The sequence below is a fragment of the Knoellia remsis genome (genome assembly GCF_003002895.1).
GTDB classification, from domain to species: Bacteria; Actinomycetota; Actinomycetes; order Actinomycetales; family Dermatophilaceae; genus Knoellia; species Knoellia remsis.
This window is the reverse complement of record NZ_PVTI01000020.1, coordinates 1-57671: the sequence shown is the minus strand read 5'-3', so window position 1 is coordinate 57671 and position 57671 is coordinate 1. Positions and strand designations below refer to the sequence as shown.

Annotated in this window: 45 protein-coding genes and 1 riboswitch (1 of these 46 running past the window's edge); of the genes, 37 read left to right on the top strand and 8 right to left on the bottom strand. The window is 70.9% G+C overall.

What is annotated here, in order from left to right:
- The 4 genes from BCF74_RS12105 to BCF74_RS12090 form a co-directional block, all read left to right on the top strand.
- Window positions 1-218 carry the 3' portion of a WXG100 family type VII secretion target gene (locus BCF74_RS12105; protein WP_106298214.1) on the top strand. 70 nt of this gene lie to the left of the window's left edge, so the window shows 218 of its 288 coding nt (coding positions 71-288); its start codon lies beyond the left edge, outside the window; it ends in the stop codon at window positions 216-218.
- A complete protein-coding gene (locus BCF74_RS12100; protein ID WP_106298213.1) occupies window positions 215-1486 on the top strand; it encodes a hypothetical protein in 1272 nt (423 codons plus the stop codon). Before BCF74_RS12105 ends, BCF74_RS12100 begins: the two co-directional genes overlap by 4 nt.
- Window positions 1483-5316 carry an ATP-dependent RNA helicase HrpA gene (hrpA, locus tag BCF74_RS12095; RefSeq protein ID WP_177426659.1) on the top strand — a complete coding sequence of 1278 codons (3834 nt, stop codon included), beginning with the start codon at window positions 1483-1485 and terminating at the stop codon, window positions 5314-5316. The genes BCF74_RS12100 and hrpA overlap by 4 nt, the downstream gene beginning before the upstream one ends.
- An 80-nt stretch (window positions 5317-5396) precedes the next feature.
- Window positions 5397-6305, top strand: a complete 909-nt coding sequence (locus BCF74_RS12090) for a proteasome assembly chaperone family protein (protein WP_106298211.1) — start codon at window positions 5397-5399, stop codon at window positions 6303-6305.
- Window positions 6306-6462: 157 nt separating this feature from the next.
- Here the strand turns inward: BCF74_RS12090 and BCF74_RS12085 are convergent, their stop codons facing one another.
- Window positions 6463-8163, bottom strand: a complete 1701-nt coding sequence (locus BCF74_RS12085) for a DNA polymerase (protein WP_106298210.1) — start codon at window positions 8161-8163, stop codon at window positions 6463-6465.
- A gap of 124 nt (window positions 8164-8287) precedes the next feature.
- On the opposite strand from BCF74_RS12085, the gene BCF74_RS12080 reads away from it, so the two are divergent.
- From BCF74_RS12080 to BCF74_RS12055, 6 genes are all read left to right on the top strand, one after another.
- Window positions 8288-9037 (top strand): EcsC family protein, encoded by a 750-nt coding sequence (locus BCF74_RS12080; RefSeq protein WP_106298209.1) that lies wholly within the window; start codon window positions 8288-8290, stop codon window positions 9035-9037.
- Window positions 9038-9040: 3 nt separating this feature from the next.
- A complete protein-coding gene (locus BCF74_RS12075; protein ID WP_106298208.1) occupies window positions 9041-9457 on the top strand; it encodes a YkvA family protein in 417 nt (138 codons plus the stop codon).
- A gap of 95 nt (window positions 9458-9552) precedes the next feature.
- Window positions 9553-10707 carry a DUF4192 domain-containing protein gene (locus BCF74_RS12070; RefSeq protein ID WP_106298207.1) on the top strand — a complete coding sequence of 385 codons (1155 nt, stop codon included), beginning with the start codon at window positions 9553-9555 and terminating at the stop codon, window positions 10705-10707.
- A 92-nt stretch (window positions 10708-10799) separates the two neighbouring features.
- Window positions 10800-10910: riboswitch (SAM riboswitch) on the top strand.
- Between the two features lie 11 nt (window positions 10911-10921).
- A complete protein-coding gene (metX, locus tag BCF74_RS12065) occupies window positions 10922-12049 on the top strand; it encodes a homoserine O-acetyltransferase MetX (protein ID WP_106298206.1) in 1128 nt (375 codons plus the stop codon).
- Between the two features lie 137 nt (window positions 12050-12186).
- Window positions 12187-12561, top strand: a complete 375-nt coding sequence (locus BCF74_RS12060; protein WP_106298205.1) for a universal stress protein — start codon at window positions 12187-12189, stop codon at window positions 12559-12561.
- A 236-nt stretch (window positions 12562-12797) separates the two neighbouring features.
- Window positions 12798-14630 (top strand): RNA polymerase sigma factor, encoded by a 1833-nt coding sequence (locus BCF74_RS12055; RefSeq protein WP_106298204.1) that lies wholly within the window; start codon window positions 12798-12800, stop codon window positions 14628-14630.
- Window positions 14631-14717: 87 nt separating this feature from the next.
- On the opposite strand, the gene BCF74_RS12050 is transcribed toward BCF74_RS12055, so the two are convergent.
- Genes BCF74_RS12050 through BCF74_RS12040 form a run of 3 tightly spaced genes read right to left on the bottom strand, consistent with a single transcriptional unit; the run spans window position 14718 to window position 19273 of the window.
- Window positions 14718-17033 (bottom strand): transglutaminase TgpA family protein, encoded by a 2316-nt coding sequence (locus BCF74_RS12050; protein ID WP_106298203.1) that lies wholly within the window; start codon window positions 17031-17033, stop codon window positions 14718-14720.
- Complete coding sequence (locus tag BCF74_RS12045; RefSeq protein WP_106298202.1) at window positions 17030-18298, bottom strand: DUF58 domain-containing protein; 1269 nt, start codon at window positions 18296-18298, stop codon at window positions 17030-17032. The genes BCF74_RS12050 and BCF74_RS12045 overlap by 4 nt, the downstream gene beginning before the upstream one ends.
- 3 nt (window positions 18299-18301) lie before the next feature.
- Window positions 18302-19273 (bottom strand): AAA family ATPase, encoded by a 972-nt coding sequence (locus tag BCF74_RS12040; RefSeq protein WP_425432825.1) that lies wholly within the window; start codon window positions 19271-19273, stop codon window positions 18302-18304.
- A 429-nt stretch (window positions 19274-19702) separates the two neighbouring features.
- Between BCF74_RS12040 and mraZ the strand changes: the two genes are divergently transcribed.
- From mraZ to BCF74_RS11925, 23 genes are all read left to right on the top strand, one after another.
- Complete coding sequence (gene mraZ / locus BCF74_RS12035) at window positions 19703-20134, top strand: division/cell wall cluster transcriptional repressor MraZ (protein WP_106298201.1); 432 nt, start codon at window positions 19703-19705, stop codon at window positions 20132-20134.
- 199 nt (window positions 20135-20333) lie between these two features.
- Window positions 20334-21317, top strand: coding sequence for a 16S rRNA (cytosine(1402)-N(4))-methyltransferase RsmH (rsmH, locus tag BCF74_RS12030; RefSeq protein WP_106298200.1), 984 nt, complete (start codon window positions 20334-20336; stop codon window positions 21315-21317).
- The gene (ftsL, locus tag BCF74_RS12025) at window positions 21314-22048 is read left to right on the top strand and encodes a cell division protein FtsL (RefSeq protein ID WP_106298199.1); all 735 of its coding nucleotides are present in this window, start codon (window positions 21314-21316) and stop codon (window positions 22046-22048) included. Before rsmH ends, ftsL begins: the two co-directional genes overlap by 4 nt.
- 332 nt (window positions 22049-22380) lie before the next feature.
- Window positions 22381-24186 carry a peptidoglycan D,D-transpeptidase FtsI family protein gene (locus tag BCF74_RS12020; protein WP_106298198.1) on the top strand — a complete coding sequence of 602 codons (1806 nt, stop codon included), beginning with the start codon at window positions 22381-22383 and terminating at the stop codon, window positions 24184-24186.
- Between the two features lie 11 nt (window positions 24187-24197).
- Window positions 24198-25739: a UDP-N-acetylmuramoyl-L-alanyl-D-glutamate--2,6-diaminopimelate ligase gene (locus tag BCF74_RS12015; RefSeq protein ID WP_106298197.1), complete on the top strand. Its 1542-nt coding sequence runs from the start codon at window positions 24198-24200 to the stop codon at window positions 25737-25739.
- Complete coding sequence (locus BCF74_RS12010; protein WP_106298196.1) at window positions 25736-27151, top strand: UDP-N-acetylmuramoyl-tripeptide--D-alanyl-D-alanine ligase; 1416 nt, start codon at window positions 25736-25738, stop codon at window positions 27149-27151. The genes BCF74_RS12015 and BCF74_RS12010 overlap by 4 nt, the downstream gene beginning before the upstream one ends.
- Entirely contained in the window at window positions 27148-28227 is a 1080-nt protein-coding gene (mraY, locus tag BCF74_RS12005; RefSeq protein WP_106298195.1) for a phospho-N-acetylmuramoyl-pentapeptide-transferase, read from the top strand. The genes BCF74_RS12010 and mraY overlap by 4 nt, the downstream gene beginning before the upstream one ends.
- Complete coding sequence (murD, locus tag BCF74_RS12000; protein ID WP_106298194.1) at window positions 28227-29753, top strand: UDP-N-acetylmuramoyl-L-alanine--D-glutamate ligase; 1527 nt, start codon at window positions 28227-28229, stop codon at window positions 29751-29753. Before mraY ends, murD begins: the two co-directional genes overlap by 1 nt.
- Before the next feature lie 4 nt (window positions 29754-29757).
- Window positions 29758-31017: a putative lipid II flippase FtsW gene (ftsW, locus tag BCF74_RS11995; RefSeq protein ID WP_106298193.1), complete on the top strand. Its 1260-nt coding sequence runs from the start codon at window positions 29758-29760 to the stop codon at window positions 31015-31017.
- Window positions 31014-32123 (top strand): undecaprenyldiphospho-muramoylpentapeptide beta-N-acetylglucosaminyltransferase, encoded by a 1110-nt coding sequence (gene murG / locus BCF74_RS11990; RefSeq protein ID WP_245889327.1) that lies wholly within the window; start codon window positions 31014-31016, stop codon window positions 32121-32123. The genes ftsW and murG overlap by 4 nt, the downstream gene beginning before the upstream one ends.
- Window positions 32124-32125: 2 nt before the next feature.
- Window positions 32126-33574, top strand: a complete 1449-nt coding sequence (gene murC / locus BCF74_RS11985; protein ID WP_106298192.1) for a UDP-N-acetylmuramate--L-alanine ligase — start codon at window positions 32126-32128, stop codon at window positions 33572-33574.
- Window positions 33575-33675: 101 nt separating this feature from the next.
- A complete protein-coding gene (locus BCF74_RS11980) occupies window positions 33676-34422 on the top strand; it encodes a cell division protein FtsQ/DivIB (protein WP_245889326.1) in 747 nt (248 codons plus the stop codon).
- A gap of 258 nt (window positions 34423-34680) precedes the next feature.
- Complete coding sequence (gene ftsZ, locus BCF74_RS11975) at window positions 34681-36015, top strand: cell division protein FtsZ (protein ID WP_106298190.1); 1335 nt, start codon at window positions 34681-34683, stop codon at window positions 36013-36015.
- 73 nt (window positions 36016-36088) lie between these two features.
- Entirely contained in the window at window positions 36089-36811 is a 723-nt protein-coding gene (gene pgeF / locus BCF74_RS11970) for a peptidoglycan editing factor PgeF (RefSeq protein ID WP_106298233.1), read from the top strand.
- Window positions 36808-37530, top strand: coding sequence for a YggS family pyridoxal phosphate-dependent enzyme (locus tag BCF74_RS11965; protein WP_245889325.1), 723 nt, complete (start codon window positions 36808-36810; stop codon window positions 37528-37530). Before pgeF ends, BCF74_RS11965 begins: the two co-directional genes overlap by 4 nt.
- 54 nt (window positions 37531-37584) lie before the next feature.
- Window positions 37585-38067: a cell division protein SepF gene (locus BCF74_RS11960; protein WP_106298188.1), complete on the top strand. Its 483-nt coding sequence runs from the start codon at window positions 37585-37587 to the stop codon at window positions 38065-38067.
- A gap of 48 nt (window positions 38068-38115) precedes the next feature.
- Window positions 38116-38394, top strand: a complete 279-nt coding sequence (locus tag BCF74_RS11955; RefSeq protein ID WP_106298187.1) for a YggT family protein — start codon at window positions 38116-38118, stop codon at window positions 38392-38394.
- An 85-nt stretch (window positions 38395-38479) separates the two neighbouring features.
- Complete coding sequence (locus BCF74_RS11950) at window positions 38480-39913, top strand: DivIVA domain-containing protein (RefSeq protein WP_106298186.1); 1434 nt, start codon at window positions 38480-38482, stop codon at window positions 39911-39913.
- Window positions 39914-40110: 197 nt separating this feature from the next.
- Complete coding sequence (locus BCF74_RS11945) at window positions 40111-41085, top strand: TraR/DksA family transcriptional regulator (RefSeq protein WP_106298185.1); 975 nt, start codon at window positions 40111-40113, stop codon at window positions 41083-41085.
- Window positions 41058-41729: a signal peptidase II gene (locus tag BCF74_RS11940; protein WP_106298232.1), complete on the top strand. Its 672-nt coding sequence runs from the start codon at window positions 41058-41060 to the stop codon at window positions 41727-41729. Before BCF74_RS11945 ends, BCF74_RS11940 begins: the two co-directional genes overlap by 28 nt.
- Window positions 41726-42649, top strand: a complete 924-nt coding sequence (locus BCF74_RS11935; protein WP_106298184.1) for an RluA family pseudouridine synthase — start codon at window positions 41726-41728, stop codon at window positions 42647-42649. Before BCF74_RS11940 ends, BCF74_RS11935 begins: the two co-directional genes overlap by 4 nt.
- Before the next feature lie 190 nt (window positions 42650-42839).
- Complete coding sequence (gene dnaE / locus BCF74_RS11930) at window positions 42840-46457, top strand: DNA polymerase III subunit alpha (protein WP_106298183.1); 3618 nt, start codon at window positions 42840-42842, stop codon at window positions 46455-46457.
- 40 nt (window positions 46458-46497) lie between these two features.
- Window positions 46498-48687 carry a S9 family peptidase gene (locus BCF74_RS11925; RefSeq protein ID WP_106298182.1) on the top strand — a complete coding sequence of 730 codons (2190 nt, stop codon included), beginning with the start codon at window positions 46498-46500 and terminating at the stop codon, window positions 48685-48687.
- On the opposite strand, the gene BCF74_RS11920 is transcribed toward BCF74_RS11925, so the two are convergent.
- Window positions 48619-49506: a universal stress protein gene (locus BCF74_RS11920; protein WP_170070231.1), complete on the bottom strand. Its 888-nt coding sequence runs from the start codon at window positions 49504-49506 to the stop codon at window positions 48619-48621. The two genes, BCF74_RS11925 and BCF74_RS11920, sit on opposite strands and share 69 nt — an antisense overlap.
- Before the next feature lie 213 nt (window positions 49507-49719).
- Between BCF74_RS11920 and BCF74_RS11915 the strand changes: the two genes are divergently transcribed.
- Together BCF74_RS11915 and BCF74_RS11910 are read left to right on the top strand one after the other, a co-directional pair.
- Window positions 49720-50373, top strand: coding sequence for a SatD family protein (locus BCF74_RS11915; RefSeq protein WP_245889324.1), 654 nt, complete (start codon window positions 49720-49722; stop codon window positions 50371-50373).
- Window positions 50370-51143 carry a hypothetical protein gene (locus BCF74_RS11910; protein WP_106298180.1) on the top strand — a complete coding sequence of 258 codons (774 nt, stop codon included), beginning with the start codon at window positions 50370-50372 and terminating at the stop codon, window positions 51141-51143. The genes BCF74_RS11915 and BCF74_RS11910 overlap by 4 nt, the downstream gene beginning before the upstream one ends.
- A gap of 88 nt (window positions 51144-51231) precedes the next feature.
- Here BCF74_RS11910 and BCF74_RS11905 read toward each other — a convergent pair whose 3' ends face one another.
- Complete coding sequence (locus tag BCF74_RS11905) at window positions 51232-53922, bottom strand: PxKF domain-containing protein (protein WP_106298179.1); 2691 nt, start codon at window positions 53920-53922, stop codon at window positions 51232-51234.
- 405 nt (window positions 53923-54327) lie between these two features.
- On the opposite strand from BCF74_RS11905, the gene BCF74_RS11900 reads away from it, so the two are divergent.
- On the top strand, window positions 54328-55101 hold the full coding sequence (locus tag BCF74_RS11900; protein WP_106298178.1) for a hypothetical protein: 774 nt from the start codon (window positions 54328-54330) through the stop codon (window positions 55099-55101).
- 92 nt (window positions 55102-55193) lie between these two features.
- On the top strand, window positions 55194-56228 hold the full coding sequence (ctlX, locus tag BCF74_RS11895; protein ID WP_106298177.1) for a citrulline utilization hydrolase CtlX: 1035 nt from the start codon (window positions 55194-55196) through the stop codon (window positions 56226-56228).
- Between the two features lie 107 nt (window positions 56229-56335).
- Here the strand turns inward: ctlX and BCF74_RS11890 are convergent, their stop codons facing one another.
- The gene (locus BCF74_RS11890; RefSeq protein ID WP_106298176.1) at window positions 56336-57046 is read right to left on the bottom strand and encodes a hypothetical protein; all 711 of its coding nucleotides are present in this window, start codon (window positions 57044-57046) and stop codon (window positions 56336-56338) included.
- Between the two features lie 407 nt (window positions 57047-57453).
- Window positions 57454-57671, bottom strand: a 218-nt coding sequence (locus tag BCF74_RS17570) for a hypothetical protein (protein ID WP_218279261.1), incomplete at its 5' end; no start/stop codon positions are given.

Here is a 57671-nt window from a genome sequence, read left to right as displayed (position 1 = left end):
CGCTCGAGGCCACCAAGGATGCCCAAGCGGATCGCTGGGCTCTGGGCTGTGGCAGGAGTTCGGAGGCTTTCGACGACCTCGTGGCCGGCTGGCGTCGCAACCGGCTCCTGCTCGTCGAGGTACTTCGCGACCTGGGCGACAAGGCACAGGTGGCCGGGGCCGCCTACGTGGAGACCGAGGCGACGACGACGCGACTGTTCGGGGGGCCCACCCGATGATCGGTCAGGTGCTGCCGCAGATCGAGGGCGACTACACGTCAGCGATGGCACCCGCCGATGCATTGAGCACCGGTGCGGCCAGGCTGAGCTCGATCAACGCGACCCTCGTGGGCATCAAGGCGGGCTCATCGTGGGAGTCACCGGCCGGAGAGGCCTTTGCCGACGCCGTGCGCGAGTCGCCCCCGCTGCTCGACGCGTTGATCGACCGCTACCGCGGCGCGGCGACCGCCATCCGCGCGCTCGCCGACGTACTGGTCGAGACCCAGGTCGAGGCGCGGCGCGCTGAGGAGCTCCGGTCGGGTGCCTGGTTCACGTACCAGTCACTCGAAGACCGGCTCGTTGCCCTGGCCGGACAGGAACCCGAGACGAGCGAGCTGTCGCGGCTACAGATCGAGCAGGTGGACTGGATGAACCGGGCCACCGAGCGGCATCGTCGCGCGTGGGACCGGTTCACCGAGGCCGACGAGCGATGCGCGGTAGCTCTGCGGCGACTCGCGGACGACATCCTCGACGACTCCGCGACATACACGGCCCTGGCGAAGATGCAGAACTACTCGGAGGAGATCGCTTCGATCCCCTCGGTTTTTCGCAGGGGGCCGGTCGCCGCCCTGACGACGACCGGTGACGTGATGGGGACAGTGAGTGACGCGGCACTGCTCATCTTCTACTCCGAGGGCAGCTGGAAGAAGGTCGGGGTCAACGTGGCGGCGCGTGCGGCGTCCTATGGCGCTGGCAGGCTCACAGTGGGGTCGCAGCTGGGTGCACGACCGTTCTCGAGAGTGGCCGACCAGTCGCGGGGGTACGTGGGAGACCGGCAGCTGACCTTCGGTTACCGCGTCGGCGCGTCGATCCGCGAAGGGGTGCACACGGCATACCCCAAAATCAGCAAGGGGCTCGACCCGAAGTACTCGCCCGAGCGCATGATCGTCGCTCTCACACCTCCGGCGATGCCGGCATTCAAGGGAATGTCATGGGGGCAGAAGGCCGCAGCCGCGAAGACGTATGCCGTCACGCAGGCGCGCTACCAGGCCGACAAGACGTTCCTCGACGGGTGGCGTGCTGCGACGGCGGGGGGTACCACCGCGCAGCGCATGTATGTCGCTGGGGTCACCCTGGAGCGCGTGGAGCCGAAGCTCACGTCGGCCGCCAACGCGGCACTCACGCCGAAGTCGAGTGAGTGTGCCTCGACTCCCGACCTATCCTTGAGCGCGTGCCAGAGCGGAACCGGGGAGGTCGAAGGGGGCGCCCAGCCGACCCCGCGCCCCTGAACCGCGCCGCCCCTGCCCACGACCCGGTCGACGCGTCCCGCCTGCACTACCCCGACCAGCTCCCTGTCGTCGCCCGCCGCGACGACATCCTCGCCGCGATCCGTGACCACCAGGTCGTCGTCATCGCCGGCGAGACCGGCTCGGGCAAGACCACGCAGCTGCCGAAGATGTGCCTCGAGCTCGGCCTCGGCAGCCGCGGCCAGATCGGCCACACCCAGCCGCGCCGCATCGCCGCCCGCTCCGTGGCCGAACGCATCGCCGAGGAGATGCAGGTCGACCTCGGTGACCTCGTGGGCTATCAGGTCCGGTTCACCGACAACTCCAGCGACCGGACCCGCGTCAAGGTGATGACCGACGGCATCCTGCTCGCCGAGCTGCAGCGCGACCGCGACCTGCGCCGCTACGACACGATCATCATCGACGAGGCCCACGAGCGCAGCCTCAACATCGACTTCATCCTCGGCTACCTCAAGTCCCTCCTGCCGCGTCGTCCCGACCTCAAGGTCATCATCACGTCGGCGACGATCGACCCCGACCGGTTCGCCCGCCACTTCGCGACCGACGTCCGAGGCAACACCGTGCGCGAGGTCCCCGTCATCGAGGTCTCCGGGCGCACCTACCCGGTGGAGGTCCGCTACCGGCCGCTCGTCGAACGCGACGCCGACGGCGTCATCACCCGCGACCGCGACCAGGTCACCGGCGTCGTCGAGGCGGTCGAGGAGCTGTGGACCGAGACGCCACCCGGACACCCGGCGACCGACATCCTGTGCTTCTTCTCCGGGGAGCGCGAGATCCGCGACGCCGCCGACGCCCTGAGCAGGCTCGACCTGCCGAACACCGAGATCCTGCCGCTCTATGCGCGGCTCTCCGCCGCCGAGCAGCACCGTGTCTTCACCCGCGGCAGTGGTCGCCGCATCATCCTCGCCACCAACGTCGCCGAGACCTCGCTCACCGTCCCCGGCATCGGCTACGTCGTCGACACCGGCACCGCCCGCATCTCCCGCTACTCGCAGCGCACCAAGGTCCAGCGTCTGCCGATCGAGCCGATCTCGCAGGCCAGCGCGAACCAGCGTTCCGGACGCACCGGCCGCGTGGCCGACGGCGTCGCGATCCGCCTCTACTCGGAGGAGGACTACGAGTCCCGGCCAGAGTTCACCGAGCCCGAGATCCAGCGCACCTCGCTCGCCTCGGTCATCCTGCAGATGACCTCGCTCGGCCTCGGTGATGTCGCCCGTTTCCCGTTCGTCGACCCGCCGGACCCGCGGCAGGTCGCCGACGGCGTCCGGCTCCTCGAGGAGCTGCGCGCGGTCCGCGAGGGGGAGGGGCGTCGCGGCGAGAAGCGCCTCACGGCATACGGCAAGACGTTGGCGCGACTGCCAATCGACCCACGGCTCGGGCGCATGCTCATCGAGGCCGGACGGCTCGGCTGCACGAAGGAGGTCCTCGTCATCGTCGCCGCCCTGTCGATCCAGGACCCGCGCGAGCGGCCGGTCGACAAGGAGGCGCAGGCGAAGCAACAGCACGCCCGCTTCAAGAGCGAGACATCAGACTTCGCGAGCTACCTCGCGCTGTGGCGCTATCTCAAGAAGCAGCAGAAAGCGTTGTCCGGCAGTGCTTTTCGTCGCATGTGCAAGGCCGAGTTCCTGCACTACCTCCGGATCCGCGAGTGGCAGGACCTGCACCAGCAGCTGCGCACCGCATGCAAGCAGGCGCGCATCGATCCTGACCTCGCCACCTCCGCCAAGGACGGCGAGCCCGACTGGGACCGCATCCACCAGGCCCTTCTCGCGGGCCTGCTCTCGCACGTGGGCGTGCGCGACGAGAGCAGGCGTGAGTATGCCGGTGCGCGCGGTTCGCGGTTCGCGATCAATCCCGGGTCGGGCCTGTTCCGCAAGCAGCCCGATGTCGTCATGGCCGGTGAGCTCGTCGAGACGACAAGGCTCTGGGCCCGCGTCAACGCGGCGATCGACCCGGTGTGGGCCGAGGAGGTCGGCGCGCACCTCGTCAAGCGCACCCACAGCGAGCCGCGCTGGTCGAAGTCGCGGGGGAGCGTCGTCGCCACCGAGCGCGTGACCCTCTACGGCGTGCCGCTCGTCGTCGACCGCACCGTGCAGTACGGCCGGATCAACCCGGAGGAAGCACGGGACCTCTTCATCCGGAATGCTCTCGTCGAGGGTGACTGGGACACGCACCATGCGTTCTGGAAGGCGAACAGCGAACTGCTGCAACGGCTTTCGGAGCTCGAGGAGCGAGCCCGCCGCCGCGACCTCATCGTCGACGACGAGGTGCTCTTCGAGTTCTACGACGCCCGCATCCCACCCGACGTCAGCTCGGTCGCGGACTTCGACCGGTGGTGGAAGGGCGAACGACGGCGCCGCCCGGACCTGCTCACCTTCACCGAGGACCTGCTGACGCGCGAGGACGCCGACGAGGTGTCGGCGAGCGACTACCCGCGGACGTGGCGTCAGGGGGACCTCGAGCTCGACGTGACCTACCAGTTCTCGCCGGGCGAGGCGGCCGACGGCGTCACCGTCCATGTCCCGACGGCGGTCCTCAACCGCGTCACCGACGGCGGCTTCGACTGGCAGGTGCCCGGGCTGCGTGAGGACCTCGCGGTGGCGCTGCTCAAGTCGCTGCCCAAGGCGACGCGTCGTCACTTCGTCCCGACGCCGGACCACGCGCACGCAGCTCTCGCGCAGGCCGGCCCCGCAGGAGACCAGCCCTTCACCGACGCCCTCGCCACCGCCCTCAAGGAGCGCACCGGTGTCACCGTCCCGGCGGGGGAGTGGGACTGGGCGCGCGTCCCCGACCACCTGCGCATCACCTTCTCGGTCGAGGGCCCGGACGGCCGCGTCATCGCCCGAGGCAAGGACCTCGACGCACTGCGCAGCTCGTCCAAGGGGGCGGTGCGCAAACGGATGGCGCGCGCCGGCGCCGCCATCGAGCGCACCGGACTGACGACGTGGGACGTGGAGGAGGTGCCAGTGACCTTCGAGGGCCGGTCCGCCGGCCACACGGTGCAGGGCTTCCCAGCCCTCGTCGACGAGGGAGCGGCTGTGTCCCTGCGCGTCCTCGACCATGCCGGCACCGCCGAGGCCGCGCACCGGGCCGGCGTCCGGCGCCTGCTCATCCTCGGCACGACCCCACCGTGGAAGCGCGTCCTCGCGAAGCTCACCAACGCCCAGAAGCTCGCGCTCGGCCAGAACCCGCACGGCTCCGTCCCGGCGCTCCTCGAGGACTGCCTCTCTGCAGCGGTCGACGCCATTGTCGCCGACCACGTCGGCGGGCCGGTGCGCACGCGTGCCGAGTTCGACGCGGCCCAGGCGGCCGTGCGGACCCACGTCGTCGCCCGCGTCCTCCAGGTCGTCGAGGCGGTCGAGCCCGTCCTCGCCCTCGCGACCGAGGTGCGCGCGCGACTCGACGCCATCGCGACCGGAGCCGCCGCTCGCAGCCTCGCCTCGACGACGGCCGACGTGCGTGCCCAGCTCGACGGCCTCGTCCGGCCCGGGTTCGTCGCCGACACCGGCCTCGCCCGGCTCCCGGACCTGCGCCGCTACCTGCGCGGGATGCTGCACCGTCTCGACAAGGCCCCCACGAACGTGCGCGAAGCGCAGCTGCAGGAACGCATCGACGGCGTCGAGACGGCATACGCCGACCTGCTCGAGGCGCTCCCGGAGACGCGACGCCGCTCGCCCGAGGTGACCGACATCGGCTGGCTCATCGAGGAGCTGCGGGTCAGCGTGTTCGCGCAGTCCCTCGGCACGGCGAGGCCCGTGAGCGAGAAGCGGGTGCGCTCCGCGATCGCGGCCGTGTCGAGCTCCGCGGCCTGAGCGCGCGGGTTTCGGCCGGGAATCCCGACACCCGGCCGGACGTTTGACCTGTCACGTGACCCCCCTGAGAGGCTGTTCCCGTGCAGAACCCGTCTGACCTCTACCGCTTCGAGCTCGACGCCCAGCCGCCCACTCGGCAGCCGGGCGCCCTCATCGTGCTCCTCGGCGCCTTCATCGACGCCGGAAACATCCAGCGCGTCCTCGGGACCCACCTCGTCGACTCGAGCGAGGCCGAGGTCGTCGCGACGTTCGACGTCGACCAGCTGCTCGACTACCGCGGCCGACGCCCGGCGATGGTGTTCGACACGAACCGTTGGGAGAGCTACGCCGACCCGTCGATGGTGCTCTACCGGATGACCGACCGCGACGGCCAGACCTACTACCTCCTCACCGGCCCCGAACCGGACTACCAGTGGGAGCGGGTCATCGAGGCGATCCGCCAGCTCATCCAGATCCTCGGTATCTCCCTCGTCGTGACGAGCCACGGCATCCCCATGGGCGTCCCGCACACCCGACCCGTGGGCATGACCGGGCACGCCACCGACCCGCGCCTCGTCGGCGGCAAGGAGTCGCCGTTCGGTCAGGTCCAGGTGCCGGCGAGCTTCCCGGCGCTGCTCGAGCTGCGCCTCGGCGAGGCCGGCCAGGACGCGCTCGGCTTCGCCATCCACGTGCCGCAGTACCTCGCGCAGGCCGAGTGGGCCGAGGGTGCCCTCGCCGCCCTCAACGCCATCACCGACGCGACCGGGCTCAACCTCCCCAACGACGACCTCATCGCCCGGGTCGGCGAGAACAACCGCGAGATCGCGGCCGAGCTCGCCGACAACGCCGAGGCCGGCCAAGTCGTGCATGCGCTCGAGCAGCAGTACGACGCCTTCGTCGAGGGTCAGGAGCGCCCCAGTCTGCTCGCGACGCAGGCCGAGGACCTCCCGTCGGCCGACGAGATCGGCGCCGACATCGAGGAGTTCCTCAAGGGCGTCAACGACGACTGAGCCTCTTTCCCCTCACTGATGGCGCACAGTTCGCATCGTCGCTGCGCATCCGATGCGAACTGTGCGCAATCAGTGGGCGGTCGGCATGCGAACCGTGCGCAATCAGTGGGCGGTCGACAGGCGAACCGTGCGCAACCAGTCGTGACGAACGGGGCTCTCAGTCCTTGGCGTCGGACCAGCGGGCGATGACCGACGTGTCGGCGACGAACCGTACGGGCGCTCCGACCGACCAGCGACGCGACGCGTCCGCCAGCGCTGAGTCGACGAGCGCGGCGACCTCCTGGGCACGGTCCGCGGGCGCGTGCACGAGCAGCTCGTCGTGCAGGCACAGCACGATCTCCGCCCCGAGCGGGCGGCCGAGCGCCCGCACCGTTGCCGCCCACGCCTTGAAGAGCTCAGCGGCCGCGCCCTGGATGATCGCGTTGCGCGCGAACCGTCCCCGCGCCGCATCCAGGGCGGGGTTCGTGCCGATGGGGGACTGGGCGAGGAAGCGCCCGGTCGGGATGAGCCGACCCCCGAAGGTGCGCACCGGCTCCCCGCGTACGCCCGCGGCATACGCGCGGTCGAGCAGGCCCATCGCGACCGGGTAGGCCCGCTCCAGACCCCGCAGCGCCTCTCCCGCGGCTCCACTGCGCTGACCGTACATCGCGGCGAGCACCGCCACCTTGGCGACCGGGCGCTCGACACCGAGCCGGGCCGCGACCGGGGCATAGAGGTCGTCGGCCTGCGTCGCGGCCGCGAACGCCGCGTCACCCGAGACGACGGCCAGCACGCGCGGCTCGATCTGGCCGAGGTCCGCCCGCACGAAGACATGACCGGGATGGGCGGCCACTCCCGCGCGCAGCGACGCCGGCAGGTTGTGCAGTCCGTTCTCCGCCGTCATCCGTCCGGCCGCGCCGTCACACGCCGTCCACGTGCCGCGCAGCCGGTCGTCCACACCGACGCCGTGGTCGAGCCACCGGTAGCCGTAGGTGGTCGCGATCCGCTCGGCCTTGCGCCACGTGAGCAGCGCGTCGACGACCGGGTGGACCTGCCGGTAGGCGTCGAGGACCCACTTGCGGGTGTTGGGCACGTCGACGCCCACGGCGGCGAGCAGCTCACGGACCTGCGCCGGGTTGCGCAGGTCGGTGCCCTCCCGTCCGGGGACGTGGCGCAGGACCGCTGCGTCGCGTTCGCGTCGCGCCGCGGCCGCGGCCTCCTCCGATGTTGCGCGGGGTCCGGCGAAGTCGGCGATGAGGCGCTCCATCGCCGCGCGGTCGACGGGCAGCCCACCGGTCTCGAGCTCGAGGCACATCGCCGCCGCAGCCGACTCCGAGTGGATCGTCGACACGACTCGCGGACTGACCGAGCTGGCCCGATCCCGTTGTCGCACAGCGCAGTCGAGGGCCGCATCGGCCCAGCGCAGGAGCCGGTCTCCGTCCGTCCCGAGCCACTGGGACTCGGCATCGGGACGCAGGTGCCCGTCCCTGCGGACCAGCTCGTCGGGGTCGACCTCGTCGGTGCCGGAGAAGTCGAACAGATCACCTGCCGACGGTGTCGGCAGCGTCTCGACCGGTATGCCGTGTGCGTGCGCCCAGATGCGTCCGGGCTCCGCGGCCCAGCCGCCGTGGAGGATGCGGTGTGCCTCGGCGAGGTCCCAGGTGCGCGCCGGGGGTGCGCCGGCAGCGGCAGCCAGCGGGGCGGCATACCGGGCGGACCACAGCACCCACCGGGGACGGGACGTGTCCTCGAGACGACCCATCTCGGAGGCCACCTCGGCGACCGTCCCGGCGACCCGGACGCCGTCGCCGGCGAGAGCCGCACGGGCACCGTGGACGACGGCGGCGACGAGGTCGGCGGAGCCGCCGGACTGGGCCATGGGCGCAGCCTAGGTGAGGCGTCCGACACCCCGGCCAACCCCCGCCACACCCCCTCTGACGTGGCAGGATCGGGTCAACGCACGACCACGACCAACACGACTGACCACGACAGATGGAGGTCACATGGGACTCTTCGGGTTCGGCAAGGACGACGCGAAGGACGCCAAGGAGCAGATCGCGCAGACGAAGTCCGCGCTCGAGCAGGCCAAGGAGGCGCCGGAGGACCGCGGGTTCGTCGGCAACTCCGCCGCGAAGCTCGTCGAGAACCTCCTCGACACCGGCATCGACGGCAAGGGCCCCTTCGACTCCGCCTCGAAGATCGCCGCGGACGCGCTCAAGAAGGCCGGCGGCAACGTCGACGAGGCCGTCGACAAGGTCGTGAGCAGCCACCTCAAGCTCGCCGCCGCGGGCGGGTTCGTCACGAGCGTGGGCGGGTTCATCACGCTGCCCGTCGCACTCCCGGCGAACGTCCTCGGCTTCTACCTCATCGCCACCCGCATGACGGCCGCGATCGCGCAGCTGCGCGGTCACGACCTGAAGCAGCCGCAGATCCGCACCGCGGTCCTGCTCACCCTCGTCGGTGCGGACGCGGACGACCTGCTCGCCAAGGCCGGCATGGTCGCGCCCACGGGCCGCATCACCAACCTCGCCGCGCAGCGCCTGCCCGGGCCGGCGCTCATGGTCGTCAACAAGGCGGTCGGGTTCCGGCTGCTGTCGACTGCGGGCAAGAAGACCTTCAGCCGGTTCGGCCGCAACGTCCCGCTCGTCGGCGGGGTCGTGGGCGCAGGTCTTGACGGCTGGCTGCTCAAGCGCATCGGCGAGAACGCACGCCGCGAGTTCTCCGCGGCGCCGACCCAGATCACCCAGGGCTGAGCCGTGGCGCTGCACTCGAAGGTCTCGACCTTCAAGAGCCTCGCGACGGCGGTGAAGATCGCCTCCCGCCCGGGCGGTCCCTCGCTCGCCGAGCGGGCCCAGGCGGTGCCGCGGCTCGTGCGTGCCGTTCGCAGCGGTGAGTACACCGGCACGTCCGCGGGACGGTTGCTGCTCATGGCCGGGGCCGCCGGCTACCTCGTGTCGCCGGTGGACCTGCTGCCCGAAGGCCTGCTCGGGGCGTTCGGGCTCGCCGACGACGCGATGGTCGGGTCCTGGCTCGCCGCCCAGCTCGTCACCGAGACCGAGGAGTTCCTCGCGTGGGAGCGCTCGACCGGGCGAGGCTCGGGACACGGTGCGGCGGTGCCGGGAGAGGTCGTCGACGACGACCTCCGTGGCGGTTCGTCGTCGCCGCGTGCGTGAGCGTCGTCCACAGGCGACCGGTATGCCGTCCGCTGTCCACAGGCGGGTGACCGTCACCTTCTCGTGAGTGCCGGGTCGTGCCCACGCTGGGGCACATGACCCACTCACTGAAGATCTCGACGACCGACGAGCTGCTCGCGGTCCTGCCCTACCAGCTGGGGTACCGGCTGGACGACTGCGTCGTGCTCGCGATGATGACCGGCGGCGTCATGGCCCCGATCGCGCGCGTCGACATTCCGCCCGAGCGCCACGTGCGCGAGGCCGCCGACGGCATCCTCGAGAGCATCGACCGCATCGGGCCCGATGCCATCCTGCTCGTCGGCTACGAAGGCGAAGCGGGTGCGTCACGCAGCCTCATGACCCGTCTGCACGAAGGGATCCTGCGACGACACATCGGCGTCGTGGACCACGTCGTCGTCCGCGACGGGTGCTGGTGGGGATGGTGCTGCCGACCCACCGACGAGCTGGTCGGCCTGCGTCCCGAGCACGCGGCCGGGCACGCCCTGCCCGACGACGCAGCCGTACCGGCGGTTGCCGAGCTCATCGCCCGGGGAGCGGCGCCCCTGGAGAGCCGCACTGCGCTGAGCTCCCTCGTCGCCGAGGACCGCTGCGCCAGCACGCCTGTCGGCGACGAGCTGGCGACGCTGTGGCAGGAGGTCGACGCCGTCCTCGACCCGGAGGGCGTCTTCGACGAGACCGCACCCGAGGACCCCGCGGTGGCCACCGTCCTCGAGAACGCTCGGCGGTGGATGGAGGAGGTCGACCGGGTGCCGGAGCTGTGGTCCCGGGTCCTCGAGCCGCAGGGAGACCGCGGCGACGCGTGCGAGGTCAGCGACAGCGAGCTGGCGCGCATGCTGCTCTCCCTGCGCAACAAGGAGTGGCGCGACGCCCTCATCGCGTGGATGTCGCCGGTGATGTTTCCCCTCGACATCATCGACGACCGGTCGACGTCGCTGCTGGCGGACGCGGTGCCGTCGGGACCGGTGCTGACCGCGGCGTGGTCCGAGGCCGTGCAGGGACGTCTGCTCGGCCTGGCCCGCCGCGTGCCCGACGAGTGGGGCGGTGAGGCCGCGGCCATCTGCACGGTCACCGCGGCCGTCGCCTGGGGTCTCGGCAACGGCTCCGTCGCCGGTGACGCGGTCATCCGGGCGCTGCGGGCTGACGGCACGTATCGCCTCGCGAGGTACCTCGACCAGATGATCGCCCACCAGCTGCGGCCCGAACGTTCCTGGGCCGACCTCGCCGCCTGACCGCTCATACACCCGACCGCTCCCACACTCGACCGCTCTCACGCTGCGGACAGCTCGTGTCCGTCGGGATGCCGGCGTCCTAGACTCGAGCCAGTCACGAGTCCCAGCGACAAGCCCCGGCTGGCTGGGCGGCAACCCTCCTCGCGGTGGGGTGCCCCGGGTGAGGACACGGCCCGCCGACATCCGTCGGGCAAGCGCGACGCGAGGAGCACCCATGACCGTCACCGACGTTCCGACGACGGCGTACTGGCGCCCCGGCGACCCGGTGGGTCGCCGACAGTTCGTCGACATCGGGTCCGTCGACCTCGAACGCGGCGGACGCCTGCCTGCGGTGACCCTCGCCTACGAGACCTGGGGCCGGCTCAACGAGGCACGCGACAACGCCGTCCTCGTCGAGCACGCCCTCACCGGTGACGCGCACGTCGAGGGCCCCGCCGGCCCCGGCCAGGCGACTGCGGGCTGGTGGGACGGGCTCGTCGGTCCCGGGCGCCCGCTCGACACCGACCGCTGGTTCGTCGTCGCGAGCAACGTGCTCGGCGGCTGCCAGGGCACGACCGGGCCCTCGAGCGACGCCCCCGACGGGCAGCCGTGGGGGAGCCGGTTCCCGTCGGTCACCGTCCGCGACCAGGTTGCCGTGGAGGCGCGGCTCGCCGACCACCTCGGGATCGACACCTTCGCCGCCGTCCTCGGTGGGTCGATGGGGGGCATGCGCGCCCTCGAGTGGGCGACCAGCCTGCCCGAGCGGGTCCGCACGTGCATCGCGCTCGCCTCGACGGCCTACGCCACGGCCGACCAGATCGCGTGGGCGCAGCCACAGCTGCTCGCGATCCGCAGCGATCCGCGCTACCACGGCGGCGACTACTACGCGCACGACACGGCACCGCTCGACGGGCTCGGCATCGCCCGGCGCATCGCTCATGTCACCTACCGGCACGAGGGCGAGCTTGCGGAGCGCTTCGGACGTGCTGGCCAGCCCGGGGATGCTCCGGTCGAGGAGGGGGGACGGTTCGCCGTGGAGTCCTACCTCGACCACCATGCCGGCAAGCTCGGCGCACGCTTCGACGCGAACTCCTACGTCGTCCTCACCGAGGCGATGAACAGCCACGACGTCGGCCGCGGCCGAGGGGGAGTCGCCGCCGCGCTCACCACCTTCGGCGGCCGGCTCGTCGTCGCGGGCGTCGACAGTGACCGCCTCTATCCGGAGCGGCTGTCCGAGGAGATCGCCGCACTGCGACCCGGGACGATCCTGCGTCACGTCACCTCACGCCACGGTCATGACGGGTTCCTCGTCGAGATCGACCGGGTCGGCGAGATCATCCGCGAGGCGCTCGAGGCGGGGTGAGCGGACAGCGGCCTCCAGCGGCCGCGCTCCAGCGGCCGCGCAGGTCAGCGGCCCGGGCAGCGTGTCAGGCGTCACATTGTCCGGTAGCGTCCCCCCAAGGGCCCGAGCGGGCCGCCCGACTTCACTAGGAGGAACTCGTGGCGATCGTCGTGGGATACGTCCCGACCAAGGAGGGCGCGGCCGCGCTGGCGCAGGCCGGGCAGGAGGCCGTTCTCCGCAAGACGAGCCTCGTCGTCATCAACTCCGACCGCGACGGCGCGGGGGAGGGCTCCGGTGACCTGCAGAAGGCTCTCGACGACCTCACGGGTCAGGGCGTCGACGTCGAGACCCGCCAGCTGGTGCGGGGCAACGAGCCCGCCGAGGACCTCATCGCGGCCGCCGAGGAGCTCGACGCCGAGCTCATCGTCATCGGCCTGCGTCGTCGCACCCCGGTCGGCAAGCTCATCCTCGGCTCGAACGCGCAGCGGATCCTGCTCGACGCCCCCTGCCCGGTCCTCGCCGTCAAGAGCTGATCGGCAGCCCCATCGGACGGGTCCCGCGGGCTCATGGCGCGGCTGAGTGGCCCCCTGGAATAGGGGGACGCCCCCGAGGCGATTTATAATGTCAGTGCACCCTCAAGGCAACGGCCGATCCACACGAAGCGGATGGCGTCGGAGAGTGCGCAACTCGACCCCGCCGGATCGGCGCTCCGCCCGCCCCGTGAGCCCTCTTCCGTGTGCCCCCTGACGAAAGGTTGTCGGTGCTGCCTGTGTCCGCGAATGCCTCCGAGACGCCCCTCCCCAGCGAGTTCGCCCACCCGGCGCTGCAGGACCTCGTCCGCGCCGGCCGCACGTCCGGCTCGGTGTCCGGTGAGCAGGTGGCGCAGGCGATCCACGCGGCCGGCGTCCGGGCGAGCCGTGGGCGCATCGTCCTCACCGCCCTCGCGACGCAGGGCATCGAGGTCGTCGTGAGCGGCACGGACCGCGCCGTCGCGGCGACGAAGAAGACGGCCAAGAAGACGACCTCGTCACCGGCCAAGAAGGCCGCTGCGACCAAGTCCGCCACGACCAAGACCGCTGCGAGCAAGACGGCCACGACCAAGACCGCCAAGGCGGCAACGGCGAAGAAGGCCGCGGCCAAGAGCACGGCCAGCAAGGCCGCCAAGAGCGAGGCACCCACCAAGAAGGCCGCAGCGAAGACCTCGACCAAGGCCGCCGAGACGAAGTCACCCGCCAAGAAGTCCGGCACGTCCGCGACCGCCGCCAAGGCGCCGGCCAAGAAGACCGCCAAGGCGGCCACGACGAAGAAGGCGGCTGCGGCCGCAGCAGCGCCCGCCAAGAAGGCCGCAGCCGCGAAGGCGACGACCAAGACCGCCGCGAAGAAGACCGCCAAGGGCAAGGCCCAGGCCGACACCGACACCGCCCCCGACGTCGAGACCGACGAGGATGCCGACGTCGAGCCCGAGGACGTCGACGAGTCCGAGCTCGAGGACGCAGCGGTGGAGCCTGCCGACGACACGACCGCCGAGGCCGGTGCCGACGACTCCTCCGACGCCGGTGACGCCGAGGGCTCCGACAAGGACGGCAAGGACGCGGCGTCCGACGCGGCACCCGAGTCCGAGACCGCCGGTGGCTTCGTCCTGCGCGACGACGACGAGGAGGACGCACCCGTCCAGCAGGTCGTCACCGCCGGTGCCACCGCGGACCCGGTCAAGGACTACCTCAAGCAGATCGGCAAGGTCGCCCTGCTCAACGCCGAGCAGGAGGTCGAGCTCGCCAAGCGCATCGAGGCCGGCCTGTTCGCCGAGGAGCGGCTCAACTCGGGCGACAAGATCGAGATGAAGCTCAAGCGCGAGCTGTGGTGGATCGCCCAGGACGGCAAGAACGCCAAGAACCACCTCCTCGAGGCCAACCTGCGACTCGTCGTCTCGCTCGCGAAGCGCTACACCGGCCGCGGCATGCTCTTCCTCGACCTCATCCAGGAGGGCAACCTCGGCCTGATCCGTGCGGTCGAGAAGTTCGACTACACCAAGGGCTACAAGTTCTCGACCTATGCGACGTGGTGGATCCGTCAGGCCATCACCCGCGCCATGGCCGACCAGGCCCGCACCATCCGCATCCCCGTGCACATGGTGGAGGTCATCAACAAGCTCGCCCGCGTCCAACGGCAGATGCTCCAGGACCTCGGCCGAGAGCCCACCCCCGAGGAGCTGGCGCTCGAGCTCGACATGACGCCCGAGAAGGTCGTCGAGGTGCAGAAGTACGGTCGCGAGCCGATCTCGCTGCACACCCCCCTCGGCGAGGACGGCGACAGCGAGTTCGGTGACCTCATCGAGGACTCCGAAGCCGTCGTGCCCGCCGACGCGGTGAGCTTCACCCTGCTCCAGGAGCAGCTGCACTCGGTCCTCGACACGCTCTCGGAGCGCGAGGCCGGCGTCGTCTCGATGCGCTTCGGCCTCACCGACGGTCAGCCGAAGACCCTCGACGAGATCGGCAAGGTCTACGGCGTGACCCGTGAGCGGATCCGCCAGATCGAGTCCAAGACGATGAGCAAGCTGCGCCACCCGAGCCGCAGCCAGGCGCTGCGCGACTACCTCGACTGACACCGGCCTTCCCCAGCATGCACGTATGCCGGGTGCGCACCTCGCGAGGTGCGCACCCGGCATACGTGCGTTCGGGAAGAGTGCGAACTAGCGTCGACGGAGCCGGCTCCACGCGCGCCGGGGCCAGTCGAGGACACCCGAGCGCAGGTCGCTCCACTGGCGGATCCCGTCGCCGGGAAGCAGGTGGGCGCGGATGCGGTCGCTGCGCTGGCGTGTCCCCAGGGCTGCCCGCCACACGGTACGGGCGTCCGGTGCGACGTCGTCGAACGTCGCCTGCGGTGGGGCGTACCGCGCCCGCTCGAGCGTCGAGACGATGCGCCCCATGGCCTCCTGCGGCTCGCCGCGGAGCACGGCGTCGTCGGTGAGTCGTGCCCCGGCCTGGCGCGGGCTCGCGCCGTCGGGGGGAGCGAAGCCGAGGTCGCCGAGCCGTGAGACGAGTGAGGCCCACTCGGCCTCGACCCGTTCGGCATCGTCACGGGCGCTGGCCCTGCGCCGTCGTCGCCGGACCCACGCGGCCGCCGGGACCAGGAGCAGCGCGATGACGAGGACGACGACGGCGAGGACCGTGAGGAAGTTCTGGCGCACCCACACCAGCGGGCCCGTGTCGGTCGTCGGCTCGGTCTCCGTCGTCCCGGCGTCGGTGTCCGGGCGCTGCGTGGGGGTCGGCGTCGCGGCGGGCGCGGTGGCCGTCGGCGAGGCCGTCTCGGTGGGGCTGACCTCAGTCGGGATGAGGCTGTACTCGGGCGCGGCCCCAGCCCGCACACCGGGCGTGGGCTCGAACCGCGTCCACCCGAGGTCGGGGAACCACAGCTCGGGCCACGAGTGTGCGTCGGCGGCGCGCACGGTGTAGGTGGAGCCGTCGATGTCCCGCGTGCCGGGCAGGAAGCCGATGGCCATCCGGGCGGGGATGCCGCGGATGCGGCTCGCCATGATCATCGCCGTCGTGAACTGGACGCAGTACCCGGTGCGCGAGATGAGGAAGTTCGACAGCGGGTCGGCCATCATCGTCCGCCCCGACACGGGGTCCGTGGGCTGGGGCAGCTCCAGTGAGTAGGTGTACTGGCTGCTGCGGAAGTGGGCCTGGAGCAGCCGGGCCGTCTCGAGGGCGCTCGCGTCCTGGGGGACCACCGTGTCGACGAGCTCGGACAGTCGGGCGAAGCTGGCCTCGTCGACGTCGAGGTAGTTGCCGACGTCGAGCGAGGGTGGCCCTGGGCCGTCACTGCCGAAGTCGCCCGCTGTGGGGTCGAGCCGGGTGTAGCGCGTCGAGTACTCGTCGACGGACCGGTCGACGGCGAGGCTGCCCACCTCGTCGGTCCGCAACACGGCGCCGCCGAGGTCGACGGACTCGACCGGCGTCGGCATCGCGATCTGCGGTGCACTCAGGCGGTTCTCGGTCACCGTGAACTCGACGGACTCGCGCTCGACCCCGGTGTCCGCGACGAGCGGCTCGGGCCGGCCCTCGACGACCCGGTCTGGCTGGAGGCGCGTGCCCCACTCGCCGTCGCGGTAGCGCGTGAGGATGGCCACGCGGAGCGGCTCCGGGGTGTCCGTCGAGGTGCGGTAGGTGACGACCGGGTTCTCCGACCGGTCCTCGAGCGAGCGCCGCAGGTCGAGGGTCGTGTTGAGGTTGACGGCGCCCCCGCCGCGGCCGTCGTCGGCCCGACCGAGCCCGTCGGCGATGAACGTCGTCGGCAGGTGGGGGACGAGGGCCGGCACGGCGACGGCGATCGCCATCGCCGCGACCCCGAGGATGCGGGCCGTCCCGGCGACGCCGAGGAGCGGGTCGTCCTCGCGGTCGTTCCCGGTGCGAGGCCGCGCGTTGCTCCACCGGCGCAGGGACCCGAGACCCTGGGTCGCGAGCAGCGCCAGCCAGGCACCGACGGGAAGCACGAAGTAGCGCCACGACAGGCCGTCGCCGGAGTTCGTCGCGGACACGAGGTAGGCGGTGAGCAGCCCGAGCCCGGCGAGGGCGGGCATCCGCCACGTCACCGCGACGGCGTCGACGACGAGCGCGGTCACCCCGACGAGCATGGTGATCGCGACGACGACCCCGCGCTCGGTCGGCACCGGCGCGCTGAACGTCATGACGGTCTGCTGGGCTTCGCCGAGCAGCACGCCGAAGGAGAAGAACGTGTCGGGGCCCGGCAGGAACCCGAAGTACAGGTGCCCGCGGCCGTGCAGCCAGCTCACGGCGAGGAGTCCCGCCACCAGCTGGCCGGACACGACGGCCAGCCGAGACGAGGTGGCCGCCCGCAGCCCGACGCCCACCACGGCGATGACCGTGATGACGAGGAGACTGGGGCGCACCCAGGTGTTGGCGTCGAACAGGGTGAGCAGCGGCAGCGCGACGCCGAAGGAGGCCAGCGCCGCGAGAAGGGCCTCGATCGGCCGGGTGCGGTTCATCGTGCACCCACGAGCGAACGAGCCCCTGCGACGGACGTCCAGGCGTCCGCGACGCCCATCTCCGGCCGCACGGTGAGAACCGACCAGCCCGATGCGGCGAGGGACGCGGTCGTCGAACGCGGATCGGCGCCGGCGACACGCGGGACCGCCGCGCCCTCGCGGACGAACGACGCCGCGTCGATGACGAACGTCAGTCCCGGTCCACCGGGCTGGCGCAGCGACGACAGGGCCCGGGCCGACGCGTCGTCCAGGCCGCCGACCACAGCGACGACGAGCCCGCCCTGGGCGGTGGCGGCGCTCGCGGCGTGCAGCAGGGAGTCGATGCCCGTTTCGGGGCTGGTGCCGATCCGGGCGAGGGTCTCGAGGGCGGCGTCGAGCTCGGTGTCCTCGCGCACCCCGGACTCCCGGTCCGGATCCGTGGTGAGCAGGTGGACGGCGAAGCCGAAGTCGAGCAGGTGCTTCGTGGCGGAGGCAGCCATGGTGACGGCCCACTCCAGCGACGAGCCGGGCCCGGTGCCCGCGTGCGACCCGGCGCGGGTGTCGAGCAGGATGACCGCGCGCCTCTTGGCGGGGCGATCCTCCTGACGGACCATGAGCTCGCCGGTGCGTGCGGTGGCCGGCCAGTGGATGCGTCGCAGGTCGTCGCCGTCGCGGTACTCACGGATCGACTGGTCGTCCTCGCCGTGCAGGGCGACCCGGTGGGGGACCGACCCCTCGGCGCCGAGTCCGCGACCGAGTGACCGGCCCGCGGCCAGCTGCTCGACCCGCGGGAGGACGAGCAGCTCGTCGTCGCTGCTGATCGAGGTGTGCCGCAGGGTCAGCCCGAACGGGTCCTGGACCCGGATGCCGAGCGGGCCGAGACGGTGCGCTCCACGCGCATGCGCGCGAACGGCATACTCCAGGTGCGTCGAGGTCTGGCTTGCGAGCCCGGGGACGACGAACCGAGGACGGTCGCCGAGCGCGTAGTCGAGGTGCTCCTCCGCGAGGAGCACGGGGGAGCGGGACGGGCCGGGGTTGCGGATCGTCATGCCGATGACCGCCGGCTCGTCGATGACGACGCGCGACGGGCGGGCCTCCCGCTCGACGTCGAGGCTGAGGTCGTGCCGGCGTCCGAGGAGGCCGGCGAGCAGCGGCAGGGCGCAGAGCACCGTGCCGATCCGGCTGAGGTCGTGCTGGCCGAGGAGGATCCCGGCGACGACGAGGACGCCCCCCGATGCGAGGAAGGCAGCACCTCGCGTCGTCAGGGACTCACGGAACCGGCGCATGCCTCAGCGGGTCGGCGCAGGGACGCGGACCCGCTGCAGCAGGTCGGTGAGCACGTCGGCCGCGGTGCGGTGCGCGAGCTGGCTCTCGCCGGTGAGCATGAGCCGGTGCGCGAGGACGGGGATGGTGACCGCCTGGACGTCGTCGGGCAACACGTGGTCGCGGCCGGCGAGGGCCGCGTGCGCGCGGCTGGCCCGCAGCAGGTGCAGGCTCGCACGGGGCGAGGCGCCGAGCCGCAGTGCCGAGCTGGACCGGGTCGCCTGGGTGAGGTCGACGACGTACTGCTTGAGGGCGGGGGAGGCGTAGACCTCGCGCACCGCCGCGATCATCTGGGTGACCGTCGCCGCGTCGGTGACCGGGCGCAGGTCGTCCAGCGGCGAGGACGCGCCGTGCTGGTCGAGCATCTCGAGCTCGCTGCGCGCCGACGGGTAGCCCATCGAGATCCGCGCCATGAACCGGTCGCGTTGGGCCTCCGGGAGGGGGTAGGTGCCCTCCATCTCGATGGGGTTCTGGGTCGCGAGGACGATGAACGGCCGGGGCAGTGCGTAGGTCGTCCCGTCGACCGTGACCTGGGCCTCCTCCATCGACTCGAGCAGCGCCGACTGCGTCTTCGGTGACGCGCGGTTGATCTCGTCACCGACGACGACGTTGGCGAAGATCGCGCCCGGCCGGAACTCGAAGTCGCGCACGTCCTGGTTGTAGACGCTCACGCCGGTGATGTCGCTCGGCAGCAGGTCCGGCGTGAACTGCACCCGTCGCACGGAGGCGTCGATGCAGCGGCCGAGCGTCTTGGCGAGCATCGTCTTGCCGACGCCCGGGACGTCCTCGATGAGCAGGTGACCCTCGGCGAGCAGGGCGGTGACTGCCGTGCGGACGGCGGCCGGCTTGCCCTCGATGACGGTGTTCATCGCGCTCTGCAGCTGGCTCGCGACCTGGAACACCTGGTCCAGTGACGCGCCTCGGGCGGTCGGGTCCAGCTGCTCCGTCTGCGGCTGTGGGTGCAGGTCTCGTTGGAGGTCGTCGTGTGCCGACACCGGGGCTCCTGTGCTCGCTGTCCCGAGGCCGTGCGCCGCGGGTCTTCGATCTTGCCCCACATTGCTCCACCTCGGTAGGCGCTTGCACCGCTTTGGGTCGGTTCACAGCGGGCGTGGAGGGTTCCGCGCGCGGCGCGCGGACGGCATACGGCGCCCCTCGTGCGGGGCGAGGTGGGCGTATGCCGTGCGCGGCCTTCCCGTGGAGGCTGCCGGTCCCATTCCTGCTCCACTTTGCACCACCGCTTCTGACCTGCGAAGAAAGCCTGTGAATGTGCTCAATGTGGTTGGTGCTGGCGCATAGGTGGAGTAAAGTGGAGGAAACCGGAGTGAAGTGTCGCCCACGGGTCGAGTCGATGGGGAGGTGAGCGGAACGTGTTCCTCGGTACGCACACGCCTCGCCTCGACGACAAGGGCCGGCTCTTCCTCCCCGCGAAGTTCCGCGAGCGGCTGGCCGGTGGCCTCGTCGTCACCCGCGGGCAGGAGCGCTGCCTCTACGTCTTCCCCATGGACGAGTTCACGAAGGTGACCCAGCAGATGCAGGAGGCGCCGACGACGAACCGCGCCGTGCGCGACTACATCCGCGTCTTCCTCTCCGGCGCCAGCGACGAGATCCCGGACAAGCAGGGGCGCGTCACCATCCCCGCTCACTTGCGTCAGTACGCCGGCCTGAGCAAGGAGTGCACCGTCATCGGCACCGGCTCGCGCGTCGAGGTCTGGGCCACCGACGCGTGGAACGAGTACCTCGCGAGCACCGAGCAGGCCTACTCCGAGCAGTCCGAGGAGGTCATCCCCGGACTCATGTGACCCCCGGCCCTCGGCCTCCAGCCGACCGGTCTCCCGGCACGACTTCCCCCGTGCCGGGCGCCGGACGGATGGGGACCCGGGGCCGGGGCCCACCGCCGACAACGCCAGGGACGACCTCACCACCACGAGCCACGACGACCAGCCAGCACCCACCCACCCACCGAGCCAGCCAGAACGCCCAGCGATGAGGAGCATGCAGATGGAGTCACGGGGAGCCGCCGAGCAGCGGCACGTTCCCGTCCTCCGCGACCGCATCGTCGACCTGCTCGGGCCGGCGCTCGAGGCGCCGGGGTCGGTCCTCGTCGACGGCACCCTCGGCATGGGCGGCCACACCGAGGCGGTCCTCGAGCGCTGCCCTCAGGCGCGGGTCATCGGCATCGACCGTGACGAGGAGGCGCTCGCGCTCGCGGGGGAGCGGCTCGCCCGCTTCGGCGACCGCTTCACCGGCGTTCACGCCGTCTACGACGAGATCGGCGAGGTCGTCGCTGACGCCGGCCTCGCCGGGTCGGGCGTGCAGGCCGTGCTCTTCGACCTCGGAGTGTCCTCGCTGCAGCTCGACGAGGCAGACCGCGGCTTCGCCTACGCGCAGGACGCACCGCTCGACATGCGCATGGACCAGGGCCGGGGCATGACCGCGGCCGACGTCCTCAACACCTATGCGCCGGGCGACCTCGTCCGGATCCTGCGCGAGTACGGCGAGGAGCGGTTCGCCAGCCGCATCGTCTCCACCGTCGTGCGTGAGCGCGACAAGGAGCCGTTCACGACCTCGGGGCGTCTGGTCGAGCTGCTCCGATCCGCGGTGCCGGCGGCGTCCCAGCGCACCGGTGGCCACCCCGCGAAGCGGACCTTCCAGGCGCTGCGCATCGAGGTCAACGACGAGCTCGGGGCGTGGCAGCGCGCCGTCACCGCCGCCATCGACGTGCTCGCCGTGGGCGGCCGCATCGCCGTCCTGTCCTACCACTCGCTCGAGGACCGCATCACCAAGCGGGCCCTCGCCGCCGGCGCGACGTCGTCCACCCCGCCCGGGATGCCGGTCGAGCTGCCCGAGCACGCGGCATACCTCCGGCTCCTCGTCCGTGGTGAGAAGCCACCGGCGCAGGAGCAGTCCACCAACCCACGATCCGCGTCCGCAGTCCTGCGCGTCGCCGAACGCATCCGCTCCACGAGGGGAGACCGGTCATGAGCCAGACCGCAACCGTCCGCCCGCTGAACCGGGCAGGCAGCCCGACGACCCGTCCGCGCCCGCTGCGCGTCGTGCGTGAGCAGCCGGCGCAGGGCCAGCCGGCGTTCGTCGGCGCCTGCCTCGCGCTGCTCGTCGCCGGACTGCTCGGCGTGCTCATGCTCAACACCGCGATGGCCAAGGGCTCGTTCGTCCTCGGCGACCTCCAGGACCGCTCGAACGAGCTCACCGCGACCGAGGAGGCCCTCGACCACGCCATCGACGCGCAGAGCGCGCCCTCAGCGCTGGCCCAGCGCGCTCTCGGCATGGGGATGGTGCCCGCGGAGACGGCGGCCTTCCTCCGGCTCGAGGATGGCAAGGTCCTCGGCGTGGCGTCTGCGGCGACGCAGCAGAAGGAATTTACTGTGGCGACACAGGGCAACACGACCGCCGCGGCCAAGCGCCCGGCCACCACGCCGAAGACGACCGTCCGGACGGAGGGCACGGTGACGACGACCACGGTCACGACCATCAAGGGGGACACGGTCGAGGTGACGAAGACCAGTGTCGACTCGCGCACGGGCAAGACCACGACCACGACGTCGAGCCGGCCGGTGCCCGCGGCACAGCCGCAGCCCACCCCGTCGGCCAGCGCCTCGAGCACCCCGCGGTCGTCGGCGACGCCGTCGACAGCCCCGTCCGCGACACCGTCGGCGTCGCCCTCCTCCGCACCGAGCGCGACCGCCACGCCGTGACGCCGCCGACTCCCCGCACGCCGCCGCCCTCCCGTGGACGCGCGACCCGACGGACTCCGTCCCCGTCGGGGCGCCGAGCGACGGGACGGGGGAGCGCCGGTTCCACCCCGCGCACCGGCTCCACCCAGCGCACCGGCTCGACCCAGCGCACCGGCTCGACCGGACGCTCCGCGTCGGGCACCGGGCCCACGTCCGGCAGCCGCCGCCCGAAGGGCACGCGGCCGGCCTCGGCGAAGCGACCCGCCGCCGCTCGTGGCGGCCGCGGAGGCCCGCCCCGCCGCCCGCCGTCCCGGCGCCGCGGATCCGGAGCGCCGGGCAACCCGCGCCGGCGGATGCGCGGACTGACCGTCGCCACGCTGTTCGTCTTCAGCCTCTTCGCTGCGCAGCTGCTGCGCATCCAGGGGTTCGACTCGGCAGCCGTCGCCGAGGCGGCGCTCAAGCAGCGCACCGAGAAGGTCGTCACGCCGGCGCTGCGCGGCAAGATCCTCTCCTCCGACGGCGTCGTCCTGGCCTCGAGCCGTGCCCGCGAGACCGTCGTCGCCGACCCGACGGCCGTCTGCACCTACAAGCAGAAGGACCGGCAGAAGTGTGACCCGGCGACGAGCGACGAGGCCGTCGACGCCGCCGCGACCGCCCTGGCCCCGCTCCTGGGCAAGAGCGCAGCCGAGGTCCGCACCAAGCTGACCGGAGCCGGCCGGTACCAGATCCTCGACCGCAAGGTCAGCCCTCTCACCTGGCGGAAGATCGCCGAGCTCGGCATCCCGGGCATCTACCGCGACTCCGCCGAGTCTGTGCCGGAGCGGGTCTACCCGCAGGGACCCGACGCCGCATCGCTCGTCGGCTTCGTCACCAACGACGGCAAGGCCGGTGGCGGGCTCGAGCTCATGGTGGACGAGCAGCTCGCCGGCAAGGCGGGGTACTCCGTCTTCGAGAAGGCGCCCGACGGGTCGAAGATCCCGGGTGGGCGACAAGGCGGTGTCGAGGCGGTCGACGGCAAGGACGTCACCCTGACGGTGAACTCCAACATCCAGTGGTACGCCCAGAACGCCCTCGCCCAGCAGATGGCCAAGATGGGTGCCCAGTCCGGCACCGCGGTCGTCATGAACCCCCGCACCGGTGAGGTCCTCGCTCTCGCGTCCTACCCGACGTACGACCCCAACGACATCGGCAGCGCCAAGGGCAGCCTCGTCAACAAGGCGCTCAACGACGTGTTCGAGCCCGGGTCCACGGCCAAGGTCATGACGGTCGCGGCCGCGCTCGAGGACAAGAAGGTCACTCCTGACCAGCCGGTCGTCATCCCCAACCGGTTGAAGCGCTTCGACACGAACTTCAAGGACAGCCACGACCACCCGACCCTCTACCGCACCGTCGCCGGCACGCTGGCGGAGTCGAGCAACATCGGGACGATCCTCATCGGCGAGACCCTCGAGCCGAAGCGCCTGGAGGAGTACTACCGCAACTTCGGCATCGGGTCGAAGTCCGGTCTGGGCTTCCCGGGTGAGTCCGCCGGCATCTTCGCGCCCGCCGAGAAGTGGAGCGGCACCCAGCGCTCGACGGTGATGTTCGGGCAAGGCCTGTCGGTCACCGCGATCCAGGCCACCTCGGTCTTCCAGACGATCGCCAACGACGGCGTACGGATCACGCCCTCGCTCGTCAAGGGCACCACCGACGAGAACGGCCAGTTCGCGAAGGCTCCGCAGAAGAAGAGCAAGCGCGTCATCTCCGAGGACACCGCGACCAAGCTCAACGCCATGCTCGAGGGTGCGGTGTCCGACGAGGGCACGGCTCCGGCGGCGCAGATCCCCGGCTACCGCGTCGCCGGCAAGACCGGCACCGCGGAGTACTACGACGCCAAGCTCGGGAAGTACTCCGGCAAGACGGCGAGCTTCATCGGCTACGCCCCGGCCGACGACCCACAGCTCGTCGTCGCGGTCATCCTCCAGCGGCCCACGGCGAGCATCTACGGCGGCACGGTCGCTGCCCCGGTGTTCCAGGACGTCATGACCTACGCCCTCCAAGAGCTCAAGATCCCGCCGACGGGGACCAGCAAGCCCCAGGTCCCGCTCACGGTGACACCCGAGCAGGCCGCCTCCGACCCGCGGACGCTGCAGGACGGGAAAGCCTCGGGCGGCAAGTAGTCTGGCTCGTCGTGTCCGCGCCCCGCCCCACCCTCGACCGCAGCCCGAGCCTTCGCGATCTCGCGCTGCTCGTCGACGCAACCCTCACCCCGCAGACCGAGGCCGGCGGCTCCTCCCCGGCGGTCAGGGGAGTGACGCTGGACTCCCGGTCGGTGCGTCCGGGTGACCTGTATGCCGCCCTGCCGGGCGAGCGTGCCCACGGCGCCGACTTCGCGGCGCAGGCGGTCGCCTCCGGCGCCGTCGCCATGCTCACCGACCCCGACGGTGCCCAGCGCGTGGACGCCGCGGGATCCGCCGTCCCCGTGCTCGTCGTCGACTCGCCCCGAGCCGTCCTCGGTGCCGTCGCGGCCGAGGTCTACGGCACCGGTCGCACGCCGCTCACGATGGTCGGCATCACGGGCACCAACGGCAAGACCACCACGGCATACCTCGTCGCGAGTGCGCTCGAGGCGCTTGGTCACCGCACGGGGCTCATCGGGACGGTCGAGACGCGCATCGGCGGTGAGCGCATCAAGAGCGTCCGGACCACCCCCGAGGCGCCGGACCTGCACGCCATCCTCGCCGTCATGGCCGAGCGCGACACCGACACCTGCGTCATGGAGGTGTCGAGCCACGCGCTGAGCCAGCACCGCGTCGACGGCGTCGTCTACGACCTCGCCCTCTTCACGAACCTCTCGCAGGACCACCTCGACTTCCACTCCGACATGGAGGACTACTTCGCCGCCAAGGCCGACCTCTTCACGCCGGAACGGGCTCGCCGCGCGCTCATCTGCGTCGATGACACCTGGGGTCGCCGGCTGGCCGAGGAGACCACCATCGACCGCACGACGTTGGCCACCGGGCCGGGGAAGGACGCCGACTGGACCGTGGCCGTCGACGAGACCGACCCGGCGCGGTTCACGTTGCGCGGCAACGACATCGAGCTCGACCTGCGTTCGGCGCTGCCCGGAGCCTTCAACGTCACGAACACAGCGATGGCGGCCGCCGCGCTGCTGCTCCTCGGGGAAGACACCGCTGCGGTGAGCAACGCGATCCTCACCGACCCCCACGTCCCGGGGCGGATGGAGCGGGTGCCCGGCGACGAGGACGTCCTCGCCGTCGTCGACTACGCGCACACCCCCGATGCGGTCGAGGCGGCCCTCGCCGCTCTGCGGCCCACGACGACGGGCCGACTCGTCGTCGTCCTCGGGGCCGGCGGGGACCGCGACCGGGGCAAGCGCCAGGGCATGGGCCGGGCCGCTGCCGGCATCGCCGACGTCGTCGTGGTCACCGACGACAACCCGCGCACCGAGGACCCGGCGGCCATTCGTGCGGCCATCGTCGAAGGAGCCCGGGAGGTCGACAGCGAGGCCGCCATCGTCGAGGTCGACGGTCGCCGCGCCGCCATCCGCGAGGCCGTCCGGCTCGCCCGTGCGGGTGGGGAGGGCTCGACGGTCGCCGTCGTCGGCAAGGGCCACGAGACCGGGCAGGAGGTCGGCGGGGTCACCCATCCCTTCGACGACCGTGACGAGCTGCGCGCCGCGCTCACCGACACGCGCGAGGTGACGTCGTGATCCCGTTGTCGCTGAAGGAGATCGCCGACCTCACCGGCGGTACCGTCCACGCCTCACCCACCACGGGTGCGGACGTCGTCGTCACCGGTCCGGTCGTCACGGACTCGCGTGAGGCGCAGGCCGGCAGCCTCTACGTCGCCCGGGTCGGCGAGACCGCGGACGGCCACGACTTCGTCGCCGGGGCAGCGGCCGCCGGCGCCGTCGCGGCGCTCACCTCGCGACCCGTCACCGAGCTGCCGTGCGTCGTCGTCGAGGACGTCCAGGAGGCGTTCGCGACGGTCGCGCGGGCCGTCGTTGACCGGGCCCGGGACCTCACCGTCGTCGGCATCACCGGCTCCTCCGGCAAGACGACGACCAAGGACCTGCTCGGCACGGTCCTGTCCGCCCTGGCCCCGACCATCGCTCCCGTCGGCTCCTACAACTCCGAGGTCGGCGTTCCACTCACCGTGACCCGCATCGACGAGGGCACACGCTTCCTCGTCGTCGAGATGGGGGCCCGCGGCATCGGGCACATCGCCTACCTCACCCGTATCGCGCCACCGCGCATCGCCGTCGTCCTCAACGTCGGCACCGCCCATGTCGGTGAGTTCGGCTCGCGCGAGGCGATCGCCGTGGCCAAGGGCGAGCTCGTCGAGGCACTGACCGAGGACGGCCTCGCCGTCCTCAACGCGGACGACCCGGTGGTCCGGTCCATGGCGGGGCGGACGTCGGCCCGGGTGATCCTCGTCGGTGAGTCCGAGGACGCGCAGGTGCGGGCGCAGGACGTCACCGTCGGCTCCGACGGTCGGGCGAGGTTCCGCGTCGAGACCCCGGCGGGCAACCGTGACGTCGCGATGACTCTCGTGGGGCGTCATCACGTCGGCAACGCCCTGGCCGTCCTCGCCGTGGCCCTCGAGTGCGGGATGGGTCTCGACGACGCCGTCCGGGAGATCGGTGCCGCCGGAGTCGTGAGCCGCTGGCGCATGGAGGTCACCGAGCTCGCCGACGGCATCACGGTGGTCAACGACGCCTACAACGCCAACCCCGACTCGATGCTCGCCGCCCTCGCGGCGCTCGAGTCGATGGGCTCCGGCCGCCGCACCTGGGCCGTCCTCGGGTCGATGCTCGAGCTCGGGCAGGAGTCCGACGACGCCCACGCCGGCGTGGGTCGGGAGGCGCAGCGGCGCGGCGTCGACGAACTGGTCGTCGTCGGTGAGGTCGCTCGGCCCATGTCCGAGATCGCCGCCGTCCCCGGCACGACCGTGCGCTGGGTGCCGGACGCCGCGGCCGCCGAGGAGCTGCTGCGGGCAGAACTCGCCGCAGGTGACGTCGTGTTGTTCAAGTCGAGCCGTGACGCGGGGCTACGGTGGCTCGGAGACCGAGTCATCGAGAGTTCAACTTCCACCACGACCACCGAGGAGGGCACAGCGTGAAGGGCGTCCTCGTCGCCGCCGTCGTGAGCCTCGTCGTCGCGCTCTTCGGCACCCCGATGTACATCAAGGTGCTCGTGAAGCGCGGCTACGGCCAGTTCATCCGCGACGACGGCCCGACCTCGCACCACACGAAGCGCGGCACGCCCACGATGGGCGGCGCGGTCATCGTCGGCGCGACCCTCACGGCATACGCCGCAGCCCACCTCCTCTTCTGGTCGACCCCGAGCTGGAGCGGTCTGCTCGTCCTGTTCCTCATGAGCGGTCTCGGTCTCGTCGGCTTCCTCGACGACTACATCAAGATCAGCAAGCAGCGCAGCCTCGGCCTGCGGTCCAAGGAGAAGCTCTTCGGGCAGACCCTCGTCGCCACCGTCTTCGCGGTGCTCGCCCTGCAGATGCCCAACGACGCCGGTCGCACCCCCGCGTCGACGAAGGTGTCCTTCGTGCGCGAGACCAACATCGACCTCGCCTTCGCCGGGACGATCGCCGGCATCCTGCTCTTCGTTCTCTTCGCGAACCTCATCATCGCCGGGACGAGCAACGGCGTGAACCTCACCGACGGGCTCGACGGGCTCGCGACCGGGGCGTCGGTGATGACCTTCGCGGCCTACGTCCTCATCGGGATCTGGCAGTTCAACCAGAACTGCCAGACCAACCCCGGCGTGAAGTGCTACGAGGTGCGCGACCCGCTCGACCTCGCCATCGTCGCGGCCGCCCTCATGGGTGCCTGCTTCGGCTTCCTCTGGTGGAACGGCTCGCCCGCGAAGATCTTCATGGGCGACACCGGCTCGCTCGCCCTGGGTGGAGCATTGGCGGGGCTGGCCATCGTCACCCGGACCGAGTTCCTCGTCGTCATCATCGGCGGGCTCTTCGTCACCATCACGCTGTCGGTGATCATCCAGGTCGCGTCGTTCAAGACCACGGGCAAGCGGGTCTTCCGGATGGCCCCGCTGCAGCACCACTTCGAGCTGCTCGGGTGGCAGGAGGTCACGATCGTCATCCGCTTCTGGATCATCGCCGGACTCTTCGTCGCGCTCGGTCTGGGCATCTTCTACGCCGAGTGGGTCGCAGGCGTCTGATGAGCACCCACGACGCGAACCCTGACCCGAGCGACCGTTCGAGCGACCAGCGCGAGCGCCTCGACGGCCTGACGCACCGCGAGGCCGACTGGGCCGGCCTGCGCGTCCTCGTCGCCGGCCTCGGCGTGAGCGGCTTCGCCGCGGCCGATGCCCTCCTCGAGAGAGGGGCGCACGTCCTCGTCGTCGACGCCTCGTCGCCGGAGGACTCGCCCGCGCTCGCCGAGCGCGCGCGGATCCTCGAGATCCTCGACGCCGAGCTGCGCTTCGGTCCCGAGCACGTGAGCCGTATGCCGTCCGAGCCGGTCGACCTCGTCGTCACCTCCCCGGGGTGGCCGCCGACCCAGCCGCTCCTCGCCGGCGCCGCAACCGCCGGCGTGCCCATCTGGGGCGAGGTCGAGCTCGCGTGGCGGATGCGCCCTCTCGAGGGTGCGGCACCCTGGCTGACGATCACCGGCACCAACGGCAAGACGACGACCGTGCAGATGCTCGCGTCCATCCTGCAGGCAGCGGGGGAGCGCGCCACCAGTGCGGGCAACGTCGGCACCCCGATCCTCGAGGCGATCATGGACCCGCAGCCCTTCGACGCCATCGCCGTCGAGCTGTCGAGCTTCCAGCTGCACTGGTCCGACTCGATCCGGCCGCAGGCCTCGGTCTGCCTCAACATCGCCCCGGACCATGTCGACTGGCACGGCTCCTACGAGGAGTACGTCGCGGCCAAGGGCAAGATCTACCAGGGCACCGAGATCGCCTGCGTCTACAACGTCGAGGACCCCCAGACCGAACGCCTCGTCGAGGACGCCGAGGTCCAGGAAGGCTGCCGTGCGATCGGGTTCACCCTCGGGACCCCGGCGCCATCGATGGTCGGTCTGGTCGATGACGTCCTCGCCGACCGGGCCTTCGTCGAGCAGCGTCGTCATGCCGCGGCTGAGCTCGCCACCCTCGCCGACCTTCGCGGCGACGCGCCCGACGTTGCCCCGCATCTCGTCGCCGACGCCCTCGCGGCGGCTGCACTGGCCCGCGCCCACGGTGTCCCCACCCGAGCCGTGGCGGCGGGCCTGCGCGCCTTCCGGCCCGACGCCCATCGCATGGCCGAGGTCGCCACGGTCGGCGACGTGCGGTGGGTCGACGACTCCAAGGCGACCAACCCCCACGCCGCAGCGGCGTCACTCACGGCATACGAGCACGTCGTCTGGGTGGCCGGCGGGCTCCTCAAGGGCGCCGACGTCGACGACCTCGTCCGCGACGCGGCGCCGCGGCTGCGCGGTGTCGTGCTCCTCGGCCGCGACCGGGCCCAGATCGCCCAGGCGCTTGCCCGACACGCCCCCGATGTCCCCGTCATCGACCTCCCCGACACGGACACTGGAGCCATGGACCAGGTCGTTGCGCAGGCCGCGACGCTCGCCCAGCCGGGTGACGTCGTGCTCCTCGCACCCGCGGCGGCCTCCATGGACATGTTCGACAACTACGGTGCGCGCGGAGACGCCTTCGCAGAGGCGGTGCTCCGCCGAGCGGCCACGGGGGAGTGATCCAGTGAGCAGCACGACCGGCCCCCTCAAGGGTGCGGCGACGAGGGCCCGCGCCCTCACCGACACCCCCGCATGGCTGCAGCGGCTTGACCGTCCGGTCACGACGTACTACGTCCTCGCCGGTGTCGCGACGACCCTCGTGACGTTCGGGCTCGTCATGGTCCTGTCGGCCTCGGTCGTCACCTCGCTGAACCGCACGAACTCCGGGTCGGCGTACTCGATCTTCCTCAACCAGCTCGTGTTCGCGGTCATCGGCACCGTCGCTCTCGTCGTGGCCTCCAGGCTCTCGGTGCCCACGTGGAAGAAGCTCGCCCTGCCGGTCATGGTCGTCGGCCTGGTGCTCCAGGCGCTCGTCTTCACCGGCCTCGGCTTCGACGTCAAGGGCAACCGCAACTGGCTCGACCTCCAGGTCTTCACGGTGCAGCCGTCCGAGCTGCTGAAGGTGGGCCTCGCCCTGAGCGGCGGGCTCGTCCTCGCGGCCAAGCGCAAGCACTTGCACCAGGTGGGGCACGCCCTCGTGCCCTACGTCTTCCCCATCGCGCTCGTCGCCGTCGGACTCGTCCTCCTCGGCCACGACCTCGGGACGGTGCTGATCCTCCTCGCCATCGTCGGCGGGGTGCTCTTCACCGCAGGTGTGCCGGGGCGCTGGTTCGCGGCGTCGGCGCTGCTCTTCGCCACCGTCGCGGTCTCCTTCGTGGTGACGAGCCCGAACCGGTTGGCGCGCTTCGACGTCTGGCTCGGCAACGACACCGACCCGTTCGGCGCTGCCCGCCAGAGCATCCAGGGCCGCTACGCCCTCGCCGACGGCGGCTGGCTCGGCCTCGGCCTGGGTGGGTCCCGGGAGAAGTGGCAGTGGCTCGCGGAGTCGCACAACGACTTCATCTTCGCGATCATCGGCGAGGAGCTCGGGCTGCTCGGCACGATCACCGTCCTCGGCCTCTTCCTCATCCTGGCGTTCGCGTGCTACCGGCTCGTGATGCGGACGTCCGACCCCTTCGTGCGGATCGCCACCGCCGGCATCATGTGCTGGATCGTCGTCCAGGCCATGGTCAACGTCGGCGCAGTCATCGGCCTGCTCCCGGTGATCGGCGTGCCCTTGCCGTTCGTGTCCTCGGGTGGGTCCTCACTCGTCACGACGATGTTCGCGGTCGGCATCCTGTTGTCCTTCGCCCGGGCCGAACCCGGTTGTGCCGCAGCGCTGTCCGGCCGCCCCTCGATCCTGCGGCGCTCCATCGCCGTGCTGCCGAAGCCGTGGTCCCGGTGAGCGAAGGTCCCGGTGGTTCCATCGGCTCGGTCGTGCTCGCAGGCGGCGGCACGGCCGGGCACGTCTCGCCGCTGCTCGCCCTCGCGGACTGCCTGCGTCGGCGTGAGCCCGACGTGCGGATCACCGCGCTGGGCACCGAGACCGGGCTCGAGGCTCGCCTTGTGCCTGCTCGTGGCTACGACCTCGAGGTCGTGCCCAAGGTGCCCATGCCCCGGCGTCCGAGCGGCGACCTGCTCCGGCTCCCACGCAACCTGCGCTCGGCCGTCGACGCCGCGGACCGGGTCATCTCCGACTCCGGCGCCCGCGTCGTCGTCGGCTTCGGTGGCTACGTCGCGACGCCCGCGTACCTCGCGGCGCGGCGACGCGGCATACCCGTCGTCATCCACGAGCAGAACGCCCGCCCGGGGCTCGCGAACCGGCTCGGCGCGCGGTTCGCGAAGCACGTCGCGGTGACCTTCCCCGACACCCCGCTCCCACGCGCGACCGTCACGGGTATGCCGTTGCGTCGCGAGATCGCGACGCTCGATCGGCGTGCGCGCCGCGCCGAGGCGCTCGCGGCCTTCGGGCTCGAGGGCCTGTGGCCCACCGTCCTCGTGACCGGGGGCTCGCTGGGTGCCCAGCGCATCAACGAGGCGTTCCACGGCGCGTCGACGGCACTGCGCGAGGCGGGGGTGCAGGTCCTGCACGTGACGGGCGCGGGCAAGGACTTCGTCGTCGAGGAAGGCAGCGGCGCCCCCTACGTCGTCGTGCCCTACGCCGACCGCATGGAGCTCGCGTATGCCGCCGCCGACGTCGTCGTCGCGCGTTCGGGTGCCAACACGGTGTGTGAGCTCACGGCCGTCGGGCTGCCCGCGGCCTACGTGCCCCTGCCGATCGGCAACGGCGAGCAGAGTCTCAATGCGCGCACGGTCGTCGACGCGGGGGGCGGCATCCTCGTCGATGACGCCCAGTTCACCGCGGGCTGGGTCGAGTCGACGCTCGTGCCGTTGCTGCGCGACTCTGAGCGCCTCTCGGACATGGCCAGGGCGGCTGCCTCGGTGGGCGAGCGTGACGGTGACGAGCTCCTCGCCGACCTCGTCGTCGACGCCGCTTCCGGAAGGGCCTGAGGATGGCGGCAGCGGCGCCCCGGTTCGACTTCACGACCGAGGTCCCCGGGCTCGGTTCCCTCGGCCGGGTCCACTTCATCGCCATCGGTGGCGCGGGCATGTCCGCCGTGGCGCGCATCATGCTCGCGCGCGGTGTCACGGTGAGCGGTTCGGACGCCAAGCAGAGCCCCACCCTGGACGCCCTGCGCGATCTCGGTGCACGGGCCTTCGTCGGTCACGACGCACGCCACGTCACGGACGTCGACACGGTCGTCATCTCGTCGGCGATCCCCGAGACCAACGTCGAGTTGCGCGCCGCACGCGACGCGAATCTCCTTGTGCTGCACCGGTCCCAAGGTCTCGCGGCGACGATGGGAGACACCCGCCGCGCGGCCGTGGCCGGTGCGAACGGCAAGACGACGACGACGTCGATGCTCACCGTGGCGCTCCAGTCAGCGGGGCTCGACCCGTCGTTCGCCTCCGGTGGCGAGCTGACCGGGCAGGGGACCAACGCCGCGTGGACCGGGGGAGAGATCTTCGTGGTCGAGGCCGACGAGAGCGACGGCTCCTTCCTCACCTACCGCCCCGAGGTTGCGGTCGTGACCAACGTCCAGCCGGACCACCTTGACTTCTACGGCACGTTCGAGGGGGTGCAGGAGGCGTATGCCGCCTTCGCGGCGACGATCGTGCCCGGTGGTCTCCTCGTTGCTTGCGCCGACGACGAGGGGTCGGCCCGGCTCGCCGGCGCGGCGGCTGCCAAGGGCATCCGCACCCTCACCTACGGCTTCGCCGAGTCCGCCGACCTCCGGCTCAGTGAGCACCGGGCCGACGACGCCGGGCTGGGGACGACAACCGTCCTGCGGCTGCGCGGCGGTGAGGCCCGCACTCTCGCCCTGCCCATCCCGGGTGTGCACAACGCTCTCAACGCCGCGGCTGCGTTCCTCGCGGCGACCGAGGGCTTCGGTGCGGACCCGGTGTCGGTCCTCGACGGCTTGGCCGGCTCGCTCGGCGCGCGTCGACGCTTCGAGGTGCGCGGTGAGGTTCGCGGCGTCACCGTGGTCGACGACTACGCCCACAACGCCGGCAAGGTCACCGCCGTCGTCGCGACCGCGGCCGAGCTGGCGCGCCGTCGCGGGGGTCGGCTCCATGTCGCGTTCCAGCCGCACCTCTACTCGCGCACGCGCGACTTCGCCTCCGGTTTCGCCGCTGGGCTGGCCCCGGCCGACACCGTCATCCTGCTCGACATCTACGGCGCTCGGGAGGAGCCGATGGAAGGCGTCACGAGCGAGCTCGTCGCGGCCCCGCTGCGCGAGCTGCCGGGGGAGCGGACCATCACGGTCGGTGGTTCGTTCCCGGAGGCCGCCGCCGCTCTCGCGGACGTGGCGGCGCACGGCGACCTCGTCCTCGTCGTGGGGGCCGGTGACGTCACCGATCTGGCCGATGACGTGCTGCGTGCCCTGGAGGCGCGATGAGCGCCCGTGGCAACGCCGGTCCCGGCCGCGGAGCACGTCCCTCGCGGGGCCCGGCGCGCCCCTCAGGGGCTGGCCCGGTGCGACCCTCGGGGGCTGGCCCGGTGCGACCCTCGGGGACTGCGCGGTCGGGCTACGGCGCCGCCGACCCGAGGTTCCGGGAGCGCGCGCTGCAGAACCGTCGCAGGCCGTGGCGACGCCTGCTGTGGGCCCTGGTCGGACTGGCCGCCCTCGCGGGAGTGGCGTGGGTCGCCCTGTTCAGTCCGGTCCTCGCCGTGCGCGAGGTCGAGGTCTCCGGCGTCCGCGGAGCCGATGCCACGGCGGTCGAGTCGTTGGTCGACGTCCCCGACGGGACCCCCCTCGCGCGGGTCGATGTCGACGCCGTCGAGGAGCGGGTCCGCACACGGCGCACCATCGCCGAGGTCTCGGTCGAGCGCGGCTGGCCGTCGACGCTGCGCGTCAACGTGGTGCCCCGCAAGGCCGCCCTCGTGCTCAAGAACCCTCAGGGTCAACTTGAGGTTGTGGACGCGACCGGGGTCGCGTTCGGCACCGTGCGCACCGCGCCGGCCGGGGTGCCGGTCGTGACCGCCGCCTCGACGAAGGGCATGAGCCGCGACTCGCTCGAGGCTGCATTGTCGCTGATCGGCGCCCTGCCGCAGGATCTCGCCTCGCAGGTGACGGCGATCCAGGTGAGCAGTGCCAACCTCGTGACGTTCACCCTCGGTGGCGTCAAGGTGGTGTGGGGCGGAGCCGACGCGCCGGACCGCAAGGTCGAGATCCTGCGGGCGCTGCTCGCGACCAAGCCCGAGCTCATCGACGTCAGCGCACCGGAGACTCCGGTCTCGCGATGAGGTCGCCTTTCGGCCTCACTCTCGACATCAGGCCGATGGTGCAGATGGGGGTGGTGTGACCCATGGGGCACAGGTGGGGCAGAATCGGCGAGCCGGGCTGCGACACGCCCATGACCTCGTTGCATGACGGCGTGCTGACGCCTAGCGTCTCTGCATCCGGGTCGTGACCAAACTGTGACTCTTGACTCGAGGTCGAGGCTTCGCACCGGATGCACGGACGCAATGAACCACACGCAGCAACCAGGAGAGGCCCACGCCGTGGCAACACCGCAGAACTACTTGGCCGTCATCAAGGTCGTCGGCATCGGTGGGGGTGGTGTCAACGCCATCAACCGGATGATCGAGGTCGGCCTCAAGGGCGTCGAGTTCATCGCGATCAACACCGACGCCCAGGCCCTGCTCATGAGTGACGCCGACGTCAAGCTCGACGTCGGCCGTGAGCTCACCCGCGGTCTCGGTGCCGGAGCCGACCCCGAGGTCGGCAAGAAGGCCGCCGAGGACCACGCCGAGGAGATCGAGGAGGTCCTCAAGGGGGCCGACATGGTCTTCGTCACCGCCGGCGAAGGCGGCGGCACCGGCACCGGTGGTGCTCCGGTCGTCGCGCGCATCGCCAAGGGCCTCGGCGCCCTGACCATCGGTGTCGTGACCCGCCCGTTCACCTTCGAGGGGCGCCGCCGCGCCAACCAGGCCGAGTCCGGTATCGGCAACCTGCGCGAAGAGGTCGACACCCTCATCGTCATCCCCAACGACCGGCTCCTGTCGATCAGCGACCGCGCCGTGTCGATGCTCGACGCGTTCCGCAGCGCCGACCAGGTCCTGCTCTCCGGTGTCCAGGGCATCACCGACCTCATCACGACCCCGGGCCTGATCAACCTCGACTTCGCCGACGTCAAGTCGGTCATGCAGGGCGCCGGCTCGGCGCTCATGGGCATCGGCTCGGCCCGCGGTGAGGACCGCGCCGTGCAGGCCGCCGAGCTCGCCATCAGCAGCCCCCTGCTGGAAGCCAGCATCGACGGCGCCCACGGCGTCCTGCTCTCCATCCAGGGCGGCAGCGACCTGGGTCTGTTCGAGATCAACGAGGCTGCACGGCTCGTCCAGGAGGCGGCTCACCCGGAGGCGAACATCATCTTCGGCGCCGTCATCGACGACGCCCTGGGCGACGAGGTCCGGGTGACCGTCATCGCCGCCGGCTTCGACGGCGGCGTCCCGGTCAAGCGACCCGACGAGCGAGGCATCGGCAGCATCCAGGGCCCGAGCCGCAGCCAGCAGGCGCAGCAGCAACAGCAGTCCGGCCAGCCGCAGTCGGCCGGTGCGTCGGCCCAGGGCCAGGGTGGCGCACAGCAGGCCCAGCCCGGTCAGGGACAGGTGCCGGCTCAGCGTCCCGGCGACGGTGCCGGCCAGCGCCCGAGTGCCGAGCCCTCGGCTCGTCCGGCACAGGCCGAGCCCCGTCAGGCTCCTGCTCCGCAGCAGCCTGCCCGTCAGCCAGAGCCGGCGCAGCGCGGCACGGAGCCGGAGCAGCAGCGCCCGGCGCCGCCGCGCACGGTGACCTTCGACGACGGCGACGACCTGGACGTGCCCGACTTCCTCAAGTGAGGCGTCAGGCGACCAGCTGAGCGAAGGGCGACCGGTGCGACCGGTCGCCCTTCGCCACGTCTACGGTGGTGTGGTGTTCTTCTGGCGCAGTGACACGAGCACTCTCCGTCGTGGCTTCACCGACCGCTTCGGCGGGGTGAGCGAGGAGCCGTATGCCGGCCTCAACCTTGGCGGGCACGTGGGCGACACCGCGGAAGCTGTGGGGGAGAACAGGATTCGCGTCGCTCGCGAGCTGGGGGTCGGGCTCGAGCGGCTCGTCTTCATGGACCAGTGCCACGGCGCCGACGTCGCGGTCGTCACCGAGAAGCCAGACGGCCAGCTCGTCGTCGACGGCGTCGTGACGGCCGAGCCCGGGCTGGCGCTCGGCGTGCTCGTGGCGGACTGCACGCCCGTCCTGCTCGCCGATGAGGCGGCCGGAGTCATCGGGGCGGTTCATGCGGGGCGCCCGGGTATGACGAAAGGCGTTGTGCCGCAGGCCATCTCGGTCATGCGGGATCTCGGTGCCACGCGGATCTCGGCGGCGGTCGGCCCCAGCGTCTGTGGCCGCTGCTACGAGGTGCCCGCGCAGATGCGCGACGAGGCGGCCGCAGTGGCCCCCGAATCCGTCACGGTGTCGTGGACGGGGACGCCCGCGATCGACGTCGCGGCGGGCGTGGTCGCGCAGCTGCGTGCCCATGGCGTCGACGACGTGGAATGGGTTCCCGGATGCGCCAGGGAGGACGAGGCCCTCTACTCCTACCGGCGCGACGGGACGACGGGACGGTTCGCCGGCGTGATCGTGCGGAGCGAGTCGTGACCGTGCGCCGCGACGAGCTCGCGGCCCGTCTCGACGAGGTTCGAGCCCGCATCGCCGATGCGGCACGGGCGTCGGGCCGCGACCCGCGGGAGGTCGAGCTCGTCGTCGTGACCAAGCGATTCCCGGCCTCGGACGCGGACCTGCTCGCAGAGCTCGGCGTGACGCACATCGGGGAGAACAAGGACCAGGAGGCTGCCGCGAAGGTGGCCGAGCTGGCTCACCGTGACGCCCTCACGGTGCACTTCGTCGGACAGCTCCAGTCCAACAAGGCGGCCCACGTCGCGTCCTACGCCGACGTCGTCCAGAGCCTCGACCGACCCAAGCTGGTCGGCGCACTCGACCGCGCGGCCCAGCGCCACGGACGCACGCTCGACGTCCTCGTGCAGGTCGGGCTCGACGAGGGCGGGGAGGACGCCGCCGCCGGGGTCGCGGGACGCGGAGGGGTCGCGCCCGAGGAGGCTGCTCGGTTGTCCGACCTCGTCGCCTCGGCCGAGGCACTGCGACTGCGGGGAGTGATGGGGGTGGCGCCCCGCGACGGTGACCCACGACCCGCTTTCGCGCGCCTGCGCGAGGTCGCGGACGGCATACGGGCGGACCACTCCGACGCGACCTGGCTGTCCGCGGGGATGAGCGGGGACCTCGAGGCTGCCGTGGCCGAAGGTGCGACACACCTGCGTGTCGGCACGGCAATACTCGGAACTCGCGCGTCACTTGGGTAACTTCAATCCCGAAGAACTGGCCACCCGGGCCGCCGATTCGCACTAGGAGTACTCATGGCTGGCGCGCTGCGCAAGACGATGGTCTACCTCGGGCTGGCCGAGGACGAGGGCCGGTACTACGACGAGGCCTACGACGAGTACGACACCGACGAGGCCTACGACACCGACGAGCCGCGCGAGCGTGAGCGCAGCGCGGAGGTGACCCCGCTCAACCGGCGCAGTGTCGCCCAGGTCGTCCGCACCCCCGAGGCGACCGGCGTCTCGCGGATCACGACGATCCACCCGCGCACGTACAACGAGGCCAAGACGATCGGCGAGAACTTCCGCGAGGGCACCCCGGTGATCATGAACCTCACCGACATGGACGACGCGGACGCCAAGCGGCTCGTCGACTTCGCGGCCGGTCTCGTCTTCGGTCTGCACGGAGCCATCGAGCGCGTGACGAGCAAGGTCTTCCTCCTGTCGCCGTCGACCGTCGAGGTCAATGCCGAGGAGGCCACGGCCGCACCGGGCCGCACCCTCTTCAACCAGAGCTGACGCGGCCCCCCTCAGCCGCATCACAGCCGGCTCGCGCACACTGGTCCCATGAACACCGTGCGTTCGCTGCTCGCACTCGTCGTGTGGCTGTACCTCCTTGTCGTCTTCGGGCGGCTCATCCTTGACTGGGTGCGGATGTTCGCCCGCGACTGGCGTCCGCGTGGAGTCATGCTCGTCATCGCTGAAGCGGTGTACACCCTGACCGACCCGCCGCTCAACGCGTTGCGACGGGTCATCCCACCGTTGCGGCTCGGTGGCGTGGCCATCGACCTCGCCTTCATGGTGCTCGTGATCGCTCTTTATGTCCTGCTGGCGATCCTCAACTAGGGTGTTTGGCTGAGCCCCGGAGTCCAGTCCCAGCCTGGAGCAACCGAACGTGACCGACACGACCCGACCGACCAGAGGAGTTGACATGGCGTTGTCTCCCGAGGACGTCCTCAACAAGACGTTCACGACCACCCAGTTCCGACGCGGCTACGACGAGCGCGAGGTGGACGACTTCCTCGATGACATCGTCGCCGAGATGCGCCGGATGTCGAAGTCCGGAGACGAGGTGCGCAAGCAGCTCGACGACTGCCGTCAGGGTCGCGGTCTCGAGCCGGCGACGGCGCCGATGCCGGTTCCGGCGAGCACCGGCGGTGGCGACCGCTCCGCCGAGATCGCGCGACTGGAGGGCCGCAACAGCGAGCTCGAGGCCCGCGTTCGCGAGCTCGAGCAGCTGGAGACGAACGGCCAGGGGCAGGGCGAGTCCAGCGACGCTCTGAACGCCCGCAACTCCGAGCTCGAGGCCCGGGTCAAGCAGCTCGAGCAGCAGCTCGCCGAGTCGGAGCAGCAGCTGACCGACCTGCGCGGCCAGCACGAGACCCTCGTGGGAGAGCGCGACACCCTGGTCGGTGAGCGGGACGCCCTGCGTGGCGAACGCGACTCGATTGTGGGAGAGCGCGACTCGGTCCTGCAGGAGCGCGACGCGCTCCGTGGCGAGCGGGACACCCTTGTGTCCGAGCGCGACCGCGACCGCTCCGAGCGCGAGGCTGCGGCAGCCCGCGACGACGAGGAGCGCCAGGCGGTCTACGACCGCGCCCAGAGCCAGAACGACGAGCAGCTCGCCACCCTGCGGGCGCGCGTCGAGGAGGCCGAGGCCGAGGCGCAGAAGCGCATCCAGAAGGCTCAGGCGGAGGCGGAGCAGGCCGAGGCCGAGGCCGAGGAGCGCATCAAGGCCGCCCAGGGTCAGGGTCAGCAGTCCGAGGGCGGAGATGTCGCTGCTCTCGCGGCCGCCGGTGGGGCCGGCGCCGGTTCGGCGGCGGGCGTGCTCGCACTCGCTCAGCGCCTGCACGACGAGCACGTGTCCGCCGGTGAGAGCCGTCGCGACGAGCTCGTTCGCGAGGCGCAGCAGCGTCACGACGAGCTGCTCCGCACGGGTGAGGCGAAGCACCAGGAGTTCCTCAGCACCGGTCAGAGCAAGTACGACGAGCTCATCTCCACGGGTCAGGGCCGTCACGACGAGCTCATCTCGACGGCGCAGAGCCAGCACGACGAGCTCATCTCCACGGCGCAGCACCAGCACGACACGCTGCTGGCCGACGCGAACAGCAAGCGCGAGGAGCTCATCACCGAGGCGCGCGAGCGGTCCACGGGCATGGTGCACGAGGCGCAGCAGCGCAAGGCGGCCATCCTCGAGGAGCTGAGCGAGCAGAAGGCGGCGCTCGAGCGCAAGATCGAGCAGCTGCGCGGCTTCGAGCGCGACTACCGCGGGCGCCTCAAGAACTACATCCAGGGCCAGCTCAAGGAGCTCGACAACACGGCTGTGGACCTCGAGGTCGAGGAGCAGGCCAAGCAGAAGCAGTGACGCGTCACTGACACCTGCACCAGCACTGGGCACCCGGATTCTCCGGGTGCCCAGTGCTGTGTCCGGTCGGCTCCGGACTCGCATGACCTGGGGACAAGGTGCGTTTCATCGTTGAGAAGTGCCTGTTCAGGCCTTATCCTCGCCGCACGTGGTCGAGCCCGCACGGGCCCGACCTTTGTTGACGAGTGAGGACAGGCATGGCTGCCAAGCGCGCTCCCTCGGGGGCCACCAAGGCTGGATCCGGCAAGGCGTCAACTGCGGCGCGCACCGTGAAGAAGGCACTCGCCCGCGCGACCGGGGGGTCGACGAAGAAGGCCACCGCGCAGAAGGCCGCGCCCGCCACGAAGAAGGCGTCGGCGACAAAGGCTGCGCCCAAGGCGAAGAAGGCAGCGACGAAGAAGGCTGCTGTGAAGAAGGCGGCGCCCGCGAAGAAGGGTGCAGCGGCCAAGGCGAGCTCGGTGAAGAAGGCCGCAGCGAAGAAGACGACAGCGAGGAAGGCAGCTTCGGCCGCGACGAAGGCTGCGGTGAAGAAGACTGCGCCGGCGAACAAGACGGGCTCGGCCAAGACGGGCTCGGCGAAGAAGGCAGCGAAGAAGGCGGCGCCCGCCAAGAAGGTCGCGCCGGCGAAGGCGAGTTCGGCGAAGAAGGCGGCGCCCGCCAAGAAGGCGGCGCCGGCCAAGGCGGGCTCGGCGAAGAAGGCGGCGCCGGCGAAGACGAGCGCGCCCGCCACGAAGGCAGCTCCCGCAGCCAAGAAGGCGGCACCGACCAAGACCGCGAAGAAGGCGTTCGTCGTCCGCGAGGACGAGTCACCGTGGACCGCCAAGGAGCTCAAGGCCGTCCGTGGTGAGATCGAGGCCGACATCGCCCAGCTCACCGACGAGCTCGCGCGCGCCGAGTCCGATCTCTCCGACCTCATGCGCGACTCCGGTGACGGGGCCGGCGACGACCAGGCCGACGCCGGCGCCAAGACGTTCGAGCGGGAGCAGGAGATCGCGCTCGCCGACAATGCTCGTGAGATGCTCCGCCAGAACGAGCATGCACTCGAACGGCTCGACGACGGCACCTATGGCGTGTGCGAGTCCTGCGGCCAGCCGATCGGCAAGCTTCGCCTTCAGGCCGCGCCTCGTGCGACCCTATGCGTGCGATGCAAGACGAAACAGGAACGCCGCTGAGCGCCGACACCACCACCTCGGCCGCGCCGGCTCCGGAGAACGTCCGGGGCCGGTCGCGACTGTTCGCCCTCATGACGGTCGCCGGGGTGATCACCCTCGCCATCGACCAGGGCAGCAAGATCTGGGCGTTGGCCACCCTCACCCCCGGGGTGCCCCGCGACCTCGTCGGTTCCCTGTTGCGGCTCAACCTCATCCGCAACCCGGGCGCCGCGTTCTCGCTCGGCGACGGCGTGACGTGGCTGCTCACGATCGTCGCCCTCGGCATCGTCGCTTGGGTCCTCCTGGCCGCCCGCCGCATCGGACACACCGGCTGGGCGGTGACGCTGGGCATCCTCCTCGGCGGGGCCATCGGCAACCTCGTCGACCGCATCTTCCGCGCGCCCGGATTCGGTCGCGGCCACGTCGTCGACTTCATCGACTACTTCGGCCTCTTCATCGGCAACCTCGCCGACGTCGCCATCGTCGTGGCGGCGGCGGTGGGCGCAGTCCTGTCGCTGCGCGGCATACCGCTCGAAGGCGTCGTGCCCGGACGGCACGAGAACGACGACACCATGGACGACACCACCGCCGACCCGGCCCCCGAGCACTCCGAGCAGCGCGAGCAGCCCGAGCAGCGCGAGCAGCCCGGCGACGCCCCGCGATGACCGGCCAGCGGACCGTCCTCGTCCCCGAGGGCCTGCAGGGCGAACGCGTCGACGCCGCCATCGCGCGGCTTTTCGGGCTCTCCCGCACCCGCGCCGCGGACCTGGCAGCGGCCGACGGCGTGTCCGTCAACGGGTCCCTCGTCGGCAAGTCGCACCGCGTGCACGGCGGCGACATGCTCGAGGTGACCCTGCCGAGCGCGGACCCGAGCCCGACTCTCGAGGTCATCGCCGAGCCGGTCCCCGGCATGGCCATCGTCCACGACGACGACGACATCGTCGTCGTGGACAAGCCCGTCGGCGTCGCGGCCCACCCGAGCGTCGGCTGGACCGGCCCGACCGTCCTCGGTGGCCTCAAGGCTGCCGGCTACCGGATCTCAACGAGCGGCGCGAGCGAGCGGCAGGGCATCGTGAGCCGCCTCGACGTCGGCACGTCCGGGCTCATGGTCGTGTGCAAGAGCGAGCGGGCCTACTCGATCCTCAAGCGGGCGTTCAAGGAGCGGCGCGTCGACAAGACGTACCACACGCTCGTCCAGGGGCTGCCCGACCCGCTCGTCGGCACGATCGACGCGCCCATCGGCCGCCACCCGGGCCATGACTACAAGTTCGCGGTCATGGAGTCGGGCAAGCCCGCCGTGACGCACTACGAGCTCATCGAGGCGTTCCGGCACGCGAGCCTGCTCGACATCCACCTCGAGACCGGCCGCACCCACCAGATCCGCGTCCACTTCGCGGCGCTGCGGCATCCGTGCGTCGGCGACCTCACCTATGGCGCGGACCCTGTCCTCGCGAAGCGCCTCGGGCTCGAGCGGCAGTGGCTGCACGCCGTGGGGCTGGGCTTCGAGCACCCGGGCTCGGGGGAGTGGGTCACCTTCGAGAGCCAGTACCCGCAGGACCTGCAGACCGCGCTCGACCGCCTCTGAGACGGCTCGATTCGCCACGGGTGTCTGGATTCGCTGGACCTCCCACGCATCGAGACACGCGCAGCGAGCCGAGTTCGTATGCCGTCCGCGCGCGTTTCCGGCGCGCTCCCGGTGAGTCCCACGGGCACCATTCGTCACAGGTGGGCGCGGCTCACGAGGGTGTCGGTTGGCCGACCTAGGATGGCCGGTGATGTCGTCGATCGCCCCCTCCTCAGCCCCGGACCGCAAGGACAACTTCGTCCACCTCCACGTCCACACCGAGTACTCCATGCTCGACGGCGCGGCCCGGATCGGGGACCTGTTCACCAAGGCGGCCGAGCTCGGGATGCCGGCCGTGGCGATGACCGACCACGGCTACCTCTTCGGGGCGTACGAGTTCTGGAAGAAGGCCCAGGGCACCGGCGTCAAGCCGATCATCGGCCTCGAGGCCTACGTCACCCCGGGCACGCACCGCACCGACAAGACCCGCGTCAAGTGGGGTGACGAGCGCACGCGTCCCGGCGACGACGTCTCGGGCTCGGGTGCCTACACCCACATGACACTGCTGGCCAAGAACAACAACGGCCTGCACAACCTCTTCAAGCTCGACTCCCTCGCCAGCCTGGACCAGGTCTACGCGAAGTGGCCGCGTATCGACCGCGAGCTGCTGAGCCAGCACGGTCAGGGCCTCATCGCGACGACGGGCTGCCCTTCCGGCGAGATCCAGACCCGGCTGCGGCTCGGCCAGTGGCGCGAGGCGCTCCAGGCCGCGAGCGACTACCGCGACATCTTCGGCGCGGAGAACTACTTCTGCGAGGTCATGGACCACCAGAACGAGATCGAGCGACGCACCATCAAGGACCTGTTGCGGCTCGCCAAGGAGCTCGACCTCCCGCTGCTCGCGACGAACGACAGCCACTACACCAACCCCGAGGACGCGACCGCCCACGGCGCCCTGCTGTGCGTCCAGTCCGGCTCCACCCTCATGGACCCGAACCGGTTCAAGTTCGACGGCGAGGGCTACTTCCTCCAGTCGCCCGCGCAGATGCGGCACACGTGGCGCGAGTTCCCCGAGGCCTGCGACAACACCCTCCTCGTCGCCGACATGTGCGAGGTGTCCTTCACCGAGGGCGAGGGACGGTTCATGCCGCGCTTCGACGTGCCCCCGGGCGAGAACGAGGAGTCCTGGTTCGTCAAGGAGGTCCAGAAGGGCCTCACCGAGAGGTTCCCGGACGGCATACCGCCGTATGCCCAGGAACAGGCGAACTTCGAGATCGACGTCATCGTCTCCAAGGGGTATGCCGGGTACTTCCTCGTCGTCGCCGACTTCATCACCTGGGCCAAGGAGAACGGCATCCGCGTCGGTCCCGGTCGTGGCTCCGGTGCCGGCTCGATGTGCGCCTACGCGATGAAGATCACCGACCTCGACCCCATCCCGCACGGCCTGATCTTCGAACGGTTCCTCAACCCCGAGCGCAAGTCGATGCCCGACTTCGACGTCGACTTCGACGAGCGCCGGCGCGGTGAGGTCATCAAGTACGTCACCGAGAAGTACGGCTCCGAGCGCGTCGCCCAGATCGTCACCTACGGCACGATCAAGGCCAAGCAGGCGGTAAAGGACTCCGCCCGTGTCATGGGCCACCCGTTCACCGTCGGTGAGCAGCTGACCAAGGCGATGCCGCCGGACGTCATGGGCAAGGGCGTGCCGCTGTCCGGGATCTACGACCCCGAGCACGCGCGCTACGGCGAGGGCAAGGAGTTCCGCGAGCTCGTCGAGACCGAGCCGCACTTCAAGGAGATCGTCGAGACCGCCAAGGGGCTCGAGGGCCTGAAGCGGCAGTGGGGCGTGCACGCGGCCGGCGTCATCATGTCGAGCGAGCCGCTCATCGACGTCATCCCGATCATGAAGCGCCTCCAGGACGGGCAGGTCCTCACCCAGTTCGACTATCCGAGCTGCGAGAACCTCGGCCTGGTCAAGATGGACTTCCTCGGCCTGCGCAACCTCACGATCCTCGACGACGCGATCGAGAACGTGAAGGCCAACCGCGACGAGGACATCGACCTCGACGCCTTGTCCAAGGACATGACCGACGAGGCGACGTACCGGCTGCTGGCGCGTGGCGACACCCTCGGCGTCTTCCAGCTCGACGGCGGCGGCATGCGCACCCTGCTCAAGCAGATGCAGCCGGACACGTTCGAGGACATCTCGGCGGCTCTCGCGCTCTACCGGCCGGGACCGATGGGCGTCAACGCGCACACGAACTTCGCGTTGCGCAAGAACGGCAAGCAGGAGCCCGTCCCGCTCGACCCGCAGCTCAAGGGCAAGCTCCAGCCCGAGATGGTCGAGGCCCTCGAGCCGATCCTCGACACGACCCATGGCCTGGTGATCTACCAGGAGCAGGTCATGGAGATCGCGCAGAAGCTCGCCGGCTACACCCTCGGCAACGCCGACCTCCTCCGGCGCGCCATGGGCAAGAAGAAGAAGGAGGTCCTCGACGCCGAGTACGTCCCCTTCTCCGAGGGCATGAAGGCCAAGGGCTTCAACGAGGCCTCCATCGCGGCCCTCTGGGGCGTCCTCGTCCCCTTCTCGGACTACGCGTTCAACAAGGCGCACACCGCGGCATACGGGCTGGTCTCCTACTGGACCGCCTACCTCAAGGCGAACTACCCGGCCGAGTACATGGCCGCGCTGCTCACGAGCGTCGGCGACGACAAGGACAAGTCAGCGCTCTACCTCGGCGAGTGCCGCCGTATGGGGATCAAGGTCCTGCCGCCCGACGTCAACGAGTCCGTCGCCCGGTTCGCCGCCGTCGGCAACGACATCCGGTTCGGTATGGCCGCGATCCGCAACGTCGGCCACAACGTCGTCGAGGCGATCATCCGGGCGCGCGAGAGCAAGGGTGCGTTCACCTCGTTCAAGGACTTCCTCGACAAGGTCGACGCCGTCGTCTGCAACAAGCGGACCATCGAGTCGCTCATCAAGGCCGGCGCGTTCGACGAGCTGGGCGAGACCCGGCTCGGGCTGTTCCGGATCCACGAGCAGTACGTCGACGCGCTCGTCGAGGTCAAGAAGCAGCAGGCGATCGGCCAGGACAGCCTCTTCGCCTCGCTCGGCTTCGGTGACAGCGACGACGCGGGTGCCGGTGTGGACCCGTTCTCCGGGCTGCCGACGATCCCGGACGTCGAGTGGGACAAGTCGACCCTGCTGTCCTTCGAGCGCGAGATGCTCGGCCTCTACGTCTCGGACCACCCGCTCTTCGGGGTCGAGCACGTGCTGCAGCAGCACGCCGACACGGCCATCGCCTCCCTCGGCGCCGAGGACGGCAAGCCCGAGGGCTCCATGGTCACCGTCGCCGGCCTCATCACCGGCCTACAGGTCAAGCGCACGAAGAAGGGCGACCTCTGGGCCATCGCGACCGTCGAGGACCTCGAGGGCGCGATCGAGTGCCTGTTCTTCCCGAGCTCCTACCTCACCGTGTCGACGATGCTGCAGCAGGACGTCGTCGCCGTCGTGCGCGGCAAGGTCAACCGCCGCGACGACTCGGTGTCGATCTACGCCCAGGAGCTCACCCTGCCCGAGATCACCGACGGCCCGCGCGGACCCGTCGTCGTCACCCTCGACACGATGCGGGCCACGATCGGCCGGATGGAGGAGCTCAAGGGCGTGCTCGCCAACCACCCCGGCACGACCGAGGTCCACCTCAAGCTGACCAAGCCGGGCCGCGCCACCCTCGTCAAGCTCGACGACGCCTTCCGGGTCACCGCGACGGAAGCGCTGTTCGGTGACCTCAAGGTCCTCTTCGGCCCGAGGTGCCTCACCGGTGGCTGAGTCGCAGGGCACCGGCGCTGCCGCGCCGGAAGGAGCCGGTATGCCGTCCGCTCCCGTCGCTGCCACGCGCGAGTACGTCCGCGAGCACCACGGTGACCGCGTCGTCGACCCGTACGAGTGGCTGCGTGACGGCGACGACCCCGAGGTGGTGGCCTACCTCGAGGCCGAGAACGCCTACGCCGACGCGCGAACCAGCCACCTGGGACCGTTGCGGCAGAACATCTTTCGCGAGATCAAGTCACGCGTCCTCGAGACCGACCTGTCGGTGCCGGTCCACAGCGGGCCCTTCTGGTACTACTCGCGCACGGTCGAGGGGCAGCAGTACGCCATCCACGCCCGGGTCCCCGTCACCGACCCGGCAGCGCGCCCGGTCCTCGAGCCCGGCAGCGTCCCGGACGGCGAGCAGGTCCTCGTCGACGGGAACGTCGAGGCCGGCGACTCCGAGTTCTTCGCCATCGGGGCCCTCACGGTCAGCCCCGACCACACCCGCCTCGCCCTGGCCACGGACCTCACCGGCGACGAGCGCTTCGACCTCGTCGTGCGCGACCTCGTCACCGGCGACGTCCTCGACGACTCGCTGACCGACATCGGCTACGGCGTCGAGTTCTCCCGTGACGGCGGCACCGTCTTCTACACCCGGCTCGACGACGCGTGGCGCCCATACCAACTGTGGCGGCACGTCGTCGGGGGTGACCCGGCCGACGACGTCCTCGTGCACGAGGAGGGCGACGAACGCTTCTGGATGGGCATCGGCTCCAGTCGCAACGACCGCTGGCTCATCCTCGCCCTCGGCTCCAAGACGACCTCCGAGGTCCGTCTCCTCGACGCCACGACACCGGAGGCAGAGTTCCGGGTCGTCGCGCCCCGTCGCGACGGGGTCGAGTACGACGTCGAGCCCGCCGCCGCCGCGCTGCTCATCGTGCACAACACCGACAACCCCGACAGCGACCTCGCCTGGGCCCCGCTCGACGCGACGAGCCACGAGCAGTGGCGACCGCTGCTGGCGGCGCAGTCGGGCGAGCGGTTCCTCGGCGTCGATGCCTTCGACGACGTCGCGGTGCTGTCCCTGCGTCGCGACGGGCTGACGTCACTGTCTCTGCTGCCGGTCGACCCGGCGAGCGAATCCGGTTGGGGCGCAGCGGTTCCCGTGACCTTCGACGAGCCGATCTACTCCGTCGGCCTGGGCGACAACCCCGAGCCGGGCCAACAGTCGCTGCAGGTCGTCTACGAGTCCTTCGTCACGCCGCGCACCGTGCTCGACCTCGATATCGCGACGGGGGAGCGCACCGTCCTCAAGCAGCAGCCCGTGCTCGGCGACGTCGACCTCTCCGACTACGTGCAGCGCCGCGAGTGGGCGACGGCGAACGACGGCACGAAGGTGCCCATCTCGGTCGTCCACCGGACCGACCTCGCACCGGACGGCACGAACGCCGGGTTCCTCACGGCATACGGCGCCTATGAGCACTCGAGCGACCCCTACTTCTCCGTGGCCCGGCTCAGCCTGCTCGACCGCGGCGTCGTCCACGTCACCGCCCACGTGCGCGGTGGTGGTGAGATGGGCCGGCACTGGTACGACGACGGCAAGCTCCTCGCCAAGCCCAACACGTTCACGGACACCGTCGCCGTCGCGGACCGTGTCGTCGAGCTCGGCTGGGTCGCGCCGGACCGGCTCGCGCTCGAAGGCGGTTCTGCCGGAGGGCTGCTCGTCGGAGCCGTCCTCAACCTCGCACCGGACCGCTTCCGGGTGGCGCACGCCGCGGTGCCCTTCGTCGACGCCCTGACGACGATCCTGCGGCCGGACCTGCCGCTCACCGTGGGGGAGTGGGAGGAGTGGGGCAACCCGCTCGAGGATCCCGAGGTCTACGCGGTCATGAAGGGCTACACGCCCTACGAGAACGTCGCTGCGCGCGACTACCCCGCGATACTCGCGACGACGAGCCTGCACGACACCCGGGTCTACTTCACCGAGCCGGCCAAGTGGGTCGCGAGACTGCGCGCCACCGTCATCAATGACCCGGCGACGCGGCCGATCCTGCTGCGCACCGAGATGTCCGCCGGCCACGGGGGCCGCAGCGGCCGGTATGCCGCGTGGGAGCAGATCGCGTGGGAGTGGGCGTTCGTGCTCGACCAGCTGGGTGCGACGTCGCGACTGCCGGCGACGTCACGGCTCCCTGGCGTGGACGACGACGAGCGGGCTGGCGGTCCGGCCGAGGAGCGCGTTCGAGACTGACCCGAGGTGCAGGCCCGGGAAGCCGCCGGTGCCGCGAGCGCCGACGACGACGAGATCGGCCTCGTCGGCGGCCCGCGTCAGCGCGGCGACCGGTGCCGACCGGACGACCTCGTGCGTCACCTTGACGGCGGGGTGCTGCGCGCTGCGCGAGGAGATCGCGCGTCCCACCGCATGCTCGAGGTGTAGTTCGTATGCCGGCCAGCTCGAGCCGGTGCCCAAGGTCGGGTCCTCGGGTCCCTTGGCTTCCCAGGCGTGGATGACGACGAGCTCGGAGTCGTCCCGTGCAGCAGCGTCGAAGGCTGCGTGCAGCGCGGCCACCGACGCGGGAGAGCCATCGACCCCGACGGCCACGCGGTGATGGCGCGGCTCCGTCCGGCCCTCGTGTCCGACGATGACGACGGGGCAGGCGGCATGAGCGGCGACCTGCTGCGCCACGGCACCGATGGTGGCCCGACTGAACAGGCCGTGGCCGACCGCGCCGAGGACGACGAGGCTCGCGTCCCGCGAGGCTGCAACGAGCGAGCGGGAGGCGAAACCGTGGGGCAGCGACGTCGTCACGGTGAGCTGGGCATCCACCGCGTGTGCCCGGGCGATGGCCGTGGCGAGGAGTCGCCGAGCCTCCCCGTCGAGGGCGTCCTGGTCGGTGCTCCCGAAGCCGAGCATCGGGATGTCTGGTGCGAACGCATGGATGAGGTGCAGCGGTGCGCCGAGCTCGGATGCGTGGGCGGCTGCCCAACCGAGGGCAGCCCACCCGTGGGCGGAACCATCGACGCCGACGACGATCCGCGGGCTGGGTGCAGGTGACGTGGTGCCGCTCATCATTCCTCCACGGGGGTGGACCTGGCGGCGGGACCTCGTGTCGGGGGACCTCGCGGTCCCGTCGTCGCGGGGGTTGCCCGCTCTCCCATGATGCTCCTCCTGGGCCGGTGAAGGCGAGGGCTGACGACCGGCGCACCGATGAAGGACAATGCTTCATCGTGAGAAAGTAAAGAAATATGCTTATCTTGTGCTGAATGAAGGTATCATCTGAATATGAGCGAGATGAAGCCCAGCCCTGTCGTGCTCATCGGAGATGTCGTCGCCTCCCGGGCAGCCGGTGACCGCTCGGCCCTGCACCGTGAGCTCGAGAGAGCGCTGGCCCGGACCAACGAGCGCGTCACGGCCGTGGAGCCCCTCGAGGTCACCGTCGGCGACGAGTTCCAGGGCGTCTACGCCACGCTCGGGGCCGCGCTCGACGCGGCATTGCGGACGCGGCTCGCCCTGCGACCCACGGCCGAGACCCGATATGGGCTCGGTCGTGGCGACACGACGACGCTCGATGCCGACCGTGGCATCAAGGACGGCCCGGGGTGGTGGGCCGCCCGGGACGCCATCGTCGAGGTCGAGGAGCTGGCGGGGCGTGCTGCCTTCGGCCATGTGCACACGGCATACCGGATCGCCGAGGGCAAGGACGACCCGCACGGTCTCGCGCTCGCGGTCGAAGCCGCTCTGGACTGTCAGGACCACATGGTTGGCTCGTTGTCGGAGCGGTCAGGTCGACTGCTGGAAGGACTGTTGGACGGTATGACCCAACGTGAGCTGGCGCAGGCCGAGGACATCAGTCCCTCGGCGGTGTCGCAGCGCGTGCGCGCCGACGGGCTGGCCGTGCTCGTCCGGTCGGCCGAGCTGCTCCGGGAGCTGCCATGACGTGGCTCGGACTGTGGCTGCTCGGGATCGGCGTCGCCGACCTCCTGCGGGCGGTGGAGCAGCGTCGGGTCCGCCGTGCCGCCGTGCCGGTCGGAGCGGTCGTCAGCCTCGTGACCGCGGTCCTCGCCGGGCTCACCGGGGTCGCCGACCTCGTCGCAATCATCGCGTCGATCGGGCCGCTCGCGGCGTGGGCCGCCCTGTCAGACAGGTCGCTCCGACGAGGGGGCGGGCACGTCGAGGCCCTCCTCGTGCTGGCGCTGACCGGAGCCGCGCTCGTGGGGTTCTCCGGCTTCGCCTCTCCCGCCGATGGCCCGCTCGCGAGCTGGCTGGCCTGGGCCGACGTGCCGCTCGTCGGGAGTGCGGAGTCCCTCGACACGGTGCTGCTCGTCGTCGGCCTGTTCGTCGCGAACCTCAGCACCGGCAACATCATCGTGCGCCTCGTCCTGGTGAGTGTCGGCGCGCTGCGCCCCTCGGAGTCCACCGAGCACCCCAGTGACACGCCGGAGCCCCCGCGGCTCAAGGGCGGTCGCCTCCTCGGGCCGATGGAGCGCGTCTTCATCCTCGGTCTCGGCCTCGCCGGCCAGGTCACCGCGGCGAGCATCGTCATCGCGGCGAAGGGGCTGCTGCGCTTCCCCGAGCTCCAGGCCGTCCGCAAGAGCGACGGCGCGGAGGTGCGCGGCGCGGGCATCGACGAGGTCACCGAGTACTTCCTCGTCGGCAGCTTCGTCAGCTGGCTCGTCGCACTCGTCTCGCTCGCCCTGACCCGCTGAGACATGCAAGCGGGGGCCGACCCGTGGGTCGACCCCCGCTCCGCACGGTCTTCGGCTCAGCGGTGAGCCGAAGACCGTGCGGTCAGGCTCACTTCAGCTTGAAGCTCGCCGAGATGGCCGAGCCGTCCGCGGCCGTGACGGTGACCTTGTAGCAGGAGCCGGCCGCCTTCGGCGTCTGCCAGTTCTGGATGAACTGACCGTCCGCGTAGCGCAGGCTCGTGCCGCCGGTGGTGACGACCTCCACGGCGTCCTCGGCCAGGCCCGTGGCGCAGGTGATCTTGGCCGCGGTGAACGTGGCACCGAGCTGGCTCGTCGTCGTGATCTCGGTCGCCCCGACGAACGCCTCGAACTTCAGCGGGACGGTGGAGCCGCCCTTGACCGTGTTGAGGACGCCCGCGCCCATGTCGACGGGCTGGTAGAAGCCCTTGAGGTTCCACGGGTTGATCGTGAAGGAGCCCGTGCCGGTGCTGCCGACGTGGTTGGCGTCCCCAGCCCAGGTCGCGGTGACTGTGGCCGTGCCGGCCTTGGTGTTGTTGGCGTAGGTGAGGTCGGTGACGGTCACCGGGTCCATGCCGACGCCGGTCGCCGTCGCGGTGCACGGCGTGAGTGCCGAGCCGGTGAAGTCGACCGCGGTCGGGCAGGTCACCGTCACGCTGGACGGTGCCTTGGCGATGGTGAAGGTGACGTCGCCGCTGTCGGCGGCCAGGTGGTTAGCGTCGCCGTCCCACAGGAGGCGGGCCCCGCCGGTGCCTGCGTTGGTGTTGTTGGTGATGCTGAGCTGGGAACCGGGGATGGTGAGCTCCAGCCCACCGGCGCCGGTCACCGTGCCGGTGCAGGGGCGCTGCTCGGTGCCGTTGAAGACGATGTCCTGGCAGGTGACCTTCGCCGTGGCCGGGGCCTTGGCGATCGCGAACGTCACGAGCTCGCTGGTCGAGCCGGTGTGGTTCGCGTCGCCCGCCCAGACGGCCTGGACGCTGCCGGTGCCGGCGTTGACGTTGTTCGCGTACGTGAGCTCGGGATTGACCGACTCGTCGACGACGCCCGCGCCGGACACGATGGCCGTGCACGGCTTCTGGGCCGAGCCGGTGTAGGTGACGGCATCGCAGGTGATGGTGACCGAGGACGTGGCCCTGGCGATGGCGAACGTTGCGACGCCGGTGCTGCCCTCGTGGTTGCGGTCGCCCGCGTACACCGCCGTGGCCGTGGCCGTGCCCGCGTTCGTGTTGTCGGCGTAGGTCACCGCGACGTCCTCGGAGAGGTTGCCGACGCCGGTGACCTTGGCTGCACACGGATTCTGGGCCGAGCCGGTGTAGGTGACGTCGTCACAGCTGATCGCGACGGTCGAGGGCGCCTTGGCGATGACGAACGACGCCGTTGCCGTGCTGCCCTCGTGGTTGCTGTCGCCCTCGTATGCCGCGGAGACGGCGACGGTGCCCGCGTTGACGTTGTCGTCGTAGGCGACGGGGACGACCTCGTCGAGACCGCCGGGGCCGGTGACCCGGGCCGAGCAGGCGTCGAGCGCAGCGCCGGTGTAGACCTGCGGAGCGTCGGCACAGGTGATGGTCACCTGGGAGCCGGCCTTGCCGATCGTGTAGGTGCCAGTTGCGGAGGAGCCGTCATGGTTGGCGTCGCCGCCCCAGGTGCCGGTCGCGGTGACGGTGCCCGCCGAGACGTCGTCGGGGCTGTAGGTGAGGGACGGCTTCGCGGTGAGCCCGCCCGCGCCGGAGACGGTGCCGGTGCAGGGGTGCGCCTCGCCGTCGAAGGTGACGTCGGTCGGGCAGGTCAGGGAGACGCTGCTCGAGGCCTTGCCGATGGCGAAGGTCGCCGAGCCGGTGCTCGCCGTGTGGTTCGCGTCCCCGGCGTAGGCCGCCGTGGCGGTCGCGGTGCCCGCGGTCGTGTTGTCGGCGTAGGCGACCTCGAGGTCCTGGGCCAGGTCACCGGCACCGGTGACGCCGGCCGTGCACGGCGTCTGGGCGGACCCGGTGTAGGTCACCGACGACGGGCACGAGACCGAGACGGTGCTCGGTGCCTTGGCGATCTGGAACGTGGCCGAGCCCGAGCTGGCGAGGTGCTTGGCATCGCCGGTCCAGCGGGCCGTGGCCGTCGCGGTGCCGGCGTTGAGGTTGCCGGAGTAGGTCACCGGGAGGCTGGTGCTCCAGCCGTCGCCGGCGGTCGCCATTGCCGTGCAGGGCTCGAGCGCCGCACCGGTGAAGGTCGTGGGGGAGTCGGGGCAGCTCACCGTGGTCGTGGTCGGAAGGCTGCACGGCCCGGTGGTCCAGGAGGCGTTGAGGGTGGCCTCCTTGGTGAGGCTGCCGCCGCTGGAGTTGACGCCCTTGGCGGAGAAGGTGACCGAGCCCGTCCCGGCGCCGGCCGTCGACGACGTGAGCGTGACGGTCACGTCGACCGCCGCCGTCTCGGTGCCGTTCGACGCGGTGCTCCACGTGCTCGGGATGGTGATGGCCTGCGCGCTGTCGCTGGTCGAGAGGCCACTTGCCGAGCCGGACGCGACCGCCGCCGTGACCTGGGCGGTCGAGCCCGCCTTGTAGGAGTTGTTGTTGGTGTAGTTGCCGGAGCGGGCGATGGCAACGGATGCGGTCCTGGTGACCGTGGTGCCACAGGGCACGGTGCCGAACGAGATGGACGACTCGCTCGTGGTGGGGGTCAGGGCGTCGCCGTCGACGACGATGCCGTCGGCGGTGGCGAGGCCGGCGCTCGCGACGACGACCGTCGCGGAAAGGACCGTCGCCGCGAACGGGCGCAGTCCGAAGGATCGGGACATGAAGGAGCTCCTGAGACGTGGAAGTGGCTGGAGGAGAAGCGTGGGAGAGCGGCGCTGTGGTGCGCGAGGAGGACAGTAGGGGTCGGAGGAATCGCGCGGCCACTTTTCGGACCAGATCGACGGGCGAGGCGCTACGTCCTGAACGGGGGGTTCGAAAAAACCCTCCCGCAGCGGGAGGAATGGATAGCTCGCAGGAACTAGGAAACCGACTGCCGGCAGCACCGTTGGAGTCATTCGCGGGTGTCCAGCCGACCTTCTAGTAAGGGGTCCTTACGGCTATTGCGGGGCGATGGCATCTGCGCGGGGGCCACACGGAGTCATCCGAGGGATGTTGTCGAGAGCTCCAATCGGGGCATGCTGGACACACGGCGACACCAGCCGACGCCCCGACGGAAGGACGACGACATGGGATTCCTCGACAAGCTGCTCGGCCGAGAGCCGCGTGAGCAGTACCCGCAGACCTCAGGTGGGCAGCACGGCCAGCAGCCGCAACACAGCCAGCAGCCGCAGTACGGCCAGCAGGGTCAGTACGACCCTCGTGGTCGGTACGGGCAGGCACCGTCCGGCGGCGGATCGGCGACCGAGAGCGATGACGAGCGAGCCGTCGCGCGTTATCGCTACCTCCTGCGCACCGCTCCGCCGGAGTCCCTGGAAGAGGTGCATGCGGAGGCCTTCGCGCGGCTCACGCCCGAGCAGCGCCAGCAGGTGCTCGACGAGCTGAGCAAGGACGCGCCTGCCGGCGAGGCGCCGCGCAGTGCGCAGGCCCAGGACCTGGCGCGGGCAGCCACGCGCGCCGAGATGCGTCAGCCGGGCACGCTCGAGCGCACGTTCGGTCGCGGCGGCATGGGCGGGCCCATCATGGGCTCGATGATGGGCACCATCGCGGGCGTCGTCGTCGGCTCGGCCATCGCCAACGCGTTGTTCGCGGACTACGGGTCCTCTCCCGAAGCGGCCGAGGCCGGAGAAGCCGGCGCAGACGTGGGCAACGAGAGCGCCGCTGACGGTGGGGACGCCGGCGATGCCGGTGACGCGGGGACCGACACCGGGGGTGACGCCTGGGGAGGCGACTCCGGTGGCTCGGACTTCGGCGGCGGTGACTTTGGCAGTTCCGACTTCGGTGGCTCCGACTTCGGCGGTGGCGACTTCGGTGGAGGAGGCGACTTCGGCGGAGGCTTCTGACGCGAAGGCGCGCGGACGGCGTACGGGCTGAACGGCATACGGGCTGAACGGTCCATGTCGGCGCAGGCGCCGGCATGGACTACATTCCGCCTGTGAGTGCACAGGCCCCCAACGCAGTCATCCTCATCCGCGCCGAGAGGTTCACGCCCAACCCGGCGACCGCGGCGGACAACGCGTTCCAGCGTGACGTGCCGTCCGGGCAGTCCGACGACGCCACCGCGACGAAGGCGCTGGCGGAGATGGATGCTCTCGCCGACGCGCTGCGCGAGGTGGGTGTCACGGTGCACGTGTTCGCGGACGAGGACGTGACCCGACCGGACAGCGTTTTCCCGAACAACTGGCTGTCGACGCATGCGGGCGGGTATGTCGCGGTGTACCCGATGTATGCGTCGAACCGGCGCCACGAGCGCCGCGCCGACGTGCTCGAGATGCTCAAGTCGGAGTACCGGGTGCAGACGATCGTCGACTACTCGGGGCTCGAGCCGGACGGTGTTTTCCTCGAGGGCACCGGCGCGATGGTCCTCGACCACGTGTCGCGGGTGGCGTACACGGCGCGGAGTCATCGCGCGGACATCGCTGTGCTGGAACGCTTTTGCACCGACTTCGGCTACGAGCCGATGGCGTTCGACGCGGTCGACTCCGACGGGGTGCCGGTGTACCACACGAACGTCATCGCCTGCATCGGCACCGACGTCGCGATGATCGCACTGTCGATGATCCCGGACGAGGTGCGGCGCGAGCAGGTGCGCGAGCGGCTCGCCGTCACCGGCCGGACGATCGTCGAGCTCAGCGAGGAGCAGATCCGCGAGTTCGCCGGCAACGCCGTCGAGCTGTGCGGTCGGACCCCCGAAGGCAAGCGGCGTTACGTCATGGCGATGTCGGCGCGGGCGCGACGGTCCCTGACGCCGGCGCAGGTCGCCGTCATCGAGGAGTCGTGCGAGATCGTCGCCGTCGACATCCCGACGATCGAGCTCGCCGGTGGGTCGGTGCGCTGCATGATCGCGGGCGTGCACCTCGACCACCGACCGTCGGCCGAGGGTGAGCCCACCGCCGCCGTCGAGGCGATCGACGAGAACCCGAACACCGCCGACGGCCAGGAGCTCGTCGACATCATCCAGCCCAGCTGACGGGCGCCGGTCGATCTCGGTCCTGACGCGGACAAAGGTCATGCCGAACCCGGCAGATGTGCCCGGTTCGGCATGACCTTGTCCCGTCGGCCCCGTCGGGAAGCGCGTCAGTCCAGGAACGCAGGAACCTCGAACCCATGCCCGCAGCACGGGCAGGTCGCTCGGCCGAAGACGTGCCGTAGCTGCTCGGTCACGGTCGGACGGCCGTGGCTCCCTGCGAGGTCGAGCAGGCGCTGCTCGACCGGGTCGCCGGCGTTGCTGGCGGGTTCCACCGTGGTGGGTTGGCACGAGTCGTCCTCCCCACTCGTCAGGATGAACGACTCGTCGAGGGCGAGCCGCAGGTACTCGCCACACTCGGGGCACTCACCCTGCAGCTCGCCGTCGACCAGGCTCTCCAGCTCGCGCTGCCACGGGCCGAGGTCCTCGAACGCCGCCACGAATTGCAGCCCGTAGACGAAGTCCGCGTCCGACTCGGCGTTCGCGAGGTTCTCGACGGCGATGGCGCCGAGGGCTGCGATGGTCTCGGCGTTGTCGCGGCGTACGTCCGCTCGGTCCCGGGGCCCGTCCGTCGAGGCGACGATGCCCGAGGCCAGGTGCAGTGGTGCCATGTATGCGCCACCCGGGTGGCGTCGGGCCATCTCGAGCAGCAGAGGCAGGGCGGCATAGCTGGCCTCCGCGACCGTGCCCTGATGGCACAGACGGCTCCACAGGTCCTGCCACGTCGCCGACTCGTCACCGTCGGCCTCTGCTGTCGCGAGCAGGTCCGGGACCTCCGTCGCAGGGCCGTACACGTCCTTGACCGATGACCACGTCGTCATGGACAGATCCAATCAGCCGCGTCGCCATCCAGTCATCGACTCGAACAAGGTCATGCCGAACCCGGCAGATGTGCCCGGTTCGGCATGACCTTGTTGATCGCCGGCTACGCCGGTCAGATGCTGTGCCTTCGCTTCGACATCAGAGCCGTTCCACTACGGGCGGACGCGGCGCTCGTCCCTCACGCCACCTCCACCCTCCGATGCACGGCTCAGATGTCGAAGTACTGACTGACTCACCCATGCTGACCTGCGCAAACGTCGAGGTTGGCCGGCTGTTTGTACCGGATGTGTAACAGGCTACCGCGTTGCTCTGGGCGTCCCCGGATGAGTGGGAGCGCCTAGATTGATCTAGATGTCAGCCGCTTTCTAGATCGGCTGAACGTCGCCAGCCCGGGGAGTCGCGCAGATCAATGAGAGCCATCCGTGCGCCGAGCGCTGATCCAGGTGAACTGCTGCTCGGAGCCGCCGGGGGTGCGGTGGATCCGCGTTTCGGCATGGGTAAGGGTGAAGGCACGCGCGACGAGGGCGGCGAGGTGGTCAAGTCCGGATCGGTGGTGTACGACGGTGATCCGTCGAGGGTTGTGGTTTAGGCGTTGATGGCGCCGGCGATCAGCTCGGTGGTCAC

Bases quoted from the DNA above. Each gene is read 5' to 3' on its own strand.
- BCF74_RS11950 (WP_106298186.1), top strand. From the start codon at position 38,480: ATGGCGTTGTCTCCCGAGGACGTCCTCAACAAGACGTTCACGACCACC.
- BCF74_RS12100 (WP_106298213.1), top strand. From the start codon at position 215: ATGATCGGTCAGGTGCTGCCGCAGATCGAGGGCGACTACACGTCAGCG.
- BCF74_RS12080 (WP_106298209.1), top strand. From the start codon at position 8,288: ATGGGACTCTTCGGGTTCGGCAAGGACGACGCGAAGGACGCCAAGGAG.
- BCF74_RS11925 (WP_106298182.1), top strand. From the start codon at position 46,498: ATGCCGTCCGCTCCCGTCGCTGCCACGCGCGAGTACGTCCGCGAGCAC.
- BCF74_RS11910 (WP_106298180.1), top strand. From the start codon at position 50,370: ATGACGTGGCTCGGACTGTGGCTGCTCGGGATCGGCGTCGCCGACCTC.
- BCF74_RS11940 (WP_106298232.1), top strand. From the start codon at position 41,058: ATGCAAGACGAAACAGGAACGCCGCTGAGCGCCGACACCACCACCTCG.
- metX (WP_106298206.1), top strand. From the start codon at position 10,922: ATGACCGTCACCGACGTTCCGACGACGGCGTACTGGCGCCCCGGCGAC.
- dnaE (WP_106298183.1), top strand. From the start codon at position 42,840: ATGTCGTCGATCGCCCCCTCCTCAGCCCCGGACCGCAAGGACAACTTC.
- murC (WP_106298192.1), top strand. From the start codon at position 32,126: ATGGCGGCAGCGGCGCCCCGGTTCGACTTCACGACCGAGGTCCCCGGG.
- BCF74_RS11955 (WP_106298187.1), top strand. From the start codon at position 38,116: ATGAACACCGTGCGTTCGCTGCTCGCACTCGTCGTGTGGCTGTACCTC.
- BCF74_RS11890 (WP_106298176.1), bottom strand. From the start codon at position 57,046: ATGACGACGTGGTCATCGGTCAAGGACGTGTACGGCCCTGCGACGGAG.
- BCF74_RS11905 (WP_106298179.1), bottom strand. From the start codon at position 53,922: ATGTCCCGATCCTTCGGACTGCGCCCGTTCGCGGCGACGGTCCTTTCC.
- BCF74_RS12070 (WP_106298207.1), top strand. From the start codon at position 9,553: ATGACCCACTCACTGAAGATCTCGACGACCGACGAGCTGCTCGCGGTC.
- BCF74_RS11915 (WP_245889324.1), top strand. From the start codon at position 49,720: ATGAGCGAGATGAAGCCCAGCCCTGTCGTGCTCATCGGAGATGTCGTC.
- BCF74_RS12045 (WP_106298202.1), bottom strand. From the start codon at position 18,298: ATGCGCCGGTTCCGTGAGTCCCTGACGACGCGAGGTGCTGCCTTCCTC.
- BCF74_RS12020 (WP_106298198.1), top strand. From the start codon at position 22,381: ATGCGCGGACTGACCGTCGCCACGCTGTTCGTCTTCAGCCTCTTCGCT.
- ftsL (WP_106298199.1), top strand. From the start codon at position 21,314: ATGAGCCAGACCGCAACCGTCCGCCCGCTGAACCGGGCAGGCAGCCCG.
- BCF74_RS11945 (WP_106298185.1), top strand. From the start codon at position 40,111: ATGGCTGCCAAGCGCGCTCCCTCGGGGGCCACCAAGGCTGGATCCGGC.
- BCF74_RS12085 (WP_106298210.1), bottom strand. From the start codon at position 8,163: ATGGCCCAGTCCGGCGGCTCCGCCGACCTCGTCGCCGCCGTCGTCCAC.
- BCF74_RS11900 (WP_106298178.1), top strand. From the start codon at position 54,328: ATGGGATTCCTCGACAAGCTGCTCGGCCGAGAGCCGCGTGAGCAGTAC.
- murD (WP_106298194.1), top strand. From the start codon at position 28,227: ATGAGCACCCACGACGCGAACCCTGACCCGAGCGACCGTTCGAGCGAC.
- rsmH (WP_106298200.1), top strand. From the start codon at position 20,334: ATGGAGTCACGGGGAGCCGCCGAGCAGCGGCACGTTCCCGTCCTCCGC.
- BCF74_RS12050 (WP_106298203.1), bottom strand. From the start codon at position 17,033: ATGAACCGCACCCGGCCGATCGAGGCCCTTCTCGCGGCGCTGGCCTCC.
- BCF74_RS11935 (WP_106298184.1), top strand. From the start codon at position 41,726: ATGACCGGCCAGCGGACCGTCCTCGTCCCCGAGGGCCTGCAGGGCGAA.
- BCF74_RS11960 (WP_106298188.1), top strand. From the start codon at position 37,585: ATGGCTGGCGCGCTGCGCAAGACGATGGTCTACCTCGGGCTGGCCGAG.
- BCF74_RS11920 (WP_170070231.1), bottom strand. From the start codon at position 49,506: ATGAGCGGCACCACGTCACCTGCACCCAGCCCGCGGATCGTCGTCGGC.